Here is a 56,695-nt window from a genome sequence, read left to right as displayed (position 1 = left end):
TCGGCGCTGCGGGCTGAGGCAAGGTCAGGCGACCGCGTCGACCGCATGGGCGGCAAGCAGGGCGGGCAGGTCTTCCATGCGCTGGAAGATCACCTGTGCACCCGCTGCACGCAGGGCCTCCGGCGTACTGTGGTGCGGACCGCCTTCACTGAAGCCGAACACGGTTGCGCCAGCGGCCACACCGGCCGTTGCACCGGTAACAGTGTCCTCGATCACCGCGCAACGCTTCGGGTCCACGCCCAGCGCAGCGGCGGCGGCCAGATAGACATCCGGATGCGGCTTGGTGTGCGGCATGTCCTGGCCGCTGAACACGTGGGCCCCGAAGGCATCAAGGATGCCGACCTTGCCCAGCTGCAGCTTGACCTTGTGCAGATCGGCGCCGGACGCGCAGGCAATCCGGCCGCCGGTGAGCACCGCGATCGCACGCACCGCCTCGGGCGCACCCTGGATGGCGACCAGGTCACGTTCCAACGCGCGGTTGCGCTGCTGGCGGAACTCTTCCAGCCATTCCTCGGTGAACGGCTTGCCGGTGCGTTCTTCGATCAAGCCGGCCAGATGGGCCACGGACTGGCCCAGGAACACCTCACCGGCCTGCGCCGGGGTCAGCGGCCAGCCGCGCTCGGTCAGCATTTCCGAAAGCACGCGGGCGACCAGCGGCTCGGAATCAACGAGTACGCCATCGCAGTCGAACAGCACGGCATCGAAGGGGAAACGGGACATCTACAGCTCCAAGGGGCAATGCGGTGGTGCAATTGCCCGCCATTTTCCCATAGCCATCCTTGCGTGGCACCCGGAGCGGGTGCCACCCATTCCCGGCAGGCCGATCAGCCCAGATCACAGCCCGCTGGCTGCGGCCAGGTGGTGGCCGGCAGCATGTTCTTCAGCGAAGCGGGCGCGTTGATCGCCACATAGCTGGCGCCCAGCAGCTCCTCCAGGTCGGCGATGGTCACCAGGTAGCTGTCCAGGCTGCCCAGATTCGCTTCATTCGGGATGATCCAGCTGATCGCCTTGGCGGTGCCGGTGTTCGGATCACGGGTGATGATCGTCTTCCAGAAGAACTCCGGGGTCGGAATGCCGTGACTGGCAAGGAAGTAATCGTTGGACGCGTCGCCGTAGACCACGCCGCCGTAGACATCCACCGGCGCGATGTCGCGGTAGCACTCGGCCACGTTTTCGGCCTTCACCCAGACGCCCTGGTTGAAGCTGGAAACCTGCGGAACGATGTTGGTCATGTAGTTGGCGCGACGGATGTAGGTCGCGTTGTAGTCCATGTGGTTGGAGGTCACCAGATGGCCGCGGTCATAGCCGCTGCGGATGCTGGCATACGACGTGGTGCTGTTCTGGCCGAGGCAGCCGGCCGGCAGGTCCGGGTCTTTGTAGAAGCTGGACGGGCGCGCGGCGGAGCCGGTGTCGGCGGTGAGCGTGTACTCGTAGCGGGTGGCGCTGTGGATGCTGCAGTCGTAGGTGAGCACGAAGCCGCCCTTGTTGAGGGTGACGACCTGGGCCTGGGCGGCACCGGCGAAGGTACTGAGGACGAACGCGAAGAAGAAACCTGCAAGGCGCATTGCGATTCTCCAGCAGAGGATTCAGGACGCAGCCGCCCGCCACGACCGGGCCAGAGCGAGGTCATGTGAGGACACTGCGGAGTCGGGTAGTGCGGAATGCGTGGGACGTGACCGCGATGACAGGGCCGCGGAGGCCGTGCGGTGTCGTAAGCGTCACAAGCTGTCGTCTTTCGGTCAATGGCGAAACGACGAAGCTGTGACAGCGCGCAAGCACTGGAGATGTGTCAGATCATGCGGCGCGTGGATGAAACGCAGGCGTGCTAGGACATCGCGCTGCCTGTAGCGATGGTCAGGGGTTCGTCTTCAACACGTAGTCGCCCTTGCGTGTTCCCGGCACCAGCGACCATCCCGGCTTCAGGTTCAGCGACCACCCCGGCCCCTCCAGTGGCGGTTCAGCACTTGCCGGGGCCTGCACGAATACGACCTTCCAGTCGCTGTGCAGCAACGCACCGTCGGTGACATCCAGGCTGCCCCAGATGTCGGACAGCCGCATTGCTGGATACACCATGCCTTGGCCTGGCAACGGCTGCATGGTGTTGGGATCGAACTGGATGCGCATGTTGCGCAGATTCAGGCGCACGACCGGGCCTGTCACGAAGCGCGCACGGTTGTGTTCCAGCTGCGCAAGGCGCTGCTGTTCGCGCAGCGTTTCGGCTTCGTGCAGCTCCGGCCCGTCATAGCGCGCGGCAGCCGCTCCCAGCGCGGTCGCGTCCAGCTGCAATGGGGCCTGCGTCACTTCGGCCAGACGCGTGCCGAGATCGCGAGCCTGGTGGGCGAGGTCGCCGCGCCAGCCAGGTGCCGCCTGGTCCAGCAGCAGGCCATAGGCCGGGCCGGTGGCATAGGCGAAAGAGCGGACGAAGCTGCGATCACCCACGTGTGCGCGGACGTCATGCAGTGCCGCCTGGATACGTGTCGACGGCGTCGGATTGCCGACGAACACGCCGGTGTACTCGGCCAGGCCCTCGTTCAATTCCAGCGCCGCTTCTTCCTGCGCGGCCGCAGGGAACCGGCGGTAGCGCTCGGCGCGGAATGCGAGTGCGTCCGTCATCGCAGTGTGCTCCGCTACTGCATCGGTGGATTCGAGTGCGTCCGCAAGCGCGCGCCATTCCAGTTGCAGCCAGTAGCGTCCTTCAAGCGTATCGAGGTGTTCGTTTCCACCTGCCGCCGGTGCGATGATGGGCAGCGTCGGCTGCAGGCGATGGAACATTTCGTGAGCCAGCAGCGTGCTGCGTCGGGACGCGTCCTGCGGCAATGGCCAGAGCAGCTGCGTCCAGCGTGTGCCGGACCAGTCCACGGCGGTGTTGGCGACGATCGCGTCAGACGGAAGCTGGCCTGTGAACACATCGCCGCGCTCCTTCAGCGCACCATGTGCGTCTGCCTGCGAGGCGATGACCTGCCGGCTCTTTGGATCCACCAGCATCATCGGCCCGCACAGGGATTGACCCCACAATCGACCCCGGTCTCCGTTGCAGAGCTGTTCGGCGCGCCGGAAGACCTCGCGGGCCGCCGCGTCGGAGAACGCCTGCTCGTTGGCCATCACGGTTCGTTGCGCACATAGCGCCAGTACAGCGAAGAGCAGGAAGCGTGACCTCATGACGTCCATTCATCCTTGGGGCCCAGCTCTCATAGCATCGATCCCATAGGCCGGCAATGCAGCAAACGTCATGTTGCGTCGCAAGGTGCCACCCACCATTCGCACTGGTACGGTCCAACCCGTTGCACCACCACCGACGGGGACAGACGACGATGCGCAAGGTATTGCTGCTGTTGATCCTGCTGACCGGACTGGCGCCCACCGCCTGGGCCGCTACGGTCAAGACCACCCACCGGACCATTCCCAGCTGGGATGGAACGCCTCTCGGGGCCTTCGTCATCGAACCGCAGGACGCGGGCAGCGGGCGCTATCCACTGCTGGTGATGCCCAGCAGCTGGGCGGTACCCAGCGTGGAGTATGTGGGGGTGGCGCAGTCGCTGGCGCGGCGCGGCTATGTGGTGATCAGCTACAGCTCGCGGGGTTTCTGGGAGTCCGCCGGCAGCATCGACATCGCAGGGCCAGCCACGGTCGAAGATGTCAGCGCCCTGATTGATTGGGCGCTGGACAACACCCGCGCCGATCCCGCCCGGATCGGCGTTTCGGGCATCTCCTACGGCGCAGGCACCAGCCTGCTGGCGGCGGCGCGCGATCCACGCATCAAGGCCGTGGCGGCGCTGAGTGGCTGGGCCGATCTGCAGGCCTCGCTGTACAGCAACGACACCCCCAGCGCGCAGGGCATCGCCTTGCTGGTGGCAGCCGGCCTGGCCACCGGCCGCCCGGGACCGGAACTGACGACCATCAATCGCAATGTACTGGTCGGCAACTACCAGGGCGCGGTGGATTCGCTGTTGCCGGTGGCGGCGCAGCGCAGCCCTGGGGCCAGCATCGATGAGATCAACGCCAACCAGCCAGCGGTGTTCCTCGCCAACGCCTTCAACGACAGCCTGTTCCCGCCGGGCCAGCTGGTCGATTTCTTCACCCGGTTGAAAGGCCCCAAGCAGTTGCAGCTGCGCCATGGCGATCATGCGCTCAACGAAGCCTTTGGCGCTCTGGGTGTTCCCAACGAGGTCTACGAATCGGTGGGCGACTGGTTCGACCATTACCTCAAGGGTGAAGCCAATGGCATCGACCGCCAGCCTGCAGTACAGCTGAAATCGCAGAAGGGCAGCTGGAGTACCTATCCGAACTGGGAGGCGACCAATGCCGGCGCTGTCAGCTATGCGCTGAGCGCACCCAAAGGACTTCTGCTGCCCACGGGCGGCCTCGTCGCGAGCGGCAGCAGCACCGGCTGGAGTTACCGGATCGGCAGCGGGCTGCTGACCGCCGCCAATTCCGGCGTGGCGATGGCCTCCGGTGCATTGCAGATGATCAACCTGCCGCCCGGTGCCTATGTGCCCTTCGTGGGCCGCAACGCCGCAGGTGTCTGGCAGGGGCCGATCCAGTGGAGTGCGCAGCGCCTGGATGGAACGCCGGAGGTACGCTTGACCGTCACGCCCAGCCGCGCCAACACCACGCTGTACGCCTACCTGTACGCCGAGGATGTGCTGGGCAACGGCCAGCTGATCAGCCACAAGCCCTATACGCTGCGTGGTGCCACGCCGGGGCAGGCGAAGACCATCGACCTGCGGTTGGAAGCCAGCAGCTGGAACCTTCCGGCCGGCAGCCGCCTGACCCTGGTGGTGGACACCGTGGACCTGCGGTATGCGGGCATCAGCCAGCTGGGTGGCACGGTGACTTTCAGTTCGCCGGCCAATGCGCCATCAGTGTTGAAGGTGCCGTTGCATTGATGGAAGGCCGCGCCCGTTGCGGCGGGCGCGGTACGCCAGGCAGTAGAACTGCGAGACTGGCGTTTGTTCCGGGGAAGGGAGGAATCCATGGTCACTGCATGGCTGTTGCTCGGTGCAGTGCTTGCGGCACCTACCGCGCAAGGCGCGCCGATCGACTGGTCGGATACGCTGTTGAAGGATCTGGACGCTGCCGACGCCGCCATGCGCGGCAGCCATCCGTGCGCCGTGGACCTGCGCAATCCTGGTTTCGGCGCACAGCTGGACGATGCCCTGGCGCTTGCACGCTCGCGCGCGGAACGGGTCGCCAGCTACCCGGGCTACTGGTGGACGATGAAGGGCTATGCGGCCTCCTTCAACGATGGGCATGTCAGCCTCAACGCGCTTGCCGATGCTCCCGATCTTCCAACGCAGTGGCCGGGCTTCCTGACCGGCTTCGACGGCGATGCGCAGGTGGTCATGACCGTGGATGGTGGTCCGGGCCATCCGCCGCTGGGCGCGCAATTGCTGTCGTGTGACGGCATTGATGCGCAGACGCTGGCTGTACGCCGGGTGGGTGACTTCAGCGGTCGCTGGAACCTGCAGGCCAGCCGCATCCAGGGTGGTGGTGAAGTGCTGCTCGAACAGGGCAATCCATACGTGCCTGCATTGCGTACCTGCGTTTTCCAGGTGGGCGGACGCGAGACATCCTATGCACTGCGGTGGCAGCCGCTGCAGGCAGCACAGCGCAAGGAGCGCTTGGCTGATACCCGGCGCAGCTTCCGTCCCCCCAACGGCTGGCACGCGATGCCCGATGGCAGTTACTGGATCACCACCAGCAGCTTCAATGCCGACCCTGCGGAGCAGAACTTCAAGGAACTGACCGCGCTGCTTGAGCAGCTTGAACCGCAAGCCGAAGGGCTGCAGCAGGCACCGACGGTGGTGCTGGACGTGCGTGGCAACACTGGCGGTGCTTCGCAATGGAGCATCGAACTGGCGCGATTGATCTGGGGCCGGGCCGCTGTCGACGCGCTGCCCGACCGCAGCTGGGTAGAGTGGCGGACCTCGGAGGGCAACATCGCGCAGCTTCGCGGCTTCCTGCAGACGCTGGAACAGGTGCCCGACGCGTCGCCCGAGCTGCGTCGCATGCTGGAATCGGTGACGGCAGGCATGGCGCAGGCTCGCGGCCGGGGTGAGGCTTTGTGGCGCGAGCCATCCGAGGCCAGCGCAGATCCAGCATCCGCCGCAAGCCAGGCCGGACCTGTGCGCAAGGGCAGGGTCCTGGTTGTGGCCGATGCTTCCTGTGGCTCGGCCTGCCTGGATGCATTGGACCTCTGGAAGCGGCTGGGCGCGGTGCAGGTGGGCGTCGAGACCTCGGCCGACAGTCTGTACATGGACGTGCGGCCGGAGCGGTTGCCCAGCGGGCTGGCCAGGATCTCGGTGCCGATGAAGGTGTTCCGTGGGCGGGTACGTGGTTCGAATGAACCGCACGTGCCCGATCATCGCTATACGGGCGACATGCGCGACACCCGGGCGCTGGAAGCGTGGCTACTGACGCTGTAGATGCGCGCAGGACCTCGTGCAGGGCTGAATTCCGCAGGAGAGGATCGCATGAGCATCCCGCCACCCAGCGCTGCCAGGCCGCCATCGCGGGCAGGAGCCTTCCGTCGTTGGATGCTGACACCCGGTGCATTGCTCGGCGTGGCGCTGCTGATGTACATGGTCGGCGTACGTGTGCCGCTGGCCTGGCTGAGCGGCCTGTAGGGCGGAGCGAGATCAGCGCCGGACGTCGAACTGGTCACTCTCCAGCAGCGCCCAGACCTCGGCCTCGCGCACAGGACTGAAGTCTCCGGGAATGGAGTGCTTCAGCGCACCTGCCGCCAGACCGAAGCGCACGGTGCTCTCTGCATCGAACCCGGACGCCAGCCCGTGCAGGATGCCTGCCGCGAACGCATCGCCGCCGCCAATGCGATCAACGATACCGGGCAATGGCCGCGAGGGGGCCTGCGCACGGGTACCGTCGCGTCCCAACAGCAGCGCGCCCAGGATGTGATGGTCTGCACTCACCACGTCGCGCTGGGTGCAGGCCAGCCACTGCAGGTGCGGGAGCGCCGCGAACGCGGCCGCTGCAGCCGCCTCGGTCCGCGCGATGGGGCTGTCCTCGGCGAAGCGCAGTCCCAGCACCAGTTCGATATCGCGATGGTCGGCAAAGACGATATCCGCCTCTGCGAACAGTTCCCGCAGGATGGCGGCGGCGTTGCCGCCCCAACGCTGCCAGAGCGAAGGTCGGTAGTTGCCGTCGAAGGACACACGCACGCCTGACCTGCGTGCGGCCCGTGCAGCGCTCAAGACGGATTCGGCCACATTGGCGCCCAGCGCCGGACTGACGCCGGAAAGGTGCAGCCACTGCGCATCACGCAACAGCGTTGGCCAGTCATGGTCGGCAAGTGCAGTGTTGGCGAATGCCGAATCTGCCCGGTCATACACCACTTCACTGGCGCGCTGCAGCGCGCCGGTGGCCAGGAAATACAGGCCCATGCGGTCTCGGTCGACTTCACGCACACCTGCCACGCCCACACCATGCCGCCGCAGCTCGGCCACGGCATGCCGGCCCAGCGCGTTGCCGGGCACCGTACTGACCATCTGCACATCGTGGCCGAAACAGGCCAGTGAGACCGCCACATTGGCCTCGGCGCCCCCCACGTGGACCTGCAGCTGCGGTGTCTGCAGCAGCAGTTCACGACCGGGTGCGCCCAGGCGCAGCAGCAGTTCACCGAAACAAACGACGCGGCTCATCGGTTCTCTCTCATTCGGTGGGGGTGCAGCCCAGCATGCGCAGATCGATGGCATCGGCCATGCGCCGGTAGCCTTCGTCATTGGGGTGCAGGTGGTCGCGGGTGATGTCGTTGGGCAACGATTCCACGGCCTTCGGGTCACGCAGCGCGGCATCGAAATCGATGATGCCATCGAACCCGGTCTTCCCACCGCGTGCCCACTGGTTGATCGAGGCGCGGGTCGCTGCGGACACGGGCTCGTAGCGCTCGGAACCACCGAATGGGGTCAACGTACCCAGCCAGGCGCGGATGCCGTGCGCATGCAGTCGCGCTGCAACCTGCTGATAGCCCAGCAGCATGTCCGCCGCACTGCGTCCAGGCAGCGGCTGCGTGCCACCACCGTGGCGGATGTCATTGATGCCCTCGAACAGGATGACCTGATCGGCATCGGCTACCGCGATCACATCGCGATCCAATCGTGACAGGGCGCTGTGGCTGCGGCCATGGTCAAGCAGCTTGTTGCCGCTGATGCCCTGATTGAGTACCACGAACCGGTTCGGGCAGGCTTGCTGCAGGCGCTGCGCCAATCGCTCCGGCCACTGGTTGAAGGTTCCGCGACGGGCGGTGGCGCCTTCCGTGATGGAATCGCCGAGTGCCACGATCACCTGGGGACGATCAGCGCGCTGCACCATCACTGCCGAGAACACGTTCTGCTGGTAGCTCAGCCGCACGCTGTCGGCAACCGATGTCTGCCTGCCGTCCGCTACCCGCACTTCGGTGCGGCGCACGGCGGGATGGGTAGGCTGCGGGAAGTAGGCCGTCACGCTGATCTCCTGCAGCGGCGTCACCGGCATCGGTACCGGGTCGCTCAGCAGCGCGGCACCCACCGGCACCTCGATGACCGCGCGGCCATCCACCGTTACCGGCAGAGGAGCGGACTTGCCGTTTTTCACTCCTACGCGCAGGTCCTCGACCCGTAACGGCGCCGTGCCGAGTTCGTTGCTGATGCGCAGCCGCAACGCGTCGCCACGGCTGCCGATGCGCATGTCCTGGCGCACGGTCTGCGCGGCGAACTGTACGGGGGCCTCGGCGGTGCCATCCTTGCGGTCCGGTGCCGGCGAGGCGGTCCACGCAGTGACCCAGACCGGTGCGGCCAACGCGCCAGGGGCGGCCGCGGCGGAACAGATCGTCAATGAAAGCAGGAGCGTCCAGCGCTGCATGGTCAGGATTCCAGTCAGGAGAAGTAGGTGCCGCCGTTGACGTCCAGATTCGCACCGGTGATGAACGCCGCCGCATCCGAGGCCAGGAATACCGCAGCGTCGGCGGCTTCGTCCGGTGTCCCTTGGCGGCGCAGCGGGGTAGCGCCGGCAACGGCCGTGCGCACTTCCGGCTTGGTGAACTCATCATGGAAGCGAGTGGCGATCATGCCGCAGCACAGTGCATTCACGCGGATGCCCTTCGGCCCCAGCTCCTTGGCCATGGCACGGGTGAAGGTCATCACTGCCGCCTTGGCGGTGGCGTAGATCGATGCCCCCGGGCCGCCGCCATCACGACCTGCCTGCGAGGCGAAGTTGACGATGGCCGCGCCGTCACGCATGTGCGGCACTACCGCGTGCGTGGTCAGGTAGGTCGAGGTCAGATTCAGGTCCATCACGGCGTGGAAGAACGCCGGGTCGATGTCAGCCAGCGGCCGACGCTGCACCATGCCACCGGCCACGTTCACCAGCAGGTCGATACGCTCGCCGAACGCGGCCTGTACCGCAGCGACCAGGCCGGCCACGGCGGCGGCATCGGTGACGTCGGCGCGATGCACGATGGCCTGGCCACCGGCCGCCTGGATCTGTGCCAGCGTTTCCTGGGCACTGGCTTCATCATGGGCGTAGTTGATGCAGACGCGTGCACCGGCGGCAGCCAGTTTGATCGAAACGGCGCGGCCGATATCGCGGCCACCACCGGTGACAATGGCCACCTTGTCCTGGAACGACATGCGGAAAACTCCTTGGTTTGCGGGGGAATGGATGTACTTGGAAAAGAAGGAGACCCAGGCTCAGCCGCCGCGACGGTCGAGCTTCTGGATAGGTCCGGTCCACCACCACAGCGCAGCCAGCGACAGCGGCACCAGCGCGGCAACGAGGATGAAGATCGGGGCGTAGGAGTGGCGGGTCAGCACCGGCACCAGCCAGGTGGTGATCAAGGTGCCGGCGACCGCCGCCAGGCCACCCAGGCCTGCCAGCGTGCCCACCGAACGGCCGTCGAACAGGTCGCCGGGCAGGGTCTGGATGTTGCCGATGGCTACCTGGAAGCCGAACAGCACCGCAGCGATTGCCAGCACTGCCAGCAGCGGCTGGTTGGCCAGCACAGCACCCAGCAGGGCAGGCGCCATGATCACGCACCCCAGGGTGATGGCCAGCTTGCGGGCGCGGTCCACGCTGTGTCCGGCGCGGATCATGCGACCCGACAGCCAGCCGCCACTGAGGCTGCCCAGCATCGCGCCGACGAAGGGTACCCAGGCGAACAGGCCGATCTGCTTGATGTCGAAGCCGAAGGTTTCAGCGAGATAGATCGGCAGCCAGGACACGAACAGCCACCAGATAGGATCCAGCAGGAAGCGGCAGGCGAGCATGCCCCAGCTCTGGCGATGGGCCAGCAGCTCGCGCACGCTGGCTTTGGGCGCCGCCTCTGTCTGTTGCCCGGCTTGGTCTTGCTGGATCAGCCGGCGCTCGGCATCGCTCACCCACGGATGCTTGTCCGGCCCGGCGCGGTAGACAAACAGCCACGGCAGCAGCCACAGGAAGCCGATCGCACCGACCAGCACGAAGGTGCCGCGCCAGCCCAGCCACAGATAGAGGCCGGCGATGGCGGGTGCGGAGACGATCGCGCCGATCGACGCACCCGCGTTGAACACGCCCTGCGCCAACGCGCGTTCGCGCGCAGGGAACCACTCGGCATTGGCCTTGACCGCGCCGGGCCACGCACCCGCTTCGCTGATGCCGAGCATCGCCCTTACCAGGCTGAAGGAGAGCATCGAATGGGTGATCGAGTGCAGCGCGATCGAGATCGACCACACGCTGATCGACAGGGCGAACCCCAGGCGCGTGCCGATCATGTCGAACAGGCGGCCGAACAGGAACTGGCCGGCGGCGTAGAACAGCATGAACACCGTTACCAGCAGGGCATAGTCGTCCTTGGTCGCGCCTACTTCCCTGGCGATTTCCGGCCACATCACCGCCAGTGCATTGCGGTCGATGTAGTTGATGACCGTAGCGACGGCGATCAGGCCCACGATCAACCAGCGCACTGCTGAACGCACCGGCACCTTGCGCAGGTTGGCCACCACGGCAGGGTCGTTCATTTTCCGTCACCCTTGCTGCGGTCCATGCGTGCATGGCTGCCGCTCCAGCGGTAGACATGGCCGTCCACGGTCACGCTGTGTTCGCCCTTGGCGCTGCTGTCGTCGGCCACGCCGAGGGCGATGCGTGCACCGTTGGCCAGGCGCAGTTCGATCACCTCTGCATCGCTGCCCCGGCTGCGCACGATGTCCTTGATGCGGCTGTCCGCGCCGTGCACGTACTCGGCGGTGCCGTTGTACTCGCCATGCGGCTCCAGCACGCTGAAGAAGGTCACGTCCTTCTGGCCTTCCACGCGCTGCAGCAGGGCCGGTTCACGGCGCAGGTTGAACTCCGGATCGTTGGCACCACTTTCCACCAGCAGCGCCTGTGCCGGCGCACTGCTGCCGAAGCGGAAGGTGTAGAAGCGCCCATCCAGCAGCCACGCCAGGGAACGCGATTCGCTGCCGGGCGTGCTGCGCGCATCCAGCCACAGGTGCTGGTAGCCGTTGTCCTTGCCCAGCACCGGGCGCTGGGTGGGGAAGTGTTCTGCCTCGAAGCCGGTGGTGACGATGTGGCCGTTGAAGTGCAGCGGCAGGTCGTAGCGCGCGGCCTTGTCGCCGTGCACCTGCAGCAGGTCCAGCACCACCGGCAGGCCCAGGTCGGGGTGGCGCAGCAGCGCCTGGGTGCGGGTGAACACCACGCCGGGGTAGGCATCGCGCATGGTCGCCGAGGCAACCTGGGTATCGGCATCGGCCTGGAAGAAGCGCACCTGCGGGGCATGCTCCTCGCCGCGCTTCCAGTCGCCCTTGAAGTGGCTCTGTTCGTCCACCACCAGGGTGTTGTGGGCCACGGTCTGTTTGGCCCAGCTGCGGTTCTCGGCCAGGTAGATGCCACCCCGCTTGGCTTCCACGTTGAGGAAGCGGGCAGCGCCGTAGTCGGTCACCACCGGATTGCCGTTGTCGTAGAACAGCCAGTTGAGTTTGTCGAAGTGGCCATGGCCCATGCCCTGCATCGTGTCCTTCTGCACCAGCGCCTGGCCGCGTTCGCCGTTCATGCGCAGGATCGCCAGGCCACCGCGGTCGCCGTCCGGGCCATCGCGCAGCAGCATCGGACGGTAATCGAAGGGCCTGGCCTTGTTGGCGGCCAGTGCTTGCGCCACCTGCAGTCCCTCGGGGGACAACAGCAGGCGTTTCTGCTGCTGGGCCACCGACAACAGGCGGTCGTCAGCGGTGCGCGCATAGGCAATGCCGATACCGGCCACCAGTTCCTCGGTATCGATGCCCTTGTCCAGGATGGCATCGTTGATCGGGAAGAACAGGCCGTCATAGCTGGACTGCACCAGCACATCCACCGCCTTCAGCAGCACGCCGTCGCGGCGCGCGAAGATCCTGCGCTGCGGCTCGTTGCGTTCGATGGCGTTGGCGAACAGCAGGAACGGTGCCAGTGCGTAGCGCTGGTAGTACGGACCTTCCTCGTAATAGCCATCGGGCGAGAACAGCAGGTCGATCTGGCGAAGGAAGCCGAACTGATCGTTCTTCTGGCTGCCGCGCAACGATTTCTCCACCAGCTCAGCGTCGCGCAGCACGTAGCCGGTCATGCCAGTGGCGGCCACCGCCCAGGTGGCGTGGTTGTGGATCTGGTCGTAGTTCTTCGGCTCGCTGACGAGGAACTCAGCCATCGGCCGGAACACCTTCGATTCGATGGTGTCGCGGTCCTCGGCGGACAGCGCGTCGCGGATCGCGTCGTAGCCCTGGATGGCGTTGACCAGCCACACCGAATCGTTGAGCACCTGCCAGAACACGCGGCCTGGAATCTGTCCGCGGCCTTCGGGGTGCGGGCCCAGGGTGGGGTAGAGCCTGGCATACCGCAGCAGCATGTCGCGCGCGTAGTCGGCATAGACCTTGTCGCCGGTCAGCCGGTACAGGGTGCCGGCCGCCAGCAGGGCCTGGTAGTTGCGCTTGTGCTGTTCATGGGTGCGGCCGCCGCCCTTGTCCTTCGGTACCGGCACGTCGATGCCGGCCTTCATCATCTTCTTCAGTGATTCTTCCGTGCGCGCCTGTTCCTTGGCGAACCACGGGTAGCGGCCGCCTTCGCTGGCCATCCGCTGCCACTGCGCTGCGGTCACCAGCACCGGCGCGGTGTCGGCCTGCCTCGCTGCGGCAGCGGGGGCTGCGAACAGCGGCACGGCCGGCAGCAGGGCAAAAGGGGTGGCCAGGGCCAGGGAGACGAACAGCGGCTGCAACCTCATCGATCAACTCCATTGCGGGTGCGTGACAGGGCAACTTCGCCCACCTTGGGATACCAGTTGACGCCGGTCGCCTCGCGCGCGGTCATCGCCAGGGCAGGATCGGCGCCCACGGCGGGCAGGGCAGGCGCGGCCACCCACAATCCGCTGGCAGCCTGCTGCAGGCTGACGCCACGCCCCTCTACGCCGCCCGGGAATACGGTGCTGGCTGCCGGTGACTGCACGTTGCCACTGAAGTCGATGCCGGCCAGCGAACTGGCGGCATTCGGCGGGTTCCTGCTGGTGCGGTTGACGATCAGGTTGGCGCTGAAGCGGCTGTTGCTGGCGGCGACCACGATGCCCTTGGCCTCATCATGGCCGACGCCGAAACTGATCTTCGCCACGTCCACGAAGGTATTGCGGCTGATCGTGGCATTCACCACCGGCGCATAGCCGGACAGCGGCGGATCGGCCTGCGCGTCCATCACCGCCAGCGCGGAACGGTTGCTGGAGCCGGCCAGTCGTTCGAAGTAATTGTTGCTGACGGTCTGGTCGGCATTGATGATGCGCACGCCGCCGGTGCCGGTCTTGTCGTCGCCCAGGAACACGTTGTCGATCACCCGGTTGCCGTTGCCATGGCGTAGCGTGAGCGCGCCGGCCGAACGGTAGAACACGTTGCCGCGGTAGGTATTGCCGCCGGACTTGTTGCTGATGATCTCGGTCTCGCCGTCGCAGCCTTCGAACCAGTTGTTCTCCACCGTACTGTTGGAATCGCTCAACGAAGTGTCGCTGGTGCCGACGCGGAGGGTTTCGCCGCCGTTGACGCCCAGCGCCGGGCGCGGTCCGAACCAGTTGTGGTCGATGCGGTGCTGGTTGTCCAGGCCCTGGGTGGCATCGCGCACCACCACTACCGTGGGCCCGGCGTTGGTCTTGCCGCGCAGCTGGCTGTGATCCAACCGGTTGTTGCTGCCATACAGCGATACCCAGTAGTCCTGGTCGCTGGCATCGGGGTTGGTGTAGTCATCGATCACCAGGCCGGTCACCCGGCTGTGGCGGGCCACCGCCTTGCTGGATTCGCGGAACGCCACCACCGCATCACCCGGCGTATAGCCCTTGCGGAACACCAGGTTGGACACCTGCAGGTAGCTACCCGCCAGGCGCAGGTCCGAACGTCCGCTGAGGACGACCTTGCCGGCGGTCTGTGCGCGCAACACGATCGGCGCGGCTGCCGTGCCCTGGCCTTTCAGCAGCAACCGCGCGTCGGTCCAGGTGCCGTCAGCCAACACGATCTCATCGCCGGGCTGCAGCGCCGAGGCGGCGGTAGTGAACTCAGCGACATCGTGGACGAGCCAGCTGGCTGCACTTGCCGCTGAAGTGGTCAGGCACATGGCCAGACCAGTGGTCAGGCAAAACAGTGATGAATTGTTGAGCGGATGTCGAGCAAGCGGACGAATGCGCATGAAATCCTTCCAGAGACGGCCGGGCCGTCGTTTCAGGGTGGGTCTGCATACCACTTTCGAGTCCGTTGTAAGCCAGCTTTCGCGCAAAGTCATGCTGCATGAGCACATTAAATTGCGCTCAACTGGTATGGATGAAAGGCATTTGAAGATTCGCATACCAATTGGTTGACATTTTCATGTCACCGTGCCGAAGCTGCGTCCCACGCCTGGCATGCAGGCGATCCTTTGGGAGGAGGAAACCATGCGGCGACCCGCCGGAGCAGTGCACAGCATCTCGTTGTCCCCCACACCCCTGATCGTGGCGCTGCTTGCCGTGCTGGCGGGCATGCCCGCGGCCCAGGCGCAGTCCAGCAAGGACGCGTCAGGGCAGGATCCCACCACGCTGGACCAGGTGCAGGTCACCGGCATCCGCGAATCAATGCAGAGTTCGATCAACAAGAAGCGCGACGACACGGTCATCGCCGACGTGCTCTCGGCCGATGACATCGGCGACCTGCCGGCACCGTCGCTGGCCGATGCGATCGAGACCTTGACCGGCGCCGCCTCGACCCGCGACAAGACCGGCGCCTCGGAGATCTCCATCCGGGGCCTGGGCGCCTTCCTCAGCAGCACCAACTTCAATGGCCGCGAGATCACCAACGGCAGCGGCGACCGCTCGGTGAACTTCAACATGTTCCCGGCCGAGCTGATCAATACGGTGGCCATCTACAAGACCCAGCGCGCCGACATCATCGAAGGCGGCGTGGCCGGTACCATCGGCCTGGAAACAGTGCGCCCACTGGAGTACGGCAAGCGTGCAGCGCAGCTGGACCTGCGCGGCAGCTGGGCGGAGTACGACAGCAAGTACCGTGACAAGGACGGCATCGGCTATCGCGGCACCGCCAGCTACATCGAGCAGTTCGAGTTCGGCAACGGGCAGAAGCTGGGCATCTCGCTGGGCTTCCAGCGCCTGGACGGCACCGATCCGGAAGAGAGCATTACCAGCGGTTCCACCTGGTATGCCTGCGATGGCACGCAGAACGTGGGCAATGCCAACTGCAACGAAGTGTCCGCGCAGGCCATCGCCAACGGCGCGCCGTACTACCTGGTGCCGAGCAGCCGCATCTACCGGCTCAAGCAGGAGCGCAACGACCGGCAGAGCGAGTTCGCCGCGCTGCAGTGGCGGCCCAATGACGTGGTCGAGCTGAATGTCGACTTCGAGCACACCGAGCGCAACTGGTATGAGAACCGCAGCGATCTGAGCCTGTCCAACGCACGACGCGGCATCACCCAGCGCGAGGTTGACGAAGACGGTATCGTGCGCCACCTGCACGGCAGCACCTCGATTGATTCCACCTCCAACCGCTACTGGCGTGGCGAGGAATACACCGGGGGTGGCCTGAACCTGATCCTGCGCCCGACCCCGGCCTGGGAGCTGTCTACCGATCTTTCCTACTCGCACACCAATCGCCTCGACAGCGAGCGCATGACCCGCCTGCGCGCCAACCAGCGCGACGTCAACAATGCCGTCGTGCCCGGTATCAGCAGTGGTGCCACCGGCTACGTGGACTATGACTGGGACTGGCACGGCGAAGTGCCCAGTGTTGCCCTGGCGCCGGACTTCGACCCCAACAACTGGGACGCCTACACCGGCGCGGCGCGGGTGACCTCCAGCGCCACCGAGAATGACCACAGGATCAAGGCCGGCCGCTTCGATGCCAGCTTCATGCCGGAGTCCGGTTTCTTCACCCGCATCAAGGGCGGCGTGCGCGCCAGCCAGGCCGACTACCGCCTGCGCGACAACACCCTGGTAACCGACTACGACCAGCGCGTGGCGGCCGACAAAGCGAAGATCATCGCCGCCAACCAGGCCTGCCGTGCACCCTTCCCGCAGGATGACTTCATGGATGCCGCCAGCGGCAACACGATCTCCTCGTGGGCGTACTTCGATCCGAACTGCCTGTACCAGTCGTTCCGGGGCAGCCTCGACAGCGGGTTGGATCCGGGTTTCCAGGATCCGAACAATGTCGATATCACCGAGAAGACACGCGCGCTCTATCTGATGGGTGAGTTCAGCAGCACCCTGTTCGGCTTGCCGGTGACCGGCAACCTCGGACTGCGCTGGGTCAAGACCGATGTTCGTTCTGAAGGCGTGCGTACCGGGCTGCGCATCGAGGACAACGGTGACGGGACGATCCGCCTGCAACCCACCGGCGAGTACAGCACGCAGGTGTTCAAGGCGGGCAACGACAAGCTGCTGCCCAGCCTCAACGCGGCCTTCGAGCTGCGCCCGGACGTGTTGCTGCGGGTCGGTGCATATCGCGCGATGTCACGGCCGGACATTGCCGCGCTGGGTGCAGGGCGCACCATCAACGTGAGCAGTGATGCCACCTACGGCAACCTGGCCGACGCGCTGGATGACATCAGCGCCAGCGGCAACCCCGCCGCGCAGCCGCTGATGTCCTGGAACGGCGACCTTTCCCTGGAGTGGTACCCGAACCCGGACACGATGCTGGCCGGCGCGGTGTACTGGAAGCAGTTCAACGGCGGCACCGCCACTGCGCTGGTGCCGGAGACCTACACCATCGACGGCCAGAGCGTGACCGTGCCGGTGCGGCAGCAGGTAACCACCGACGAGAACAGCACGCTGACCGGCTTCGAGCTGACCGCTACCCATCGACTGTCGTACCTGCCCAAGCCGTTCGACGGGCTGGGTTTCAAGCTGAGCTACAACTACGCCGATGCCGACTATCAGACCCAGGACTCGCGACTGGGTGAGCAGCTGGCCAGCGATGGCACGATCATTCCGGCCATCGTGCCACCGGCTGGCCTGAGTGGTTTCTCGCGGCACGTGCTGTCCGGCTCGATCTACTGGGACGTCGGGCGCTTCAACATCCAGGCCATCGGCAAGTTCCGCTCGCACTACTACCAGGACTTCACCGGCAACACCGCGCAGCAGAACCGCTACTACGATGACAACACCAGCGTGGACCTGCGCCTGCGCTACCGGGTGAACAAGCAGTTGTCGCTGTCGCTGGAGCTGATGAACCTGACCAACGAGCCGCGCGTGGCCTACCAGCCGCTTTATGGGAACTTCCGCGAAGTGGTGACCTACGGGCGGCGTGCGTATTTCGGTGTACGATACAAGTTCTGAACAGGGCGGCGCGGCCAGTGGTCGCGCCGCCGCTCCAACCGGACCCTTGCCGGCCGCGGTGGCAGGGCAGGGACCCGGAAGGAATCGCCAAGGGTCAGCCGCATGTCCGCCAACCGCCTTTACCAGACCATCGCTGCCAAGCTTCGCAAGCTGATCGAGGACGGCGAATTTCCGCCGGGCTCGCGGCTGCCGGGCGAGCGTGAGCTGGCCGAACGGTTCGGTGTCAGCCGGGTCACCATCCGCGAAGCCGAGATCGCACTGGAAGCGCAGGGCTGGATCGCCATCCGCATCGGCTCGGGCGTGCATGTGAAACCGCGCCCGACGCAGGCGTCCGGCGGTCTGCCGGATGTCAGCGCCTTCGACCTCACCGCCGCCCGCGCGGTATTCGAGGCCGAGGCCGCCGCTCTGGCTGCCAGCAATCTGGATGATGCCGGCATTGCCGAGCTGCAGGCGTTGGCCGAAGCGCTGTGCCGTCGCGACCTGAGTGACGCAGAAGCCGGCGAGTACGACCGCCGTTTCCACCTGGCCATCGCACGGCTTTCCGGCAACCCGGTGGTGGAATTCTTCGTGCAGCAGATCTGGCGCATGCGCAGCGAACTGCCGCGGGTGACCGAGGTCTATGCCCGGGTCTGCCATGATGATGGCGCCAGCCGTGCGGACGAGCACATGGCGATCTTCGAAGCCCTGCGCGCGCGTGATCCGGTGGCCGCGCGCAATGCGATGCGCCTTCACTTCCAGCGCCTGTTCGAAGCCATGCTGCAGGCGACCGAAAGCCAGGCGCTGGAGGAGATCCGCCGCCGTACGCAGCAGGACCGCGAACGGTTCATGGCAACGACGCGGATCTGAGCGCCGCGTTCAACACAATCGGCGCTGCGACCTTCAGCAGGGCAGCTCGCGCTCGAAGCCTGATGGATATGAGAAATGGGCATGACTGCGCCGATGCCCAGCCTGTCCGCAATGCCTACACTGCCCGCGGGTCATAGACGGCCCGTTGAGAAAGCTGCATACACACAAGGAGCAGGGTATGAAGTTCTCGCTGTTGGGCGCGGCGCTGCCATTGGTGCTGGCACTGAGTGGAGTCCCCGGTGGAAGCGTCAATGCAGGACCTATCGCGGGCACCGCGACCGCCACTGTAGTTGCGAAGGCCACGTACGCGCCGGATTCGCTGGAAGCCGGCTACATCGTCGATTGGATCAAACGGAATTCGCCCGCCTACGCGCCGGCGTTGCAGACGGGCGAACTGGCCATCTCGCACAGCTATCAGTCTGCTGGCAGCCTGAAGCCGGCCGGTGCGGCGGGCCCGCCTGTTCCATTGCCTGCACGCGGTGTGGAGGGCGAGGTCATCTCGATCTCCAATACCTTGCCGAGCGGTGCTTCCGAGTCGTGGACATACCGATGGTCGAGTGGGTCGTGGAAGCTGATCAAGTACAGCTTTGATGCATGCCAGGGCCCGGCCAGCATCGGTGCGAAGGGATCCGGCACGGAGATCGCTGCGAAGGGACCCTGCATCGACTGAGGGTGACCGGTCCTGGCGGAACTGAACCAGGTCTGCTGCAGAGCACTGGTGCCCCGGGAGATCATCGTCCCGGGGCGCCGCTTCATACCTTGGCGCGCGAGCATTGACCTCGGCAATCGGGCGGAGATCACCCACGGCCCGAGCCAGTCGCTGGGTCATGCAACCCACGCAGCTTCTTCTTGTTGATCTTGCCCACGCTGGTCCGCTCGATCGATTCCACGAAACTGACCCGTTCCGGAATCGCATACCGCGAGATGTCCCCCGAGTGGCTTCGCGCAGCGACCAGTTCGATGATCTCCGCTTCGGTCACCTCACTGCCCGGCTGCCTGACAACCAGCGGCAATGGCCGCTCGCCCCATTTCGTGTCGGCGATGCCGATCACCGCGACTTCGCTGACCGCCGGATGCAGGGCGATGATGTCCTCCAGGGCGAGCGAGGAGATCCACTCACCGCCGGTCTTGATCACATCCTTGATACGGTCGGTCACCCTCAGGTAGCCGCACTCATCGATGTTGCCGATGTCCCCGGTATGCAGATAGCCTCCCGCCCACAGTGCTGCAGATGCATCCGGATCGTGCAGGTAGCCCTGGGTGAGCCAGGGTGCGCGCACGACGACCTCTCCGGTGGCGATGCCATCGTGGGCGACATCCTTCATGTCCGGGTCGACGATGCGCAGGTCCACCAGCGGTACCGGTATGCCGGCCTTGGTGCGCAGCGACAGCACCTCATCGGCATCGGTCACGCTGTCCACGTCGATCTGGGCGATGGTGAGCAGAGGGCAGGTCTCGGACATGCCATAGCCGCCGAAGATGTCGATGCCCCGCGCCAGTGCACGCTGCGCCAGCGCACGCGGCAGGGCGGCACCGCCGATGATCACCTTCCAGCCCTCCAGGTCGGTCTGCGTCGCGTCCGGATGCTCCAGCAGCATGTGCAGGATGGTTGGCACGCAGTGCGAGAAGGTCACCTTCTCACGCGCGATCAATGCCAGCAGCTTCGCAGGCAGGTAGCGCCCCGGATAGACCTGCCTGATGCCCATCGCCGTAGCCACGTAGGGCAGGCCCCACGCGTGAACATGGAACATCGGAGTCATGGGCATGTAGACATCGTCACGATGCAGGCGGCCTTGACGGGGTGCACCGCCAAGCGCGGCCATCGCCGCCAGCGAATGCAACACCAGCTGCCGGTGGCTGAAATACACGCCCTTGGGCAACCCGGTGGTTCCGGTGGTGTAGAACACCGTGGCACGGGCGTTCTCGTCGAAGTCCGGGAAGCGGACGATCGGCGTGGCATCGCGCAACCCCGCTTCGTACTCGGTGGCGAAGCCTGGCGGCAGCGGACCGCCTGCATCGTCCAGCAGGATGCGCGTGCGCAGGTCCGGCAGCTGCTCGTCGATGGCGTCCAGCAGCGGCAGGAACTCGCGGTTGGCCAGGATCACCCGCGCCCCGCTGTGGTTCAGCGTGTAGGCGATCTGCTCTGGGGCCAGGCGCACGTTCACCATCATCAGCACCGCACCGATCATCGGCACGGCGAAGTAGGCCTCCAGGTAGCGGTTGCTGTCCCAGTCCATCACCGCCACCGTGTCGCCGTGGCCGACTCCCAGCGAGGTCAACAGGCCGGCCAGCTGGCCGATGCGCGCCTGCAGGGTGCGGTAGTCGAATCGGACCTGGTCGCCGTAGACGATTTCCTGTTCAGGGCTCACCGCCAGCGGCATCAGCAGCAGCTGCTTGATCAGCAGTGGATAGGCATGGGCATCGGGAGTGGGGGCGCATGACATGGCATTTCCTCGTGGGCGGCGTTGCGGTCGCCGGCCTTCTACGCACCACACTAGCAAGCCCTTCCTGCTGCACCAGCGTACCTAGGTACCTGTTCCTGCGCGCACCCGATTTGATAATCTCGCCAGGACATGCCCACCCTGCTCATCGCCGACGATCACCCCTTGTTCCGCGCGGCACTGCATCGCGCGGCGGAAGAGGCGGTCGCCGATCTGCAGATCAGCGAAGCTGATTCGCTGGACAGCGTGCTGGAGGTGATCGAGAACCAGTCGATCGATCTGATGCTGCTGGACCTGCACATGCCGGGCAACCACGGACTGGCCGGGCTGGCCACGATCCGTGCGTTGCAGCCGGGCCTGGCGATCATCATCGTCTCCGCCAACGAGGAGCCGCAGGTCATCCGGCGTGCCATCGACCTTGGCGCCGCGGGCTATCTGCCCAAGAGCTCGGGTTTGAACGAGCTGCAGTCCGCGCTGCAGTCCGTGCTGGAGGGCGAGCGCTGGATCCCGGCGCTGCTGCGCGAACCGGTGGCCCGGGTGGCGACGTTCAGCAGGGATGCCGACCTGGCCGCGCGCCTGGCCAGCCTGTCGGCACATCAGTACAAGGTACTGGGGCTGGTGGCCGAGGGCCTGCTCAACAAGCAGATTGCCGACCGGCTGGGCGTACAGCTGCGCACGGTCAAGGCACACATGACACGCATCATGGAGCGGCTGGGCGTGCGCAACCGCGCGCAGGCCATCCGCGTGCTGCACGAAATGGGATTGGCCGATCCGTGCCGGCAGATCGAAGAACTGCCTGAGCCCTGACCGGTCAGGGCGTGGTGCTGGCCGCCAGCAGGTGGTTGATCGCCCAGCGCAGCGCCAACGGTTTGAACGGCTTGTTGAGCAGGGACAGCCCAACGCCGCGCACCGCCTCGCGCGTATCGCTGCCGGCATCCGCACTGAGGATCACCGTCGGCCGCAGCCCATGCATGCCTACCAGCCGCTTCCACAGCGCAACACCGGTATCGCCATCATCCAAGTGATAGTCGAACAGCCACAGCGCCGCCTCGTGCGCTGAGGGACCGATGTCATCGGCGTTGCCTGCCGCGATGACATCGCAACCCCAGGAAAGCAGCAGCTGCCGCATCGCCTCCAATGCGTCCGGGTCGTTGTCGACCACCAGCACGCGGACTCCCTTGAGCGCGCTGCTGCCGGCTGCCGGCGGCGAGCTGCGCGGGGTCGCAGGGGGTGCTGCGCGTTGCACGCTGATCGAGAAGGCCGAGCCATGCTCGGGCACGCTGCGCAGGTGCAGGGGTGCGTGCAGCAGGTCGGCGATGCGGTGCGCGATGGTCAAGCCCAGGCCCAGTCCCTGGCCGTTGCTGCGATCGACCCGGTGGAATTCCTCGAACACCACCGCCTGCTGCTCCGGAGCAATGCCGGGGCCGGTGTCATGCACACCGATCAGCAGTGCCTGTCCCTGGCGGCGCACACCGAGCAACACACCGCCATGGCGGGTGTAACGAATGGCATTGGCCAGGAAGTTCTGCAGCACCCGGCGCAGCAGCAGGGGGTCGCTATGGACCCAGGCCTGGCTCCGTACATGGCGGAACTGCAGGCCGCGCGCCGCCGCCAGTACCGCGAACTCCTGCGCGAGCGGATCGAGGACGGTCGACAGCGCGAAGGGGCGCGGATCGGCGACCAGTCCACCCGCCTCAAGCCGGGAGATATCCAGCAGCCCGGACAGCAGGTCGTCGGTGGAGTCCAGCGCACCACGGATCTGGCGCAGGAAACTGTCGAGGAACTCCGATTCGATGTGCTGCGACATCGCATCGGTCAGCAGCTGCGCCGCATGCAGTGGCTGGATCAGGTCGTGGCCGACCGCCGTCAGGAAGCGTGTCTTGGCAACGTTGGCGCGCTCGGCTTCGTGCACTGCCCGTTCCAGCCGTGCGGTGCGGTCCTGCACGCGGCGCTCGAGGGTTTCGTTGCTGCGCTTGAGCGCTTCCTCGGCACGCCGGAAGGCGGTGACGTCGGTGAAGGTGGCTACGTAGCCACCGCCGGGCATTGGATTGCCACGGATCTCGACGATGGTGTTGTCGGGGAAGATCCGTTCGGACAGATGCGGCGTGCCACGCCGCATGTGTGCGACGCGACGCTGCAAAGCCTTGTCGCGAGTGTCACCGGGGCCGTCACCGATCTTCAGCTCGGCCAGCGCCCACGCTGTCAGATTGACCACCGGCTGCCCGACCTGCAGCAACTCGGGCGGAAACTTGAACAACGCGGCGTAGCGGCTGTTCCAGGCCACCAGCTGCAGCTGCGCGTCGACCACGCTGATGCCCTGGCTCATGTTTTCCAGCGCCGCTTCCAGCAGGCGCTGGTTGAAGCGCAGCGCCTGGGTGGCTTCGCCCACAGCACGGGTCACCGCATCCAAGGGCGCGGCACCGCCATCGCGAGCGGCCTCCACCAGCAGGCGCGCCATGCCCGCGCCGACCACGGCGCTCAGTTCGCGTTCGATGGTGATGACCCGGTCGTCGTCCAGCAGCTGCCCGGCATGCCCATCCATCAGTTGCCGGGCCCGCTCCTGGCCGAGGAAGCGTCCGGCCGTCCTGCGCAGCGAGGCTGCCGCCACCGCATCCCGTCGTCGCGGCAACGAGGGACGCACCGCGCGCGACACCAGCGCAACCGTCAGCAGGTTGACCGCCAGACTGGCGCCCATGCTGATGGCGATATGGCCCGACTGCAGGCGCAGCGAGACCACGGACAGCCAGTGCAGGTCATCGGGCCCCGAGGCGGGGGGCGTGGCAGGGATCACCATCGGCAGCAGCACCAGCCACAGCCAGGCCAACGACCCCAGCACGATGCCGGCGATGATGGCCGGAGAGGGCGTGCGCGGGCGATACACCGCCAGCAGGACCGCCGGCGCCAGCTGCGAGAGGGCGGTGAAGGACATCAGGCCGAAATCGCTGAGTGCCTCGGTGTCGCTCATCGCCCGGCTGTACAGCCACGACATCAGGAACACGGCGAGGATGCCGGCACGGCGGAAGGCCAGCACGCGTGGACGCAGGTCGGCTGCTGCGGCACCGCCGGCTATGCCGTCCAGCAACCGTGAGCCGAAGCCATGGTTGCCGAGCATGATCGACAGGGTCAGCCCGGACAGGATCATCATGCCGGTGGCGGCGCTCAGGCTGCCCAGATAGGCCAGCAAGGCCAGCAGGTGGTGGCCACCGGCCTGCGGCAGCGCCAGCACGTACAGGTCAGGCGACACCGATGCGGGCAGCTGCGCGGCACCGGCCAGCGCCATCGGCACCGACGGCAGCCCGATCAGCAGCAGGTAGACCGGGAACAACCAGCGTGCCGTCCTCAGGTCCGAGGTCTGGCGCAGCTCGACCACGCCGACATGGAACTGGTGCGGCAGGGTGAACGCGGAGATCGCGCCCAGCGCGACCATGGTCAGATAGTCCGGCATGATGGCCGGTGGCGGCAGCTGCGCCATCTTTTCCAGCAGCGGCGTGCCCGCCTGGCGCACCGACAGCGCCGCATAGAGGCCAATGGCGAGCAGCGCCACCAGCTTCAATACCGACTCCAGCCCCAGGGCGACCACGATGCCACGATTGGGCTCGGTGGCCGATGCTTTGCGTGCACCGAACAGCAGGGTGAACGCCGCCATCGTCAGGGCGAACCAGAACGACATGTCCAGCTGCGCGGCAGCAGGCGCGAAACGATCGCCCAGCAGCGCGCCCAGGCCCTGACTGACAGCCTTCAACTGCAGGGCGATGTAGGGAATGATGCCGAACAGTGCCACCAGGGTGATGGTGAAGCCGAGGCCGCGATCGGCACGCAGTCGTGCGACGACCAGATCAGCGATGGTGGCACTGTTGTGCTGCTTGGCCAGCCGCCCCAGGCGGAGCAGGAAGGGCAGGCCGAACGCAAAGATCAACGCCATGCCGGCCAGGGTGGGTGGAATCGGGAAGCCCCATTGCAGTCCCTGCGAGGCCGCGCCGTAGTAGGTCCACGCGGTGCAGTGCACGGCCAGCGACAGCGCATAGATGAGCGGCCATGCCTTCGAAAGCCGGTGCCCCCTGCGCTCACCCCACAGCGCCACGCCAAACAGCAGTGCGGTCCATGCAATGCAGGCGAAGAGGACGATGGAGGGCGTCAACATCGCTCCAGTGTAGGGAGAGAACCGGGCAGGGTGGTGCTAGGGAGCGACCACGATCAGTGACAGCTGCTCAGCGACCAGTGCCAGCTCGCCATCGGCAACCCGCTCGACGGCCTTGCGCTGGGTCAGCAGCCACTGGCCGGGCTGGCGCGCGTCCAGCGACAGCAGCTGCGAGCGTACCCGCACCCCGGACCCGCTGGGTACCGGCGCCAGGAAGCGGACCTTGTTGAGGCCGTAGTTGAGCACATGGGCGATGCCGGGGAAGCCGGTGAGGGCGGCCACATCGTCCTGCACGGTGAGCGAGAGCAGCAGGAAGCCGTGCGCGATGGTCTGCCCGCCCGGCAGCTGCATCTGCGCGCGGCCTGGATCGACGTGGATCCAGTTGTGGTCGCCGGTGGCGTCGGCAAAGGCATCGATGCGCGCCTGGTCCACGTGGGTCACGCCACTCACCCGCTCGCTGGCCGCCCACTGCTGCAACGCCTGCAGCGCGGGAGGCAGGTTGCTGTCTGCACTCACGCCACACGCTCCAGCAAGGTCAGGATCGCGTCACGTGCCTCTGGCTCGGACAGCATCGGAGCGTGTCCCACATCCGGCACTTCCACCAGGCGGGCACTTTCCGAGGTGGCCGCCATCTGCCGCGCGACATCGACCGGCAGGATGTCGGACAGCGCACCGCGCACCACCAGTACCGGCACCCGTGCGGTCAGCCCACGAACCGCACGCCACAGCACCGGCCGCAGCAACCACAGCAGCCACGGACGTGTCGTTCGGATCACGGCCGGATCGTAATCCAGCTCCAGCAGTCCATCGCTGCGCGGGCGGAAGGTGCGCACCGCCATCTGCCGCCAGTCGTCGGTACTGAAGCGAGGGAACGCGGCCTTGCCGATGGATTCCACGTAAGTGGTGGCCTGCACCAGGTCCATCGGCGGCACCGGCTTGCCGGCGTACTTGCCGATCCGTGCCAGCGCCTCACGCGGCACCTTGGGGCCGGCATCGTTGAGCACCGCGCCCGCGATCCGCTCGGGCGCGCGCGAGGCGAGGGTGATGGTCACCAGCACGCCCAGCGAGGTACCGACGAATACCGCCTTGTCGATGTTCTGCGAGCGCAGCAGCGCGACCATGTCATCTGCATAGGCACGCGGGTTGTAGCTGGACGGGTCATATGCGCGTTCCGACCCTGCGCGACCGCGCAGGTCGACCGCGATCACGCGCCAGCCCTCGGCGGTGAGCACATCGGCAAGCGCATCGAAATCGGCGCCATTGCGGGTCAGCCCGGGAATGCAGACCACCGTGCCACGCGCTGCCTGCCCCGCATCGGGTGCATGGTCGCGCGCGTGCAGGCGCAACCCATCATTGCTGTTCCAGTACAGGTCGTCGTAAGACTGCGTCATGCAGAAGCTTCCTGGAGATCGTAACGGATGCGCTAGAAATCGTAACGGACGCTGAGGCTATATTGGCGTGGCGGACCATAGAAGCCAATCAGCGTGCCGACCGCCGGGATGTTGTAGCCGGTGGTGCGGTATTCCTTGTCGGCCAGGTTGGTGCCCTGCAGCGAGAAGGTCCACGCATCATCCAGACGCCAGATGACGCCGGCATTGACCAGGCCGTAGCCCTGCTGGCGGATCACCGGGCTGAGATCAGTGGTCGGCCACACTTCGCTCTGGTAGCTGTAGCTCACCCGTGCTGACAGGTTGCTGCCGTTGGCCAGGTCGGTGCGGTATTCCACGTTGAATGCACCTGAGAATTCCGGTGCATTGGTGAACTTCATCTGCCTGGCCACGTTGACGCCACGATCCATGTACTCGTCGTACTTGGTATCCAGCCACGCCAGGTTGCCGGAAATCAACCAGTGCTGGCTGGGCAGGTACTGGTACTCGACTTCCAGGCCTTTGACCGTACCTGCGCCGGCATTGGTGAAATCACCGAAGAAGGAGTCATCGACACCGTCGCCATTGGTATCCAGGCCGGTGAACACCGACAACTGGATGTCCTTGTACTTGTTGTAGAAGGCCGACAGATTGAGGAACAGGCGCTGGTCGAGGAAGGCCATCTTGCTGCCGACCTCGTAGCTGTCCACGGTCTCGTCATCGAACGGTTCGGCCGAGCGCGGCACGGCCACAGCGTTGGCGCGGATGTTGTAGCCACCGGACTTGAAGCCACGCGTGGCCAGGCCGTAGACCATGATGTCCGGAGTGATCTGGTAGTCCAGCGAGACCTTGGGCGAGACGTTCTTGAAGTTGGTCTTCTTGTCGAAGTCCGCGGTCACCGCCACCGGCCGGCTGAAACCCGGGTCGGCGTACAGGCGGTTCAGCACGATCGCGCGCTTGTCCTCGTCGGTGTAACGGGCGCCTACATCCAGCTTGAGTTTGCTGGTCAGGTCGAAGGTCCAGTCTGCGTAGAGCGCGATGCTGTCGGTCAACACCTTGCCCTGGTTGTCGGCGAACTGCGCACTGAAGTAGTTGTTCTGGATCTGGCCGCCCGCCTCGCCACTGAACTGGTACAGGCCGACCACACCGCGCACCCGGCCGCCGGCATCGTAGTTCAATTGCACTTCGTTGCTGACCTGGTCGTCGTGATAGGTGCCACCCACGTCGGCCAGCTTGACCGGCGCGGTATCGAAGTCGATGTTGGCCTCGCTGTCCGATTCACGCTTGGCGACCACGTACTTCAGTGCAATGTCGTCGTTCGGCCGCCAGTTCACCGTGGCCGAGGCACCCTTGCTCTCCACGTTGTTGAGATTGCGCATGCCCGAGCGGATGTCGTAGCGGCTGTCCATCGGTGGATAGGCGCGCAGGAACGGATTGGGCGCCAGCATCTTCGAGCCGCGCATGCCGGACTGATCGTCGATCCAGTCCAGTGCGAACTGCACGTCGAAGTCATCGCCCGCGTACGCGCCCAGGTTCAGGCGTGCCGCGTTGATCTGCTTGTCACTGACCGGCTGGCCGTTGAAGGTGTTCTCGCCAAACCCGTCGTGGTTCATGCTGGCCACCGCCACGCGGGCGCGCAGGCCACTGTCGGCACCACCAATCGGGCCGCCGATGGCCGCTTTTGCATCCAGCTGGCTGTAGTTGCCCACGGTGATCTGGGCGAAGCCCTCGGTCTGGGTGGGCAGGCCGCGCGAGATGTACTTGATCGCGCCGCCGATGGTGTTCTTGCCGTAGAGCGTGCCCTGCGGGCCGCGCAGCACCTCGATGCGCGAGACATCGAACACATCCAGCAGCGCACCCTGCGGGCGCGCGATGTAGACGTCATCCAGGTAGATGCCTACGCCCGGATCGGCGCCCCAGGTGGGATCGGACTGGCCGATGCCTCGGATGTAGGCGGTGACCGTGCTGCTGGCGCCACGCGCCGCGTAGATGGTGAGGTTCGGCACCTGCGCATCGAGGTCGCTGATGTCCTGGACATTCATCTTGTCCAGCGCCTCGGAGGTAAAGGCGGTGACTGCAACCGGCACCTCCTGCAGGGTTTCCTCACGCTTGCGCGCGGTGACCTTGATGCTGTCCAGGTTGGTCGGCGAAGCGGATCTGCCTGCCGTCGGTGATTCCTGTGCCAGTACCGGCCCCGTGGCCAGCAGCGCGCCGATCATGAGACTCAAACAATTCCGTTTCATTCGGTCCTCCCCCAGGCATGAGCGTGCGGATGGCCCATTGCCACCCCTGCAGCCAAGGCTAGCGGTGTCATGGGCAAGCAGCGAGTGGACCTAGGTCCAGTCGGCAGCGGCCCGTGGACGCGGATACTGGGCGCGCCCCCAACCGGAAGCGGTCCCCGGTACTCCTTCATCCACGACTCACGCACGAGGATCTGGCCATGAAATCCGGAATCGATTCGATCAAGGCGGTACTGCTGGTGTTGTGCAGCTGGCTGGCGATGGCGGGCAGCGCGGTTGCCGCTGGCCCGGCCGGTCATTGGGATATCGGCCTGTACGGCAATCTGTTCGGCGCCCGCGAGTACCAGGTCTGGGTGCCGGCCGGCTACGACGCGGCCCAGCCACTGCCCCTGCTGCTGGTGCTGCACGGCTGTGTGACCGGGCCGAACCTGATGGGCGAGGCCTCCGGCTTCAACGATGTGGCCGACACTGAGGGGTTCATCGTGGTCTACCCCCGGCAAAACGTCACCTCCAATCCGACCCGCTGCTGGAACTGGCAGCTGCCGATCAACCAGGCCCGCGACAGCGGCGAGGCCTCGATCCTGGCTGGCATCGTGGACAAGGTGAAGTCCGGTTACAGCGTCGATCCACATCGGGTCTACGTCACTGGCATTTCCGCGGGCGGTGCGATGACTTCGATCATGCTGGCCTGCTACTCGGATGTGTTCGCCGCCGGCGCCATCCATTCCGGCGGCATGTTCAAGGGTGCGACCACGATTTCCGGTAGCGCCTATGCGTTGCTGGCCGGCAGCATCTATTCGCCGGACAGCAATGGCCGGCTGGCCTGGCAGTGTTCGGGCTCGCCGTCACCGCGTCCGATCCCGGTGCTGGTGTTCCATGGCAGCGCCGATCTCACCGTCAATCCGGTGAACGGGCAGCAGGCCGTGCGCCAGTTCCTGCAGACCAATGACCTGGCCGACGATGGCCTGGACAACGATTCGGTGAAGTACCTGCCGACCAGCACCTACCAGGGGCAGGTGCCGGGTGGGCGCGCTTACACCGTGGACACCTATGCCTATGGTGGCAGGACGCTGGTGCAGCACTACGTGGTGCAGGGCATGGGGCATGCCTGGAGCGGCAGCCAGTCCGGCCTGCCGTTCACCGACCCGAAGGGACCGGATGCCACGCTGATCACGTGGTTGTTCCTGAAGGACTACCAGCGCTGAGGGGAAGGGCAATCCTTGCCGGTGCGGGAGCCACGCGCTCCCGCATCCATCAGCGTGGCTCCTGCGGCCGCTGATCGTCGGCGTCCGAAGCCCGCTGCCGAGTGCCTCGTTCCGCCAGGAAACGCTTGGGCGGCGCACCCACGGTCTTGCGGAACATGGTCACGAACGCTCCGGCACTGTCATAGCCCAGGTGGTCCGCAACGGCCTGTACTGTCCTGCCTTTGGCCAGCAGCGGCAGCGCGACCACAACATGCAGCTGCCTGCGCCAGCGCCTCACGCTTAAACCGGTTTCTCCAGAGAACAGGCGCGACATGTTGCGCTCGCTCATTCCAATCCGGCTCGCCCAGACTTCAAGCGTTGCCCGTTCGGCTGGCGTGTCCAACATTGCGTAGGCAAGCCGGCGCAACCTTGCATCGGATGGCATGGGCAGATGGAGCCACTCCGGTGGCGCGGCGATCAGCTCATCCAGGAACACGGCCATCAGGCGGTCCTGCGCGCTGCCGGGCTCGTAGTGCCCGGGAAGGGCGGACGCCCGCTCCAGCAGGGCCTGCATGAACGAGGTGATCGCCATTGCAGCGCAGTGCGTCGGCAGCCCCGGCACGACACCGGGTTCCACGAACACCACGAACCCGTGCGGCCACCCACTGCTGCTGGCCCGATGGGACAGGCCACCGGGAATCCAGATCGCACCCTGTGGGGGAACCACCCACAGGCCGGCTGCAGTCTCCAGCATGATCAAGCCGCGCGTGGCAACCAGCAGCTGTGCCTTCCGGTGCGCATGGAAGGGCATCTGCCAGGCATCTGGAATGGGGTCCAGCCCAAGCACCATCACCGGAAGATCGACACGGTCCGGGTAGTCGGGCCCAACCTCGCTCAGCCCCGCAATCGAAATCTCCACGCCGGACCTACGACTCAGAGCTACGCCGGGCAGTACGGCGGCGCTCACTCGTCATCGCGTGCCGACACCGCTTCGCGCCTGTGCCAGATACAGATCAGTCCCATCAGGACATGGACGATCGGCGCGTCCTTTCCTGTGGTTTCGGTGGTCCGTGGCTGTTCAATCACGCTGACATCCTCTCTTGTTGAGGATGGGAAGCGTATGCGGCAAGCCCGCAGGCGTCATTCGACAGTTCCGCCAGGTGATTCACCAATCCGGCCATCTCTGTCGACGTGGCCCCAGGGAAGGGAGGGTTCGGCCCAGGATTACAGCGCCGGAACCGTGATCCTCTGCAGGTCGAGCTTGGCCCTCAGAGCGTAGTGCTTGCGGGTGACCGGCACGACGCAGGTCAGGCGAGGATCGACATAGTCCTTGAACAGCGGCGGACGCGGGGAAGACAGGTAGAACCCGCGATCCTGCTTGACCGCCGCCGGCAGCAGAACCTCGCTGAGGTCGCTGTCGGAGGCATCGGTGACGAGGCAGGGCGCATGGCGGAACCCGAGCCGGCGCAGCAGGTACAGGCGATGGGAGCCATTGGTCAGCACCATGCGCCTGCCGAACCGGGTGGCGCTGATCAGGTTGTCACTGAAACCCAGATAGATGACGACGGCGTGGCTGGCTGCGCCGAACGGCTCGTAGTCGGCGATGGCAGCCGGATCGAGGGTCGCCACATCGAGGAAGCGCAGGTCGTTCGAGGTGGACGCGAAGGTGTAGCTGCCATCGGACTGGGTGAAGCGCACTTCCGGATGTGCATGGCTGCCGCTGCGCGCGACAAGCTGCATGACCTCCTGCGCGCTGGGCGAGGCGGTCAGGGATGCCGCCAACTGATCGATGTGACGCAGGTTGATGCACTCCTGGAAGATCACCAGTCGATCGATCTCGACCATCTGCCAACTGCGTGGCAGAACACTCGTCATCCGGTGCATCGAGGGTTGTCGCAGCGCCTGCTCAGCCAGCGGCAGCATCTCATCCGGTAACGCATGGACATTGATGGCGTCGGCCTCACCGGCTTCCTCCTGCTGCAGCCTCAGCACCTCGGCACGTGCCGTCCGCCATTCCTCCACCAGCGCAGCCTCGTCGAAGCGTCCCGGTGGGCAACGCTCCCGTACGAAACGGATGAACTTCGGCAAGGGAAACATCCCTTTCAGCAGAAGCGTGGGATCCAGGCCGTCGTCTCTGATCTCGCTGCTCATCCCTCTCGCCTCTCGTAGGTCATATCGACAACGGGCCACTGGCGTCATTCGTCACGCCAAAATAATATGTTATATCGTAACATTCGGGTGCCTTGGCGGCAATCGCCCTGCAATGTCGCGGCGATGGTGGCTTGGCTGCTCCGTATCCAATGCAACGCGATCCAACGCAATGCGCGGGTACATCCACTGACGATAGGAGATGTTCATGAACGAGCTGATTGAGCTGGGTGTAGTGGCAGGACAGCAGAACCCTGCGGATCAGGGCATGGGTGGCGAACTGATCGAGCTGGGCTCGGTGGTTTCGGAAACGAAGGCGCACAACCACGGCACGTTGTGGGATGGCGTGTTCCCGACCACGTCGCCCTGATCTACCGCGCAATGTCGCATCTGCGGTGCATGCCCTGCATGCACCGCTTCTCCGGTTCCGGCGCAGGAGCGCATGATGGAGCAGGCTGCCGCCCCGTATTTCCTGTCAAAGCACGCCCACGTCTGTGTCACCGGCGATGCGATGGTGATTCTGGACCAGGCCACGGGAAAGTATCTTTCCCTTGAAAAACGCGGCGCCGCAGGCCTTGGCAAGCTCGTTCTCGATTGGCCCCTGCAGTCCGATGACGCAAGCACGCCAAGGCTTCTGCAGGCCTTGATCGACCGCCGCTTGATCACCGCGGATCCGCAGCAGGGGAAATCCGCTGCCAGCCCTGCCATTGTGCTGCCTCGGTACTGGGCGCGCGAAGGCGCGCCGCGAGGCCGTCCGCCCATCATGGCGCGCGACCTGCGTCGATTCATCGCCTCGTGCGCCTATGCCGCCTGCAGCAGAACGTTCCTTCCTTTCAGTTCCACGGTGTCGGCCGCGCGCCGTCGGGCGGATCGCGGCCACAGCCGGCCGGTAAGCGCTGAAGAACTGGCCCTGCGGGTGCGGGTGTTCGACTGGCTTCGACCCCTGGCCTTCAGGAAAACCGATGAGTGCTTTCTCTACTGCCTGGCGATGCGCGGATTCCTGTCGAACTACGGCATCGTTCCGGCCTGGGTGTTCGCCGTCAGAACCCAGCCGTTCGCCGCGCATTGCTGGCTGCAGCACGGCGATCAGGTGTTGACCGACATTCCCTTCAACCTGCGCCGGATGGTTCCCATCCTGGTGCTGTAACGAAACCTGCCATGTACCGATACATCGCCGTGCTCTGGAACACCCACTCGGAATCCGCGACGGCGCAGGCGGAACGCATCGTGGAAAGGATCGGCGCCAGGCTGCCCGGCATCGCCTGCGTGTTGAACGACAACGGCGCGGCGATCCATGTGCAGAGCGACAACCACGGCTATTTCGAATGCAATCGCTCGAATGCGCTGGTGGTACTGGGCAAGCTGTTCCACAAGACGTTCGGCGAAGGCAAAGTGCCTTGCTGCGTGAACCTGGATCCCGCCACAGCGGACGCCGCCTGCAGCAGCCAGGGCCGCAGCATCGTAGAACACTACTGGGGCCGCTACGTGGCGTTCGGCTTCCAGCAGGAAACGTCGAGCTGGTTCGTCCTGCGCGATCCCACTGCGGAGATCCCGTGCTATATGACCACGGTGGGCCAGTTGACGCTGGTCTTCTCCAACATGGAAGACTGCCTGATGCTGGGTCTGCGCGAATTCAGCGTTGACTGGTCCTTCCTGTCGTACTCGCTGCTGTACCCGTTTCGTGATGGCCTGCAGACCGGCTTCGAGGAGGTCACGGCGGTCGAAGCGGGTGAAGCGGTTTCAATCCGCGATGGAGAGCCGGTGGGCCGGCACTGCCAGTGGGACGTGGTGCGGCTGGCCCGCGACGCGCCGATCGAAGATCTTCAGGAAGCCGTGTCGCTGGCGCGTTCCACGCTGCTGGGCTGCATCGGTGCACTGGCCAGCCCGCACCGGCGCATCCAGCTGCAGCTGTCAGGCGGGCTGGATTCCTCGATCATCCTGGCCGGCCTGTTGCAGGCGCCGTCGGCACCGGAGGTGACGTGTGTCCATCACTACGATGAGGGCATCGGCGCCGACGAACGGCTGTTCGCGCGGATGGCAGTGCAAGGGGCCAGTGATTCCTCGGGCAGGCGTTGCGAATACATCGAGTACCGAAGGCAACCTCACTGCGCGCTGGAAGAGATCATGACCTTCCCGCGTACAGCCCGGCCGGCGCATTGTTCCGGCTATCTTCTCCACCGCCGTGACGTGGCCTTCGACGGTGACACCGTGCAGTTCACCGGTGTTGGCGGTGATGCGGTGTTCCTGCGTTTCAAGGGCAATGCCGCTGCGATCGACTACGCCTGGCGGCGCGGCATCGACCGGGATTTCTTCCGCGTCGCCTTCGAAACCGCGCAGTCCGGCGATTCACTGTACGGGGTGCTGAAGGATGCGATGGTCCATGGTCTGCTCAAGCGGCCAGGCAGCATCAATGGCCGTTGGGGCAAACCCTGCCCATGGGTGCGGGTGGACCGCGCCGAACAGGATGGCATGCAGCCGGCCTGGTTGCGGCACGCGCAGGCGCAGGGGCATCGCGTATCACCCTACAAGCTGGCCCATATTGGCCGCATGGTGTTTCCGACCAGCGTCCTTGATCCGTTCGAAGGTGCAGGCCACTGGCATGGCGTATCGCCGATCAGTGCGCAGCCGCTTGTCGAACTGTTCGCGCGCATTCCGCTGCACCTGCTCATCGCGGACGCGGAAGACCGCACCATCGCGCGGCGTGCAATGAAAGGCCTGTTGCCAGAGGTGCTGCTGTCGCGGAAGGTGAAATCCTATCTGGATGATCACTCCGTGGCGGTCACCCAGGGGCACCAGCAGTTCATCAGGAATCTGCTGGTTGACGGTATGCTGGCCATGCGCGGCTATCTCGACAGCGCGCTGGCCGATGCGGGCATCCAGCAGGTCAGCCCGGACCACTCGTCGCAGGTGCTCGGCATCTTCGGCCCGCAGATCAACATCGAAGCGTGGCTGCGGCGGTGGTCAGGCGGGCATGGCCCGCAGGCGGCCGCCGTGGCCTAGGTGCTGCGGCTCATCTCTTCCAGGTACAGGCTCTCAAGATCGTTCGCGGTGATCGTGCTGGCATCCAGTGTCCTGCGCAGGCGACCGGCCCGCATCAGGCCGATCGTGGTCGCCACCTCACGGGCACGGAACAGATCGTGGGTGGCCATCAGGATCGCTGTGCCGCGATCGCGTTCCCGCACGATCAACTCATGGAATTCGGCTGACGCCGTAGGGTCCAGGCCCGAGGTGGGTTCATCCAGCAACAGGGCCCTGGCTTCCTTGACGATGGCCAGTGCGATGCCGACCTTCTGCCGCATGCCCTTGGAATAGAAGCCCACGCGTCGCCCGAATGCGTCGGTCGCCAGGCCGGCGGACCTGAGTGCGTCCTTCAACCGCGCTGGCGAGCGTTCCTCGACACCGGCCAAGCGCGCGAAGTAGTCCAGATTCTCGTAGCCGGTCAGCTCGTCGTACAGCGCCACGGTCTCGGGGATGTACAGCAGCCGCCGGCGTACCTCCTGCGGCTGCTGGTGCGCACTGAGACCGTCCACTTCGGCCGCACCGGAGGTGGGTTTCAGAAAGCCAAGGAACAGCTTGATGGTGGTCGACTTGCCGGCGCCGTTGGCGCCCAGCAGGCAGAAGATCTCGCCGGGCTTCACCTCGAAGCTGACGTCATCCAGCGCCCGATGTGCACCGTGTTCCATGACCAGGCTTTTTGCAGACAGCATGTGGACGTCTCCTCAGGGCGTTGCCAGCCGGCTGCGCAATGCACCGGCTGCAAGCAGGACAAGCAGGGTGGCAATGATCAGTGCGGCGAGATCGGCCAGGACACCACGTTGGGCGACGCCGGCTGTTTCGTGGAACTGGAAGCGGGGCAGGGTGTCGTACTCTTCGAAGGTCTGCGGCGCGTCACGATCCAGATAGGCCTTGTGCAACAGCCGCCTCGCCTGCCAGAAGGAGTGGACCTGTCCCTGGAAGTCGAGCGCGCGGTCGGCATCCGAGCCTGCGATGCGGTCGAGCGCGTCCTGTGTCGCGACGGCCGGCAGCAGCAGCCGCACCTTGTCCAGAACCTGGCGATGTGCGGCCTCGGCCTGCGCATGCGAGGCGATCAGGCGTTCCAGTTCCCGGTCAGCTGCAACCCGATCGGCGTAGGCCTGGCGCACAGTGTCGGAGATGACGGGGGACGGCAAATTCACTGGCGCCGACGTCGCATGCTCGCGCCGCTGGCGCGTGGCGATGTCGGACTGCATCGCCTTTACTTCGGTGGCGAACTGCATCTGTGACGGCGGCGGCGCGATCAGATTCACCGTGGCCAGCGCCAGCGACGGCGCCATGACCACGATCAGCAGCCACAGCGCGCCGGCGGCGATGGCCGCCTCGGTGGTGCGCCGGGCAAGGCAGCCGATCAGCAGTGCAAGGGCCAGCCAGAACGCGCCGTACAGGAGGACGGTCAGGGCCAGCATGGCCAGGCCCGAAGGACTGCGCGCGCCGGCCCCGATCGTCACCGCCAGGAGGATGGCCAGTGCGGGCAGCAGCACCATCAGGCCACGGGCCAGCACCTTGACCACCAGCAGGCGCGTTGCCGACACCGGCTGTGACAGCACCAGCGCCGCGATGCCGCGCTCGCGCTCACGGGACCACAGATCGTGGGTGGCCACGAGAATGACCAACGGCAGCAGGAAGACGATGACGAAGGCGAGGTCGAACCGTCCCGCAGCCCGTGCCGCTGGATTGCCGATGTCGGCCCAAACGTGCTTGAGCAGCTGGGTCGGATCGCCCAGCGCGACCACATCGGCGGTGTAGGGGTAGGCGTCTGCCTGGCCGATCGACAGCGTTGCCATGGCGGCGGGCGCCAGCACCGGCTGGGCGCGGGGCAGCACCGAAGGCGCCTTGCTGACGAATGCCCGGCTGCGTTCCTTCGTCTGTTGTTCTTCCTGCTTGATCAGGGCGATGGCCGCCTCCCGCTGGTCCACCCATGCGCGGCCGTTCCACGCGGCGTAGGCACCCAGCCCGAGCAGCAGGACAAGCAGCACCGGCAGCGCTCGATCGCGCAGCAATCGGCGGATCTCATAGCGGGCAATCGACACAACGTTCATGGCGATCTCCCCAGCTTCCGAGCGGAGATGAGCACCACCACGCAACCCAGCATCAGCCAGACCAGCAGAATGACGAGATTTCCGCGCTGCGCGGCAGCGGTACCGACCAGGGTCTGTTGCGGCGGCCGGTAGTGCACTGAACGGGTGATGCCGGCGATGTCGGCCATATGCTTCCCGCCTTGTGGTGCCTTGTGCAGTTTCACTTCCTGGTTGAGTGCCTGGATCAACCGATAACGGTAGTCCTCCACGCCGCGCAGGAACGCCAGATGCGCCGGGAAATCCGTGCCGGCGAAGGCGCGCGACCAGGACTGCAGCGCCAGCGTCGGCGAGGCAAGGCCAAACAGGCGCTGGGTGGCGTCCTGCTGCTGGTAGGTGGCATGCAGGCGTTCGAAATGGCGGTTGTAGACGCGCGTCGAGTTGGCCTCGGCAAACTCCAGCGCCACACCGCGGAAGTTCAGCGGCAGGTCGTCAACGCTGTCGACCCGGTAGCGCGCCATCAACGCCGTGCGCAGGGCATCGAGGCGTTTGTCGGCCGGGTCATGGCCATCCGCGCCGTTCTCCGCTTCTTCGGTCACGCCGGTCCTGAACGCCGGTGCCGAAGGGGTCGGGTACAGGGATTCGGCAACCGCAGGCGCCACCCTCGGCAGCAGCAGCGTGGACACCACCCAGAAGCCGAGCAGCACGACCAGTGACGTCCGTGCCGAGCCGGCAAGTGCCGACACCCCCACGGTAAGTGCACAGAACACCGCCAGATAGAGCAGGTAGGCGGCCGCCAGTGCGAGCAGGGCGGCAAGATCCGTGGCGTCGCCGTACTGGATGGACAGCCCCGGAAGACTGATCAGCAGCATGGCCAGCACCAGCAGCAGCGAGGCGGCCGCCAGGGCAATCAAGCGTCCACAGATCAGCACGCCGGCCGAGGCGCCGGTGCCGAGTTCCTGGCGCAGCGTCTCGCGGGCCACATCGCCGGACAGGGTGGCGAACCCGGCCAGGATGATCAGCAGCGGCGCCACCACCTGCAGCGCCCACGCCGCAGAGAAGCCCTCGAAGCGGCTGAGTGCGGTGCCACCATCCACGGCACGGTGCCGGGCCGGGTTCTGCGCGTGGCCTTCGATGAACACCGAGGTTCCCAGGTAATCCGTCAGCCCCGGGTCCAGTGCAGCCAGTGGCCGCACGGGGGCAGCAATGGCACGCCCCACATGTGCGGCGCTATGCGGGTCGATTGTGCCCTGGCTGTCCCAGAGCCGCGCCTCTTCCTCGCTCATTGCCTGGCGCTCCTGCGCCTGCAGGGTCAGGCGTGCAGCACCACTGAGCACCGATGCTCCCGCAATCAGCAACAGGGCAAGGGCAAGCCACAGCACGCGCCGCTCGCGCCACATCAGCGTGAGCTGGGTTGCCGCAACAGCAAACGCCTGCTGGATGGCCATGACGGACCGGGACAGGGCAGGGGCTTCGGCGCGCATGGCGGCTTACCAGCGGTGCGTCAGCGTCATGGACAGGAAGCGGCCCAGCGCTGTCGCATTGGTGGGGTCGTAGCCGGTGTTGATGCTGTTGACGATGAACGGCGGATCCCGGTCGAACAGGTTCTGCACGTTGAACGCAAGCGAGGTGCCACGCTGCGGGTCCGCTGACGCACCGAAGTGGTAGGCGAGGTTCAGATCGATGGTCGTCCAGGAGCTGACGTGGGGCCGGGCGACATTGGCGGGGTCGCGGTAACTGTCCACGTAATTCACGAAGATGCCCGCCGCGGCCTGTTGCCGGCTCAGCGCAATGCCACCGCGCATCTTGAGGTCCACCGGGTAGTACACCGAATTCACCGCATCCACCTCGGGCGACGTACTGGTCACACGACGTTTTGATTCGATGATGTACTGCCCGGCCAGGCTCATCGCGATGCGGGTCTGGCCGGCATCAACGTCATAGCCGGCGCTGAAATCGACACCGCGCTGCTGGGTGAAGGCGTTGTTGCGGAAGCGGTTGTCCAGGATCACCCGGCTGTTGGTTTCGTCCGTTCCCGGTGGCAGCGCATACGGCCCCACGCGCGAGACGAACAGGCCCAGCCCCGAGATGCCCAGCTGGCGCGCCTGCTGGATCTGCTGCTGGGTCGGATTGCTGGTCAGGATGTCCGCGTAGGGTGCCGTGGACTGCAGGAACAGCGACGGGAAGCTGCCGCCGAAGCCACTGCCGATCCGGTCGGCGTATTCGATGTGGTAGTAGTTCGCATCGATCTTGAGCCCCGGCAGCGACGGCGGCGCGAATGAGAAACCGCCGGTCCAGGTCTTGGCCCGTTCGGGGCCCAGATCGGGATTGCCATTGGAGAGCATCATCAGGATGGTGCTGCCATTGGCTGCGCTCGGGTTGGGCACATTCGCCACCACCACGGTGTTGTTCAACTGCATGTCCTGGTACACCGGTGCCCGGTAGGAGCGGCCGTAGCTGGTGCGGAACGAAAGCCCCTGGGTCGCCTCCCACAGCAGGCCGAGCTTGGGATTCAGCGTGGAACCGAAATCGCTGTAATCGTCATAGCGCGCTGCCGCAGTGAAAGACAGGCTGCGCACGCCCGGCATGTCCTTCAGCAGCGGGATGTTGAGCTCGCCGAAGGCGGACCTGATCGTTCGATGCAGGTCGAGTGGCTTTTCCAGGCCGCGATGATCGATCAGCTCATAGCCATCGCGGCGGTAGCCCGCGCCGAACGCCGCGCGTATCGGCCCGGCGGGCAGGCTGAACAACTCGCCGTCGGCGACCACATCCAGGTAGCGGGATTCGGAGTTCGTATCGGTCGGCGGCGCCGTACTGGCCGAACTGCCGGTGATGGTGGTGCGCTGATAGGAAACGTCACTCCTGCCGAACCCGGAATTCAGGCGCGCCTGCCACTGTCGCGGAAGATCCAGCGTGAGTCCGGCGAACAGGTCGAACTGCCGCGTGTGCGGGAACAACCGGGTTTCGTCGGCGGTGCCGGAAATGGTGGTGTCCATCTCGCGCTTGGCGAACGAGCCGGTCACGTTCAGGGTCAGCGCATCGCTGAGCTGCTGCACGCCGTCCACGTACAGGCTGTGGCGCTTGGACCCCGGGTAGAGGTCGTACGGTTTGACCCGCACGTTCTTCGAGAAGTCCTTGTCCACCGCCGCCAGGTTGCTCTGCTTCAGGAACTCGTAGCTGGCCAGCACATGGCCGCCATCCCACGACAAGCCTGCCGACTGCGATGCCTGGTACTCCTCCATGCCACCGGCGGTGACGGTGCCGTAGCGCACAGCGGTCTCATACCCGGTGAAGTCGCGGCGCAGGATGATGTTGACCACACCACCGACGGCGTCGGTGCCGTAGATGGCCGAGGCACCATCGGTGAGGATCTCAACGCGTTCCACCGCACTCAGCGGTATCAGCGAGACGTCCACGTACTGGTAGCGGTTCGACGAGGTCACGCGGTGGCCATTGATCAGGGTCAACGTGGTGCCGGTTCCCAGGCCGCGCAGGTTGATCGCGGTGCCTTGGCCGAAGTTGTTGCCGGTATCGCGGTCGACGCCAAGGTTGGCGACGTTGGCACCATTGGCGCCTCCGCCGAAGTTCTGTGGCAGTTTCTCGAACAGCTGCTGCACGGTAGCCACGCCGGTGCGGTCGATGGCCTCCTTGTCGATCACGATGATCGGGGATGCGCCGCCGCCAATGGCATCGCGGATGTTGCTGCCGACCACCAGCACCTTGTCCAGGGTGGCGGTCGGCGCCTCGGGTGCTGCGCCTGCGGCCCGCGAACGCCGGGCATCGCTGGGGTTCTGGGCGATCGCAGGCACGCTGGCCAACAGTGCAGCGGCAATGCTGAGGGCCATGAGCGCGCGTGGCATGGCAGCGGATACGTTCGTCATTCCCCGGTCCATCGATCCCATCCGAAAGTGGCCTGCGACGTGGCTACGTCGCTCCTGAATGGATATGTTATAGCATATCATTATGGGGTTGAGTCCACGCCGGAACGAGGCCGATGAAGAAGACTGCTGTTCCGCCGCCCGTCGCTGAAATCCTGGGCACGTACTGGAAGGCTGACCGCAGGCTGCTGCTGCTCATCGCCGGCAGTGTCGTGCTGTCCAGCCTGGCCAATGTTGCGGCGCCCTATCTTTTCTCACGCCTGATCGACCGTCTGCCCATCGACGGGGTCGGCGCTCTCGCGGGCGGCTTCCTGCTGTATGCGGTCATGCTTGGCGCTGGCAGCGCCCTGCAGAACACCGTGCAGTACCTGTCGTTCCTCAGCGGCGAGAATCTTGGCTTCATCACCAGTACCCGCTACTTCGCCCGTCTGCTGAAGAAGACCAACAGCTTCTTCCTGGAGTACAACGCCGCCGAGCTGCAGGTTGCAGGGGAGAAAGGCCGTGGCGCGCTGAAGATCGTGGTGCAGCTGGGGCTGGTGGCCTTCATTCCCAGTGCGCTGCAGATCCTGCTGACGCTGATAACGCTGGGTGCGTTGATCAACCTGCAGGTGGTGGCCATCGTGCTGGCCTACGGCACGGTAGCCGTCACGCTTTCCGCCATCGCTACCCGGCGCGCACGCATCCATCGCGAAGCTGCGGTCGAGGCCGGCCAGCAGAACGCGCGCTTCGTCGGCAATGCCATGAATGCCATGGAGACGCTGCGCCAGTTCGGCGGCAGCGCCTGGATGGTGCAGCGCTTCGAGCAGAAGGCCCAGGAGGTGCGCGACAGCTGGCGCGCCTACGTACTGCAGCGGATCGGCTTCATTGCGCTGCTGGGCATCGGCCTGGCGGTCGAGTTCATCGTTACCTTCCATCTGTTGCTGCCGCGCTACCAGAGCGGCGGTCTGAGCGTCGGCGACATCGTCCTGTTCAATCTGCTGCTGCTCCAGCTCAACATGCCGTTCGAGATGATCGCTCGTTCGATCGATGACGTCGCGCGCTCGTGGAGCATGCTGGCTCCGCTTTCCACCTTGTGGGCGGCGCCCGAGGAGCGACAGGCAGCCGATGCCCAGCGCTTTGCGGGTGAAAGCGGCCGGCTGGCGTTCGAGTGGGTCAGCCACCGCTATGGCAACGGTCGCGGGGTAAGCGATGTGTCCTTCGAGGCCGAACGTGGCGGCATCAATTTCCTGATCGGGCCGACCGGGGCAGGGAAGTCGACGCTGTTCAAGCTCGCCCTGAAATCGATCGATCCCCAGCGTGGTCGGATCCTGGTCGATGGCCTTGACCTGTCCCGGATCGACCGTGCGGCCTGGCATGCCGCTGTCGCGGTGGTTCCGCAGGATGTCATCCTGCTCAACGAAAGCCTGGCCGACAACATCCTGCTCGGGCGCGCGCGTGATGATGATCGGCTGCGGCATGCCGCACGCAAGGCTGCGATCCTGCCGTTGATCGAGGCGCTGCCCGAGGGCCTTGAAACCACCGTGGGCGAGCGGGGCCTGAAGTTGTCCGGTGGGGAACGCCAACGCATCGCGATTGCCCGAGCACTGTATGGCGAGCCGGCGATCCTGTTCCTGGACGAGGCCAGCTCCGCGCTGGATGAGGCCACTGAACGCGAGATCATGGACCATATCCGCGCACTGGCGAACGATGTAACCGTGGTGGCCATCACCCATCGGCGCGGTATCGTGAGCCCGACTGACCGGGTGATTGAGCTGGAGAGTGATCGCTGAGCAACTTGGTCATGGCGACCGAACCACGCCCAACTAGAGCAGCAACAGTGCCCCGATCAGCGCAGGCGGCATCACCAGCGCGCCGACGCGCAGGAAGTCGAGCGCGCTGACATGCTCGCCCTCGCGGCGCAGCGCCACCAGCCACAGCATCGTGGCCAACGAGCCGGTCACCGACAGGTTGGGGCCCAGGTCCACGCCGACCAGCAATGCGGCGCGGGTCTGTGCCGGCAGGTCGGCCATCTGGCCCAGCGAGCCTGCGGCCAGGCCGACCGGCAGATTGTTGGCCACGTTGCTCAGCAACGCCGCCGCGCCACCGGCCAGCCAGCTGGCCTGGTGTGGCGATGCCTGCGCCACGGCCTGCAGCGCGCTGGCTGCCGTCTGGATGACACCGGTCTGTGCCACCGCTTCCACCAGCACGAACAGGCCGGCCACCAGCGGCAGTACGCCCCATGACACGTGGCGCAGCAGCGGCAACGGACTGCGCCGCTGGCGCATCGCCACCAGTGCCACACTCAGCGTGCCTGCGCAGAACGTGACCAGGCCGAGCGGGCCGTTCAGTGCGGAGGTCACCAGCAGCACGGTGCCGGTGAACAACACGCCCAGAGCGCTGAGCCGGCCGCCTTCGGTCAGCGGACGATGCGCCGGTGCCGCCACCAGCGGCTGCGCGATCTCGCGCCGATGCACCCAGCGCAGCACCAGATAGGTGGCACCGATCGCGGCCAGCGACGGCAGCGCGAACTGTGCCAGCCACTGCGTCAGCGGCGGCATGTGCTGGCCGTACACCACCAGGTTGGCCGGGTTGGAAATGGGCAGCACGAAACTGGCCGCATTGGCGATGAAGGCGCAGACGAATAGATAGGGCAGGGGGTTGGCACGGGCCGCCTTGCAGGCGGCGTAGACCGCCGGGGTCAGCACCACCGCCGTGGCATCGTTGGAAAGGAACACGGTCACCAACGTGCCGACCAGGAACACGAGGTCGAACAGGCGTCGTCCCGAGCCACCTGCATGGCGGACCGCGTACAACGCCAGCCAGTCGAACAGGCCTTCGCGCCGGGCCAGCTCGGCCAGCACCATCATACCGACCAGGAACAGATAGACATCGCGGCCCTCGGCCACCGCGTGCAAGGTCGTGCCGACCGACATCGCTCCCAGCAGCGGAAGCAGAAGGGCAGCCCCCAGTGCCCACACGTACTCCGGAATGCGGAATGGCCGGAACAGCAGGCCTACGGTGGCAACGGCCACGGCCGCCCAGATGAGGAAAGAGGAGTAGGAAACGAGCATCGGGCGGGGTGTCTCAGCGGCGTCGACGCGTACCTCACGGGAACGCGCCCGCTGCAATCGCGGCAGTTCGGGGAAGGCGGCATCATACTCCGTGAGCTGCGCCCGAGCTGTGGAGCCCAGCCCATGCTTGTCTGCTTGCCGCGTGCCCCCGGCACCCACGCTCCGCGAACGTTTTCTTCGGGCGCTCTTCACCGTCGCTCCGCTTAGAGTGAAGGCCACTCAAAGTGTCACGCATGGAATCAAAGATGTCCGAATACCGGGACTGGATCTTCAATGCCAACGGCCGAACCCTGGTGGCCCGGGTGGAGCTGGATGGCGACGGCGGCGGCACCATCAACCGCTACCAGTTGACTCCGGGTCCCGCGCAATCCGGGCTGTGCATCAAGGTGGCCTCGCAGGCCGAAGCCGCAAAGAAGCTCGAAACCGAGGTGGAGAAGCTGCTCGGCCCAGAGTGGTGAAGAGGGCTTCGCTACGGCAGAAGCGTTGAGAGGTTGCCAGCGCAACTCCGCAATCTCAGCCCATGTGACGGCCGACCGTATTCTTCCGGCCATGCATTCCCCCTCCAGCCCTCCCGATTTCATGACCGCTACCCGGCCCTCCGGCTGGGTGCAGAGCGGTGACCGCTGGGACCTGTGGTGGAACGGCCGCTGCGTGGCCAGCGTCGTGCCGCATGCCGTGCTCGGCGTCCGCCTGTTCCTCGCCGCGCGGAAATCACCCCAGCCCAAGGTCGTGGCCGCCGTGAATGCGCGGCAGGCCAAGCGCTACGCCGAGCGCTGGTGCGCCGCCCGGCTCTGCCCCCAGTTGCGATTGCGCGATGCGGTGGCGCGGCTGATAGATAAAGGTACTCCATCACCTCCGGCACCCACGCGGGAACAACGGCAGCAGGCCCGCCGCCTGGCCGAGGCCGGGGCGGGAGAGATGGGGCGGATCAAGGCGGCGCTTGGGCCGCGGCCCCCGGCGATGCTGGCCAGGCCCGAGGTGCCGGGGCGGGGTGGAGCCTGGCCGATACCAGATCAGGCTCCGTCAACCGGACGGCCGGATGCGAGTGCGCTCCCGGCCAGGGCTACGCCGAAAGTTCCTCGCGCACGATCCTGGCCCCTTCGCTGAGCGCACGCAGCTTGCCCCGTGCCACGTCACGGGCCAGCGGCGCCATGCCGCAGTTGGTGCTCGGGTAGAGCTTGTCGGCGTCCACGAACTGCAGCGCCTTGCGCAGAGTGTTGGCCACTTCCTCGGCCGTCTCCACCGTGCTGGAGGCCACGTCGATGGCGCCCACCATCACCTTCTTGCCGCGCACCAGCTCGATCAGGTCGATCGGCACGTGCGAGTTGTGGCATTCCAGCGAGATGATGTCGAGGTTGGAGGTCTGCAGCTTCGGGAACGACTCTTCATACTGGCGCCACTCCGAGCCCAGCGTCTGCTTCCAGTCGGTGTTGGCCTTGATGCCGTAGCCGTAGCAGATGTGCACGGCGGTCTCGCACTTCAGTCCTTCGATCGCACGCTCCAGTGCGGCCACGCCCCAGTCGTTCACTTCGTCGAAGAACACGTTGAAGGCGGGCTCGTCGAACTGGATGATGTCGACGCCAGCGGCTTCCAGCTCCTTCGCTTCCTCGTTGAGGATCTTCGCGAATTCCCAGGCCAGCTTCTCGCGGCTCTTGTAGTGTGCGTCGTACAGGGTGTCGATCATGGTCATCGGCCCGGGCAGTGCCCATTTGATCGGCTGCGTGGTCTGCCGGCGCAGGAACTTCGCATCCTCCACGAACACCGGCTTCGGGCGGCTCACGGCACCGACCACGGTCGGCACGCTGGCGTCGTAGCGGTTGCGGATGCGCACGGTTTCGCGCTTCTCGAAATCGACGCCGTTGAGGTGCTCGATGAACGTGGTAACGAAGTGCTGCCGGGTCTGCTCACCGTCGCTGACGATATCGATGCCGGCGTGCTGCTGTTCCTGCAGGGACAGGCGCAGGGCATCCTGCTTGCCTTCGGTCAAGCTTTCATCCTGCAGTTTCCAGGGCGACCAGAGCTTTTCGGGCTCCGCCAGCCAGGAGGGCTTGGGCAGGCTGCCGGCGGTGGAGGTGGGGAGCAGTTTCTTCGTCGACATTGCGTTCTGTGTCCTGGGGCGAATGGGGAATCGGTGGATCAGCGGGCAGCCCACTGCTCAAGCACGGCGCGGTACGGCTTGATGAAGTGCTCTTCGGTGAACTTGCCCTGCTTGACCGCCAGCTGGCTGCGCTCTTCGCGGTCGTAGACGATGCGGGTGGACGAATAGTCCTGGTGCTTCAGGCTGGGCTGGTAGACCTTGCCGGCCACGGAATTGGCGTTGTAGATCTCCGGCCGGTAGATCTTCTGGAACGCTTCCATCGTGCTGATGGTGCCGATCAGCTCCAGGTTCGAGTAATCGCCCAGCAGGTCGCCCTGGAAGTAGAACGCCAGCGGCGCGACGCTGCCCGGCGGCATGAAGTAGCGCACCTGCAGGCCCATCTTGTCGAAGTACTGGTCGGTGGGGGAGAACTCGCCTTGGCGATACTCCACGCCCAGGATGGGATGGTGGTTCTCGGTACGATGGTAGGTCTTGCTGCTGGAGACGCTGATGCAGATCACCGGCGCCTTGCTGAAATTGGCGCGGTAGGCGTCCGATTCCAGGAAGTGCTGGAACAGCTTGCCGTGAAGATCACCGAAGCCTTCCGGAATGCCGAACGTGGCCTTGCCCTCGTTGCTGGCCGGCAGTACAACGCTGAAGTCGTAGTCGCGCACATAGGACGAGAAGTTGTTGCCGACGATGCCCTCGGTGCGCGCGCCGGTGTGCGTGTCGACGATGGTCGGGCGCAGCACTTCGATCAGCGGGAATGGATCGCTGCCGTCGGCTCCATCGATGTGCATCTCCACCGAAATGATGTCCAGCTCGACGGCGTAGCGGTCCGCACTCGGGTTGTCCCAGTGCGCCAGATCGTTGAAGCGGTTGTTGATCATGCTGATCGTGTTGCGCAGGTTCTCCTGGCGGGACTCGCCGCGAGCCAGGTTGGCGAAGTTGGTGGTGATGCGCGTGCCGTCAGCGGGCTGGTAGTCCTCGTTGAAAGGGATGCGCGTGATGCTGAAGGTGAAGTTCTCGGTCGTCATGGGCGGCGTTCCGGGTTGCGGGGGTGACATCCGAATGCGGGTCGCTGGCATTCGGCACTCAAAGGACTGCAGCGGTCTCGGCAGTGGCAGGCGCTGCGCGATGGGACAGGGCAAGCAGGGGCAGTGCCCGCTGCACTGCCAGCCGTGCGCGCTGGATCAGGGCCTCGTTGTGCACGCGGCCCTCGGCGAAATCGCGGTCGGTGGCGTAGACGCCGAGGGGCAGGGTGCGCGCCTGGAAGAAGCTGAAGAGCGGCCGCAGCTGATGATCGATCACCAGTGCGTGGCGCTCGCTGCCGCCGGAGGCGGCCAGCAGGATGGGGGTGTCGACCAGCGCGTCCTGATGGATGAAGTCGAAGAAGTGCTTGAACAGGCCGGTGTACGAACCGCGGTAGACCGGCGTGGCTACCACCAGTACGTCTGCCTGTTCAACGGCCACCAGCTGCCGCTCCACAGCCTCGGGCAGCTGCGAGCGCCACAGTGCACCGGCCAGCTGCGGCGCCAGCTCGCCCAGCTCGATCAGGTGCGGCTCGCAGGCAACGTCCTCGCCGATCAGGTCCAGCAGGTGCTCGGCCAGGGTTGCAGCCCTGGAGGGGCGCTGCAGTCCGCCGGAAACGGCGACGATACGGAGGGGGCGGGTCATCTGTTCGCTTTCAGCAGGGGAGGGGCTCCTTCGGGCAATCTGCGGGGGGCGCAGTCCTGCAGGCCGGCGAGGTGACCGGGCTGGCAGGCAACCGAAGGCATGACCCGATCCTAGTCATGCCCTTCCATGACGTAAAATGGTATTACTTCACCAATCCATGAGCAGGATTCATCGTCATGCTGGAACGGATCCACCTCAGCATCGTGCAGCAGGTCGAGCAACAGGGCTCGCTGACTGCTGCCGCCGGCGTGCTCAACCTGACCCAGTCAGCCCTGAGCCACAGCATGAAGAAGCTGGAGCAGCAGCTCGGCACCGATGTCTGGCTGCGCGAAGGCCGCAGCCTGCGCTTGACCCAGGCCGGGCAGTACCTGCTGGCGGTGGCCAACCGCGTGCTGCCGCAGCTGGACCTGGCCGAGGAGCGCCTGGGCCAGTTCGCACAGGGCGAGCGCGGCGCACTGCGCATCGGCATGGAATGCCATCCCTGCTACCAGTGGCTGCTGAAGATCGTCTCGCCGTACCTGGCCGCCTGGCCGGACGTGGATGTGGACGTAAAGCAGAAGTTCCAGTTCGGCGGTATTGGCGCGCTGTTCGGCTACGAGATCGACCTGCTGGTCACGCCCGATCCGCTGCTGAAGCCGGGCCTGAAGTTCGTGCCCGTGTTCGACTACGAGCAGGTGCTGGTGGTGGCCAGGAATCACGCCCTGGCCAAGGTGGATCACGTAAAGCCGCGCCAGCTCGGCCAGGAAGTGCTGATCAGCTACCCGGTGCCGTTCGAGCGCCTGGACATCTACAACCAGTTCCTGCTGCCGGCCGGCATCACGCCGCGGCGCCACAAGACCATCGAAACCACCGACATCATGATGCAGATGGTGGCCAGCGGCCGTGGCGTGGCCGCGATGCCGCGCTGGCTGGTGGAGGAATATGCCGCACGCATGGACGTGGTGCCGGTGCGCCTGGGGGCGAAGGGCATTCCCAAGCAGATCTACCTGGGTGCGCGTGAGGCCGATACGGGTATCGACTATCTGCAGGCCTTCGTCGAGCTGGCCCGGAACAGCACGCCGATCGCCGGCAATGCAGGCGGAGCCCGTTGATGCCCGCACCTGGATCGCAGCGGACGGAAACCTTCATCGACGCGTTTTCTCTGGAAGTGAGCGCGAAGGCCATGCCGGCACTGCGTGCGGAAGCGGATCGCATCGCTCCGGGAACGACGATCTCGATCCCTTACCTGGCGAGCGAGGACGACGACGCCCGGCTGGCGGCCGCGTGCACGGTGCGCGAACTCGGCTTCGAACCGATGCCCCATCTCTCTGCCCGCCGCATCGCGTCGCGTGCGGCGCTTGCGCGGTTCCTGGAACGCGCCGCCAGCGAAGCGGGGGTAGAGACGTGCCTGCTTATCGCGGGTGATCTTTCCACGCCCGCAGGTCCGTATGCCGACAGTACCTCGATCATCGAGACTGGCCTTCTTGAGCGTTACGGCATCAAGGTTGTGGCCATCGGCGGGCATCCGGAAGGGCATCCGGTGATGAACGCCGAGGACCGTTGGCGCGTGCTGGAACGCAAATGCCAGGCCATCGAGGCGCGGGGCATGGCACCGCTGATCATCACTCAGTTCGGCTTCGATGCGGACATCGTGCTGGCTTGGCTGGATGCGCTGCGGGCCCGTGGCATTACCGTTCCGGTGCTGGTCGGCGTGCCGGGGCCGGCCAGCATTGCGCGGTTGGCCCGCTACGCCGCGATGTGCGGCGTGGGTGCCAGTGCATCGATGCTGGCGCGGTACGGCATCTCGATCGGCCGGCTGCTGGGAACGGCAGGGCCGGAGGTGTTCATGGATCGCCTGCTGAGTGGGCTGACGGACGCCCATGGCCCGGTCAGCCCGCACTTCTTCCCGTTCGGTGGCATTGCGCCATCACTGGGCTGGATAGAGCGGTACCGGCGGCGCACGTCGGCCGCCAGCGTTTGATGCTCTATCGATGATCGCGTGGCTGGGCCCTTCAGCCCGGCAGTTCGCACTTCATCTTGCCGTCCACGTAGTACGGCTTGGGTACGTTCGGGTTCTCGCTGGTCTTCTCGAAGACCACCTCGAAGGAAGCCGCATCGGGCGAGCCCTTGCGGTCGGTGCACGCGTCCTGCAGCTTCTTCTTGACCGCCGCGATGCCCGCATCGCGATTGGCACCGTCGGCGCTGTTGGTCAGGTTCACGGTTTCGGCCGAGGCCAGTGGGCTCAGTGCAAGCAGGCAGCCGGTCAACATCAGGGTGTGCAGTCTGGTCATGCCGCGTACCTCATGGGTCTCCAATGAGGCTCCAGCATAGAGCGGGGCTGTTAACGGCCTGTGGCCGCCCCGGCTTCGGGGCCGGTTCTCCCGCATTCGTCGTCGAACACGGGAGTCTGGTCGGATGCCTCCCCTTGGCCCGGCGTGTTCGGCTAGGCTGCAGCGACTGACCGCAAGGATGAAGGCCCTCATGATCCGCTGGCTGTTCCTCGCGCTTGCCGCGCTGCCGCTCGCTGCCGGGGCCGTGGTCATCCGCCACGACGTGGACGATGCCCGTTACCGGATCGAGGGATCAGAATTTCCCGCCCTGGCCGACATGCCGGGTGAAGGGCAGGGTGTTCTGATCGCCCCGCAGTGGGTGCTGACCGCAGCGCATGCCGCACCGATGAAGGGTATGGGGCAGACCATCGCCATCAACGGCAAGGACTACGGCGTGGAACGTGTGGTCGTGCATCCGGGCTACAGGCGAATGCCGGAAGCCTTGGGCAAGGAAGCACTGGCCACGGGGAGCCCGGCGAAGATCCATGCGTTCCTGGCCGGATCGGATGACATTGCGCTGATCAGGCTCACGGCCCCCGTGAACGATGTGCAGCCCGTGTCGCTCTATCGCGGCAGTGCCGAGGTCACGCAGGTCGCCGCCTTGATCGGAAAGGGCGCCACTGGCAATGGGGCGATTGGACTGGTGCCGGGCGGGCCGCATCGCACATCGCTGCGGCGCGCATACAACGCCATTACCGGTGGCAATGATCGCTACCTCTGGTATCGGTTCGATGCCCCGCCACAGGGCCTCCCACTGGAAGGCGTATTGGGCAACGGCGACAGTGGCGGCCCGCTGGTCATCGGGGAACACGGCGCGTGGCAGCTGGTGGGGCTGGGCTCGTGGATCAGCGCCGTTCCCGAGCATGCTCTTGAAGCCGGCTTCTATGGCCAGGTGGTGCACAACGTGCGGGTATCGCGCTATGTGGGCTGGATCGAGAGCGTCCTGGGCGCGCCCGACTACCGCCGCTCCGTAACACTCGAAGACTGACAGCTGTCACTGGCCGCGGGCCGCGTGATTGCCAATAGTGAGCGCCATGGCGAGGACACCTCGCTACCACTCATCACAAGGGGACCGCTCGTGAACATGCTCCAGCAGATCGTCTCGCAGACACCCGCCTGGGTCTGGCTTCTCCTGGCGTTCCTGGTCACACGCGGCATTGCCGCGATGAAGCCGGGCGAAACGTCACTGCAGAAACTGGCCGTCGTGCCTGCGCTGTTCACCGTCTGGGGCGCCTGGTCGATCAGCCATCGCTATGGAGTGTCCTGGAGCGCCTGGGGCAAGTGGCTGGCCGGCATCGGCACCGGCGCGGCACTGGGATGGCTGCTGCTGGGCCACGTGAAGCTGACCCTGGATGGCGCTACCGGAAAGCTCTGGCGCAACGCGGACTTCAGCCTGCTGCCGCTGCTGCTGATCACCTTCCTGGTGAAGTACGGCTTCGAAGTCGCATTTGCGGTGTCGCCGCCATTGATCGCCAATGCCGGCGCCAGTGCGGCCTACCTGTTGCTGTCAGGGGGCTTCACCGGCCTCTTCATTGGCAAGTACTGCCGCTATCTGGCCTCGTTGCGACTGGACGCGGCGGCGAAAGGGTGGAAAGCGGCAACCTGAACCTCATTTGCGCGTGACGCGTCACGCTAATGCTGGTTTCAGTGGCACGGGCAGGAAGGTGCGCCGCCACTGGCGGGGCCCCCAGCTCAGCATGCTGGTAGCGGGCATCGTTCCGGATGCCCGCTGCCCAAGCCGCATCATTTCGGCATCAGTACAGTGTCGATCACGTGGATCACGCCATTGGACTGGCCTACATCAGCAATGCTGATGCCCGCTTTGCCTCCCTTGGCATCGATAACCCACAGCTTGCCTTCGTGGAGAGAGATCGTAAGTGGTTCGCCCTGCACGGTCTTCAGCGTCGCCTTCCCGCCATGCTTCCTGGCGTCTGCAACGAGCTGCACGGAAGTGTAGGTGCCTGGCACCACGTGGTAGGTAAGAATCTTGGTCAGTTGTGCCTTGTTTTCCGGTTTAACCAAGGTGTCGACAGTCCCGGCAGGCAGCTTGTCAAAGGCTGCATTGGTAGGGGCGAAGACGGTGAAGGGACCCGCCCCGTTGAGGGTGTCGACCAGGCCCGCCGCCTTGACTGCGGCGACCAGGGTCGTGTGGTCCTTGGAGTTGATGGCGTTCTCGACGATGGTCTTGGTCGGATACATCGCTGCGCCACCAACCATGACGGTGTTGGCGGCGAAGCTGGAAGAAGCTGCTGAAACAAGGACGGCGAGGCTGACTGCGGCGGAAATTCGCTGGAGAGCGTTCACGGTGAGATCCTCGGATTGGCGCCCGCAATGCGCGGGCATCCTCATTACGGCCCGGGGCGCGGATTGGATGCAGCGGATTCTGCTCCAATCGTTTCGCGCCACGCAGTTCGGCAGGAAGGCCGCCATTGGCTTTGCTTACAGGCTCCAATCAACCCGCATGCCGGCGATCAACGCATTCGGCAGGTCGCGCTGGCGGGCGGGTTCGTTGAACTGGTCCGGATGCACGATGTAGTGCAGGTTCGGTGCGATCCGGAGCTGCGGGGTGAGCTGGATGCCATAGCTCAGTTCCATCATGACCTGGCTCCCGTGCGGCGTGCCGCTACCGCCTGCCGCGGCGCGGGCAAGGCGCAGGTTCTCCAAGGCGATGCCGCTGTACTTCTGCTGGGTCACAACGAAAGCGATGCTGTCCTGCGGCCGGCCGGCGAACGTGCCTTTCTGCACCACGCCCGCCTGCAGGAAATGATCCTCGATCAATTGGCCGGAGGTGCCCTTGAGCGCCGCACCGAACAGGGTCAGGCCGCGCCCGGCACCATCACTGGTTAGCTGTTGCTCGAAGCGGGCGAACGCCCCGGAGCGACCACGGCGGTTCGCGTAGTCCTGGCCACTAAGCAGCGCCGGGGTGCCGTTGGCATCGCGCAGCGGATCCAGATAGGTCGAGTTGTCCTGCCAGCCACCGAGTTCGTAGCGGGCTTTCAGTCGTGCCGAAGCAGGGCTGCGCCAACCGAGCGTGTAGGGCACGATCCAGCCGGTGGCCTGACTGGTACTCCATTTCAGGCCGTGCTGGCCGTCCTCGGCCTGGCTGGGATCGACCTGGTAGGCGCCGACGCGCACATAGACATCGGGCGTCACCCAGGCCGTGGCATCGGCCATCCAGCTCGATACCGGCCACCAGGTGAAACTGCTGGTGCGGAACACGTAGGTCGGGTTGCCGCAGGCCGAATTGCCCTGGAAGTACTGGCACAGCTCCGAACCGAGGTGATGGATGTTGGCGACGCTGCGCCCGGCTTCCAGCACCAAACGGTCGTTCAGCAGTTTCTGTTCAAGCGTCAGGTTGGCCAGGCGCGTGCCCTGGCCGCCGTAGATTTCCTGCACCGAGGTGCTGTTGCCGGTACGGCTGTTGGCCAGGTTGGTGCCATGGCGGTTGATGCCGTAGGCCTTGATCGTCGCGCCCCGCCAGCCAAACGCAGCGTCCAGGTTCACGTCGGCACCGAACATCAGCTGGCCGGCATACGCCGTGCCGCCGCGCTTGCCGCCATCGAGCGTGGCGGCTGCCTCGCCGGTGTATGCCAGCCTGGGCGTGAAGACGTCACTCGCGTCGGCGGCTGCGGCCACGGACGGCAGGGCCAGCAGGATCGCTAACGGCAACAGGCGGCGGGAAGGGGAGGTCATGGGCGAGGTTCCGTTTACAGGGTGGGAGCCGTGACCGGCTTCTTGAGGACGCGCAGCGCGACGGCGGTGACGGCCACGCCGGCCACCAATGCCAGCAGGTAGACGCCAAGGTGCGTGACTGCGTTCGGGATCGGCAGCACGAACACGCCACCGTGCGGCACCTTCAGCTCGACGCCTGCGGCCATCGAGATCGCACCGGCCACGGCCGAGCCGAGGATCAGCGCCGGAATGGTGCGCAGCGGATCGCGTGCGGCGTAGGGGATCGCGCCCTCGGTCACGAAGCTGAGGCCGAGCACGCCCGCGGCACCGGCGGTGCCGCGCTCCTCGGCGGTGAAGCGGTTGCTGAACAGCCATGTGGCCAACGCGATGCCCAGCGGCGGCGTCATGCCGCCGATCATCGTCGCAGCCATCGGCGTGTAGACCTGGCTGGAAATCAGTGCGGTGGAGAACGCGTAGGAGGCCTTGTTGACCGGCCCGCCCATGTCCACCGCCATCATTCCGCCCAGCAGCAGGCCGAGCAGGATGGCGCTGCTGCCCTGCATGCCGCGCAGCCAGTCGGTCAGCCAGGCCAGCAGCCCGGCGACCGGCGTGCCGATCACGTACATCATCAACAGGCCAACCAGCAGCGTGCCCAGCACTGGCAGGATCAATACCGGCTTGAGGCCTTCCAGGCTGCGCGGCAGGCGCAGCGCACGGTTGATCCAATGCACGCCGTAGCCGGCGATGAAACCGGCCAGGATGCCGCCAATGAAGCCTGCATCCATGTTGACCGCGACCAGGCCGCCGATCATGCCCGGCGCGATGCCCGGGCGATCAGCGATGGAGTAGGCGATGTAACCGGCCAGTGCCGGCACCATCAACATGAAGCCGGACTTGGCACCGATCTGGAACAGCGACCAGGCCAGCGTGCCCTTGTGTGCATCGTCGAAGGCATAGATGCCGCCGAGCGCGAACGCCAGTGCGATCAGCAGGCCGCCGGCAGTAACGAACGGCAGCATGAACGACACGCCGGTCATCAGGTGCTTGTAGGGGCCGGTGGCCCTGGCCTTTTCGGTGGTGCGGCCTGAAGCCGGCGTACCCGCCTGCACGCCGGCCTCGGCCAGCGCCTTGCGGATCAGGTTCTGGCCGTCATTGATCGCCGGCTTGGTGCCGCTCTTGAACAGGCGTTTGCCAGCAAAGCGCGACAGATCGACTTCGCGGTCGGCGGCGATCAGCACCAGGTCGGCGGCAGCGATTTCTTCGTCGCTCAATGCGTCCTGCGCGCCAACCGAGCCCTGGGTTTCCACCCGGATCGCGTGGCCCAGTGCCTTGGCGGCCTGCTGCAACCCTTCGGCTGCCATGAAGGTGTGGGCGATGCCGGTCGGGCAGGAGGTGACGGCGACGATGCGCTTGCCGGCGTCCGCGGTGGAAGCGGTTGCTGATGTCGCTGCGAGCAGCGCCAGCGCGGCAAGCGGGTCGTCCAGCACTTCACCGAGGCTGGCGCGCACGACCTGGGCATTGCCGAAGCGCGCGGCATCCGCCTCACCCTCCCCCACCAGCAGCAGCTGCGTTGCGGCGGCGGCCTGCGTGGCGGGCAGTGCCCCGGTCACGCCCTGGTCGCTGCGGATTTCGATCGCCAGTTCGGCCCCTTGCTGGCGGGCGGCGCGGCGCAGCGCTTCGGCGGCAAGAACCGCCTCGATGCTGCGTTCGCCTGCGGCGATGACTACGGTGGAAGCTTGCATGGGCACTCCTGGAATTCTTCGGGTTCGTCCTTGCAGGAGGGGCCGGGCCAGCCGCAGCTCCCTCTGCAGGGGTTTCAATCCAACTGCTCGATCAGTACGTCGCCGGTCCACGCGCGCACCTGTGCCGGATCCAGCCGTCGCGCGTCGCCACTTTCCAGCCGGCTCATCGAGAACGCCGTCGCCAGTCGTGCGCAGGCAGCCAGATCGAGGGAGGGCTCCAGCAAGGCGGCGGCGATGCCGGCGACCATGGCATCGCCGGCGCCGACCGTGCTGCCGCGCGCCAGTCGCGGCGGTCGCGCGATCAGGGCGCCGCTGCGATCAATGAACAACGCGCCGTCGGCGCCCATCGAGATCGCCACAAGCGCAACTCCGCGTTCCACCAAGGCCTGGCCCGCAGCCCGCAGGGCGCTGCGATCCGGCAGCGGCGTACCGGTCCAAGCCTCCAGTTCGTGGCGGTTGGGCTTGATCGCGTAGGGCAGTGCGCCCTGTGCGCCGCTCAACGCGGCGGCAAGTGCGTCGCCACTGGTGTCCAGCAGTACGCGCGCACCGGCGGCGCTCGCCTGCGCCTGCAGTCTCGCCCATGCATCGGCTGGCAGCCCCGACGGCAGGCTGCCGGACAGCACCACTGGCTGGTCCGGCTGGAGCAGGGCGTCGAGTCGGCGCGATACCGCGTCCAGATCGGCGTCACACAGTGACAGGCCGGGCAGGTTGATGTCGGTGGTCTCGCCGCTGGCCTCTTCGACCAGCTTGATGTTGGTGCGGGTGCGGCCCGCAACGCGCAGGCAAGCGTCTGCGATGCCACGCTCGGCGAACAGTGCGCTGAACACGCCGTCGTTACCATCGCCGAGTACGCCCAGTGCGGTGGTCGGTACGCCCCAGTCGGCCAGGCAGGCGGCCACGTTGATGCCCTTGCCGCCGGCGTCGTCGCGGGAGCTGCGGGCACGATGCACATTGCCCGGTCGCAGGTGCGCCAGCCGCACGGTCTGGTCGATCGCTGGATTCAGGGTAATGGTGACGGCACGGGCGCTCATGCGCGCGCTCCATCGAGAGCGCGCACCTGCTCGGCGGTTTCGCAGTCCAGCGCGGTGTTGGC

At 65.8% G+C, this 56,695-nt stretch carries 49 protein-coding genes (2 of these 49 running past the window's edge); 19 read left to right on the top strand and 30 right to left on the bottom strand.

Annotated features, from left to right (window positions below; translation table 11 throughout):
* On the top strand, positions 1-17 hold the 3' end of the coding sequence (locus R1L06_RS01070) for a hypothetical protein (RefSeq protein ID WP_121503346.1). The gene continues 214 nt to the left of window position 1, outside the view; only the last 17 of its 231 coding nucleotides appear in the window; its start codon lies off the left edge, out of view; its stop codon occupies positions 15-17.
* A gap of 7 nt (positions 18-24) precedes the next feature.
* On the opposite strand, the gene R1L06_RS01065 is transcribed toward R1L06_RS01070, so the two are convergent.
* The 3 genes from R1L06_RS01065 to R1L06_RS01055 all read right to left on the bottom strand — a co-directional run bounded on the left by R1L06_RS01065 (position 25) and on the right by R1L06_RS01055 (position 3,159).
* Positions 25-720, bottom strand: a complete 696-nt coding sequence (locus tag R1L06_RS01065; protein ID WP_049401501.1) for an HAD family hydrolase — start codon at positions 718-720, stop codon at positions 25-27.
* Between the two features lie 104 nt (positions 721-824).
* Positions 825-1,565 carry a DNA/RNA non-specific endonuclease gene (locus R1L06_RS01060; protein ID WP_317216666.1) on the bottom strand — a complete coding sequence of 247 codons (741 nt, stop codon included), beginning with the start codon at positions 1,563-1,565 and terminating at the stop codon, positions 825-827.
* Between the two features lie 289 nt (positions 1,566-1,854).
* Positions 1,855-3,159 (bottom strand): hypothetical protein, encoded by a 1,305-nt coding sequence (locus tag R1L06_RS01055; RefSeq protein ID WP_373695412.1) that lies wholly within the window; start codon positions 3,157-3,159, stop codon positions 1,855-1,857.
* 152 nt (positions 3,160-3,311) lie between these two features.
* On the opposite strand from R1L06_RS01055, the gene R1L06_RS01050 reads away from it, so the two are divergent.
* The 3 genes from R1L06_RS01050 (at position 3,312) to R1L06_RS01040 (ending at position 6,626) form a co-directional block, all read left to right on the top strand.
* The gene (locus R1L06_RS01050) at positions 3,312-4,886 is read left to right on the top strand and encodes a S15 peptidase family protein (protein ID WP_317216664.1); all 1,575 of its coding nucleotides are present in this window, start codon (positions 3,312-3,314) and stop codon (positions 4,884-4,886) included.
* Positions 4,887-4,973: 87 nt separating this feature from the next.
* Positions 4,974-6,425 carry a hypothetical protein gene (locus tag R1L06_RS01045; protein ID WP_317216663.1) on the top strand — a complete coding sequence of 484 codons (1,452 nt, stop codon included), beginning with the start codon at positions 4,974-4,976 and terminating at the stop codon, positions 6,423-6,425.
* A gap of 48 nt (positions 6,426-6,473) precedes the next feature.
* Complete coding sequence (locus tag R1L06_RS01040) at positions 6,474-6,626, top strand: hypothetical protein (RefSeq protein ID WP_317216662.1); 153 nt, start codon at positions 6,474-6,476, stop codon at positions 6,624-6,626.
* 12 nt (positions 6,627-6,638) lie between these two features.
* Here R1L06_RS01040 and R1L06_RS01035 read toward each other — a convergent pair whose 3' ends face one another.
* From R1L06_RS01035 to R1L06_RS01010, 6 genes are read right to left on the bottom strand one after another with little or no spacing between them, the layout of a single operon-like run.
* Positions 6,639-7,658, bottom strand: coding sequence for a sugar kinase (locus tag R1L06_RS01035; RefSeq protein ID WP_317216661.1), 1,020 nt, complete (start codon positions 7,656-7,658; stop codon positions 6,639-6,641).
* Between the two features lie 10 nt (positions 7,659-7,668).
* Positions 7,669-8,856: a GDSL-type esterase/lipase family protein gene (locus R1L06_RS01030; RefSeq protein ID WP_317216660.1), complete on the bottom strand. Its 1,188-nt coding sequence runs from the start codon at positions 8,854-8,856 to the stop codon at positions 7,669-7,671.
* A gap of 14 nt (positions 8,857-8,870) precedes the next feature.
* Positions 8,871-9,623 (bottom strand): SDR family NAD(P)-dependent oxidoreductase, encoded by a 753-nt coding sequence (locus tag R1L06_RS01025; protein WP_032127243.1) that lies wholly within the window; start codon positions 9,621-9,623, stop codon positions 8,871-8,873.
* Positions 9,624-9,683: 60 nt separating this feature from the next.
* Positions 9,684-10,988 carry an MFS transporter gene (locus R1L06_RS01020; RefSeq protein ID WP_317216659.1) on the bottom strand — a complete coding sequence of 435 codons (1,305 nt, stop codon included), beginning with the start codon at positions 10,986-10,988 and terminating at the stop codon, positions 9,684-9,686.
* Positions 10,985-13,213, bottom strand: a complete 2,229-nt coding sequence (locus R1L06_RS01015) for an oligoalginate lyase (protein ID WP_317216658.1) — start codon at positions 13,211-13,213, stop codon at positions 10,985-10,987. Before R1L06_RS01015 ends, R1L06_RS01020 begins: the two co-directional genes overlap by 4 nt.
* Positions 13,210-14,649 carry a polysaccharide lyase 6 family protein gene (locus R1L06_RS01010; RefSeq protein ID WP_317216657.1) on the bottom strand — a complete coding sequence of 480 codons (1,440 nt, stop codon included), beginning with the start codon at positions 14,647-14,649 and terminating at the stop codon, positions 13,210-13,212. Before R1L06_RS01010 ends, R1L06_RS01015 begins: the two co-directional genes overlap by 4 nt.
* 241 nt (positions 14,650-14,890) lie before the next feature.
* On the opposite strand from R1L06_RS01010, the gene R1L06_RS01005 reads away from it, so the two are divergent.
* The 3 genes from R1L06_RS01005 (at position 14,891) to R1L06_RS00995 (ending at position 19,298) form a co-directional block, all read left to right on the top strand.
* Positions 14,891-17,782, top strand: coding sequence for a TonB-dependent receptor (locus tag R1L06_RS01005; protein ID WP_317216656.1), 2,892 nt, complete (start codon positions 14,891-14,893; stop codon positions 17,780-17,782).
* A 102-nt stretch (positions 17,783-17,884) separates the two neighbouring features.
* Positions 17,885-18,628: a FadR/GntR family transcriptional regulator gene (locus tag R1L06_RS01000; protein WP_049401514.1), complete on the top strand. Its 744-nt coding sequence runs from the start codon at positions 17,885-17,887 to the stop codon at positions 18,626-18,628.
* Between the two features lie 178 nt (positions 18,629-18,806).
* Positions 18,807-19,298, top strand: a complete 492-nt coding sequence (locus R1L06_RS00995; protein ID WP_317216655.1) for a hypothetical protein — start codon at positions 18,807-18,809, stop codon at positions 19,296-19,298.
* A 127-nt stretch (positions 19,299-19,425) separates the two neighbouring features.
* Here the strand turns inward: R1L06_RS00995 and R1L06_RS00990 are convergent, their stop codons facing one another.
* Positions 19,426-21,072, bottom strand: a complete 1,647-nt coding sequence (locus R1L06_RS00990) for a fatty acid--CoA ligase (RefSeq protein ID WP_317216654.1) — start codon at positions 21,070-21,072, stop codon at positions 19,426-19,428.
* 129 nt (positions 21,073-21,201) lie between these two features.
* On the opposite strand from R1L06_RS00990, the gene R1L06_RS00985 reads away from it, so the two are divergent.
* Positions 21,202-21,876: a response regulator transcription factor gene (locus R1L06_RS00985; protein WP_317216653.1), complete on the top strand. Its 675-nt coding sequence runs from the start codon at positions 21,202-21,204 to the stop codon at positions 21,874-21,876.
* Between the two features lie 4 nt (positions 21,877-21,880).
* On the opposite strand, the gene R1L06_RS00980 is transcribed toward R1L06_RS00985, so the two are convergent.
* Genes R1L06_RS00980 through R1L06_RS00965 form a run of 4 tightly spaced genes read right to left on the bottom strand, consistent with a single transcriptional unit; the run spans position 21,881 to position 28,793 of the window.
* Positions 21,881-25,210 carry a hybrid sensor histidine kinase/response regulator gene (locus R1L06_RS00980; RefSeq protein ID WP_317216652.1) on the bottom strand — a complete coding sequence of 1,110 codons (3,330 nt, stop codon included), beginning with the start codon at positions 25,208-25,210 and terminating at the stop codon, positions 21,881-21,883.
* 36 nt (positions 25,211-25,246) lie between these two features.
* The gene (locus R1L06_RS00975; protein ID WP_317216651.1) at positions 25,247-25,723 is read right to left on the bottom strand and encodes a MaoC family dehydratase; all 477 of its coding nucleotides are present in this window, start codon (positions 25,721-25,723) and stop codon (positions 25,247-25,249) included.
* A complete protein-coding gene (locus tag R1L06_RS00970) occupies positions 25,720-26,598 on the bottom strand; it encodes an alpha/beta fold hydrolase (RefSeq protein WP_317216650.1) in 879 nt (292 codons plus the stop codon). The genes R1L06_RS00975 and R1L06_RS00970 overlap by 4 nt, the downstream gene beginning before the upstream one ends.
* 32 nt (positions 26,599-26,630) lie before the next feature.
* Complete coding sequence (locus R1L06_RS00965) at positions 26,631-28,793, bottom strand: TonB-dependent receptor (protein WP_317216757.1); 2,163 nt, start codon at positions 28,791-28,793, stop codon at positions 26,631-26,633.
* 221 nt (positions 28,794-29,014) lie between these two features.
* Between R1L06_RS00965 and R1L06_RS00960 the strand changes: the two genes are divergently transcribed.
* Positions 29,015-30,019: an extracellular catalytic domain type 1 short-chain-length polyhydroxyalkanoate depolymerase gene (locus R1L06_RS00960; protein WP_317216649.1), complete on the top strand. Its 1,005-nt coding sequence runs from the start codon at positions 29,015-29,017 to the stop codon at positions 30,017-30,019.
* A gap of 49 nt (positions 30,020-30,068) precedes the next feature.
* Here R1L06_RS00960 and R1L06_RS00955 read toward each other — a convergent pair whose 3' ends face one another.
* Both R1L06_RS00955 and R1L06_RS00950 read right to left on the bottom strand, forming a co-directional pair.
* Positions 30,069-30,965 carry an AraC family transcriptional regulator gene (locus R1L06_RS00955; RefSeq protein ID WP_317216648.1) on the bottom strand — a complete coding sequence of 299 codons (897 nt, stop codon included), beginning with the start codon at positions 30,963-30,965 and terminating at the stop codon, positions 30,069-30,071.
* Positions 30,966-31,222: 257 nt separating this feature from the next.
* On the bottom strand, positions 31,223-32,149 hold the full coding sequence (locus tag R1L06_RS00950; protein WP_317216647.1) for a hypothetical protein: 927 nt from the start codon (positions 32,147-32,149) through the stop codon (positions 31,223-31,225).
* A gap of 205 nt (positions 32,150-32,354) precedes the next feature.
* Here R1L06_RS00950 and R1L06_RS00945 point away from each other — a divergent pair, with 205 nt between their 5' ends.
* From R1L06_RS00945 to R1L06_RS00935, 3 genes are all read left to right on the top strand, one after another.
* Positions 32,355-32,516, top strand: a complete 162-nt coding sequence (locus tag R1L06_RS00945) for a hypothetical protein (RefSeq protein WP_317216646.1) — start codon at positions 32,355-32,357, stop codon at positions 32,514-32,516.
* Between the two features lie 75 nt (positions 32,517-32,591).
* A complete protein-coding gene (locus R1L06_RS00940; RefSeq protein ID WP_317216645.1) occupies positions 32,592-33,293 on the top strand; it encodes a lasso peptide biosynthesis B2 protein in 702 nt (233 codons plus the stop codon).
* An 11-nt stretch (positions 33,294-33,304) separates the two neighbouring features.
* On the top strand, positions 33,305-35,146 hold the full coding sequence (locus R1L06_RS00935) for an asparagine synthase-related protein (RefSeq protein ID WP_317216644.1): 1,842 nt from the start codon (positions 33,305-33,307) through the stop codon (positions 35,144-35,146).
* On the opposite strand, the gene R1L06_RS00930 is transcribed toward R1L06_RS00935, so the two are convergent.
* Genes R1L06_RS00930 through R1L06_RS00915 form a run of 4 tightly spaced genes read right to left on the bottom strand, consistent with a single transcriptional unit; the run spans position 35,143 to position 41,078 of the window.
* Entirely contained in the window at positions 35,143-35,853 is a 711-nt protein-coding gene (locus tag R1L06_RS00930) for an ABC transporter ATP-binding protein (RefSeq protein WP_317216643.1), read from the bottom strand. The genes R1L06_RS00935 and R1L06_RS00930 overlap by 4 nt on opposite strands.
* A 12-nt stretch (positions 35,854-35,865) precedes the next feature.
* A complete protein-coding gene (locus R1L06_RS00925; RefSeq protein ID WP_317216642.1) occupies positions 35,866-37,221 on the bottom strand; it encodes an ABC transporter permease subunit in 1,356 nt (451 codons plus the stop codon).
* The gene (locus tag R1L06_RS00920; protein ID WP_317216641.1) at positions 37,218-38,681 is read right to left on the bottom strand and encodes a DUF3526 domain-containing protein; all 1,464 of its coding nucleotides are present in this window, start codon (positions 38,679-38,681) and stop codon (positions 37,218-37,220) included. Before R1L06_RS00920 ends, R1L06_RS00925 begins: the two co-directional genes overlap by 4 nt.
* Positions 38,682-38,687: 6 nt before the next feature.
* Positions 38,688-41,078, bottom strand: a complete 2,391-nt coding sequence (locus R1L06_RS00915) for a TonB-dependent receptor plug domain-containing protein (protein ID WP_317216640.1) — start codon at positions 41,076-41,078, stop codon at positions 38,688-38,690.
* Between the two features lie 113 nt (positions 41,079-41,191).
* Here R1L06_RS00915 and R1L06_RS00910 point away from each other — a divergent pair, with 113 nt between their 5' ends.
* A complete protein-coding gene (locus R1L06_RS00910; RefSeq protein ID WP_317216639.1) occupies positions 41,192-42,844 on the top strand; it encodes an ABC transporter ATP-binding protein in 1,653 nt (550 codons plus the stop codon).
* Between the two features lie 33 nt (positions 42,845-42,877).
* Here R1L06_RS00910 and R1L06_RS00905 read toward each other — a convergent pair whose 3' ends face one another.
* A complete protein-coding gene (locus tag R1L06_RS00905) occupies positions 42,878-44,125 on the bottom strand; it encodes an arsenic transporter (RefSeq protein WP_317216638.1) in 1,248 nt (415 codons plus the stop codon).
* Positions 44,126-44,370: 245 nt separating this feature from the next.
* Here R1L06_RS00905 and R1L06_RS00900 point away from each other — a divergent pair, with 245 nt between their 5' ends.
* Both R1L06_RS00900 and R1L06_RS00895 read left to right on the top strand, forming a co-directional pair.
* Positions 44,371-44,583, top strand: coding sequence for a hypothetical protein (locus tag R1L06_RS00900; RefSeq protein ID WP_012511105.1), 213 nt, complete (start codon positions 44,371-44,373; stop codon positions 44,581-44,583).
* A 25-nt stretch (positions 44,584-44,608) separates the two neighbouring features.
* Positions 44,609-45,232, top strand: a complete 624-nt coding sequence (locus tag R1L06_RS00895; RefSeq protein ID WP_317216637.1) for a hypothetical protein — start codon at positions 44,609-44,611, stop codon at positions 45,230-45,232.
* Here the strand turns inward: R1L06_RS00895 and R1L06_RS00890 are convergent.
* Genes R1L06_RS00890 through msuE form a run of 3 tightly spaced genes read right to left on the bottom strand, consistent with a single transcriptional unit; the run spans position 45,189 to position 47,879 of the window.
* A complete protein-coding gene (locus R1L06_RS00890; protein ID WP_132810146.1) occupies positions 45,189-46,223 on the bottom strand; it encodes a methionine synthase in 1,035 nt (344 codons plus the stop codon). The genes R1L06_RS00895 and R1L06_RS00890 overlap by 44 nt on opposite strands.
* Positions 46,224-46,261: 38 nt before the next feature.
* On the bottom strand, positions 46,262-47,239 hold the full coding sequence (locus R1L06_RS00885) for a DUF1852 domain-containing protein (RefSeq protein WP_049422264.1): 978 nt from the start codon (positions 47,237-47,239) through the stop codon (positions 46,262-46,264).
* A 58-nt stretch (positions 47,240-47,297) separates the two neighbouring features.
* Positions 47,298-47,879, bottom strand: coding sequence for an FMN reductase (gene msuE, locus R1L06_RS00880; protein WP_317216636.1), 582 nt, complete (start codon positions 47,877-47,879; stop codon positions 47,298-47,300).
* Between the two features lie 176 nt (positions 47,880-48,055).
* Between msuE and R1L06_RS00875 the strand changes: the two genes are divergently transcribed.
* Together R1L06_RS00875 and R1L06_RS00870 are read left to right on the top strand one after the other, a co-directional pair.
* Positions 48,056-48,970, top strand: coding sequence for a LysR family transcriptional regulator (locus R1L06_RS00875; RefSeq protein WP_197581239.1), 915 nt, complete (start codon positions 48,056-48,058; stop codon positions 48,968-48,970).
* Positions 48,970-49,839, top strand: coding sequence for a methylenetetrahydrofolate reductase (locus tag R1L06_RS00870; protein WP_317216635.1), 870 nt, complete (start codon positions 48,970-48,972; stop codon positions 49,837-49,839). The genes R1L06_RS00875 and R1L06_RS00870 overlap by 1 nt, the downstream gene beginning before the upstream one ends.
* Before the next feature lie 31 nt (positions 49,840-49,870).
* Here the strand turns inward: R1L06_RS00870 and R1L06_RS00865 are convergent, their stop codons facing one another.
* Complete coding sequence (locus tag R1L06_RS00865; protein ID WP_032127271.1) at positions 49,871-50,149, bottom strand: hypothetical protein; 279 nt, start codon at positions 50,147-50,149, stop codon at positions 49,871-49,873.
* A gap of 190 nt (positions 50,150-50,339) precedes the next feature.
* Between R1L06_RS00865 and R1L06_RS00860 the strand changes: the two genes are divergently transcribed.
* Both R1L06_RS00860 and R1L06_RS00855 read left to right on the top strand, forming a co-directional pair.
* Positions 50,340-51,176 (top strand): S1 family peptidase, encoded by an 837-nt coding sequence (locus R1L06_RS00860; RefSeq protein ID WP_197615180.1) that lies wholly within the window; start codon positions 50,340-50,342, stop codon positions 51,174-51,176.
* A gap of 96 nt (positions 51,177-51,272) precedes the next feature.
* Positions 51,273-51,794, top strand: a complete 522-nt coding sequence (locus R1L06_RS00855) for a DUF6622 family protein (protein ID WP_197615225.1) — start codon at positions 51,273-51,275, stop codon at positions 51,792-51,794.
* A 137-nt stretch (positions 51,795-51,931) separates the two neighbouring features.
* On the opposite strand, the gene R1L06_RS00850 is transcribed toward R1L06_RS00855, so the two are convergent.
* From R1L06_RS00850 to ptsP, 5 genes are all read right to left on the bottom strand, one after another.
* Complete coding sequence (locus R1L06_RS00850; protein WP_317216756.1) at positions 51,932-52,531, bottom strand: fasciclin domain-containing protein; 600 nt, start codon at positions 52,529-52,531, stop codon at positions 51,932-51,934.
* 96 nt (positions 52,532-52,627) lie between these two features.
* A complete protein-coding gene (locus tag R1L06_RS00845; RefSeq protein ID WP_317216634.1) occupies positions 52,628-53,881 on the bottom strand; it encodes a carbohydrate porin in 1,254 nt (417 codons plus the stop codon).
* A 14-nt stretch (positions 53,882-53,895) separates the two neighbouring features.
* A complete protein-coding gene (locus tag R1L06_RS00840) occupies positions 53,896-55,602 on the bottom strand; it encodes a PTS fructose transporter subunit IIC (protein WP_180837126.1) in 1,707 nt (568 codons plus the stop codon).
* 74 nt (positions 55,603-55,676) lie between these two features.
* Positions 55,677-56,633 carry a 1-phosphofructokinase gene (pfkB, locus tag R1L06_RS00835; RefSeq protein ID WP_317216633.1) on the bottom strand — a complete coding sequence of 319 codons (957 nt, stop codon included), beginning with the start codon at positions 56,631-56,633 and terminating at the stop codon, positions 55,677-55,679.
* Positions 56,630-56,695, bottom strand: partial view of a phosphoenolpyruvate--protein phosphotransferase gene (gene ptsP / locus R1L06_RS00830; protein ID WP_317216632.1) — the end only. Its footprint extends 2,445 nt past the window's final position; only the last 66 of its 2,511 coding nucleotides appear in the window; its start codon lies beyond the right edge, outside the window; its stop codon occupies positions 56,630-56,632. Before ptsP ends, pfkB begins: the two co-directional genes overlap by 4 nt.

The sequence above is a fragment of the Stenotrophomonas mexicanensis genome, from assembly GCF_032911605.1.
GTDB classification, from domain to species: Bacteria; Pseudomonadota; Gammaproteobacteria; order Xanthomonadales; family Xanthomonadaceae; genus Stenotrophomonas; species Stenotrophomonas maltophilia_A.
This window is presented reverse-complemented; position numbering and strand designations above follow the sequence as displayed.

Excerpts from the sequence above, each read along its gene's own strand:
- R1L06_RS01060 (WP_317216666.1), bottom strand. The coding sequence starts at position 1,565 with ATGCGCCTTGCAGGTTTCTTCTTCGCGTTCGTCCTCAGTACCTTCGCC.
- R1L06_RS00910 (WP_317216639.1), top strand. The coding sequence starts at position 41,192 with ATGAAGAAGACTGCTGTTCCGCCGCCCGTCGCTGAAATCCTGGGCACG.
- R1L06_RS01055 (WP_373695412.1), bottom strand. The coding sequence starts at position 3,159 with ATGAGGTCACGCTTCCTGCTCTTCGCTGTACTGGCGCTATGTGCGCAA.
- R1L06_RS01040 (WP_317216662.1), top strand. The coding sequence starts at position 6,474 with ATGAGCATCCCGCCACCCAGCGCTGCCAGGCCGCCATCGCGGGCAGGA.
- R1L06_RS00980 (WP_317216652.1), bottom strand. The coding sequence starts at position 25,210 with ATGTTGACGCCCTCCATCGTCCTCTTCGCCTGCATTGCATGGACCGCA.
- R1L06_RS00990 (WP_317216654.1), bottom strand. The coding sequence starts at position 21,072 with ATGTCATGCGCCCCCACTCCCGATGCCCATGCCTATCCACTGCTGATC.
- R1L06_RS01050 (WP_317216664.1), top strand. The coding sequence starts at position 3,312 with ATGCGCAAGGTATTGCTGCTGTTGATCCTGCTGACCGGACTGGCGCCC.
- R1L06_RS00925 (WP_317216642.1), bottom strand. The coding sequence starts at position 37,221 with ATGAACGTTGTGTCGATTGCCCGCTATGAGATCCGCCGATTGCTGCGC.
- R1L06_RS00860 (WP_197615180.1), top strand. The coding sequence starts at position 50,340 with ATGATCCGCTGGCTGTTCCTCGCGCTTGCCGCGCTGCCGCTCGCTGCC.
- R1L06_RS00850 (WP_317216756.1), bottom strand. The coding sequence starts at position 52,531 with ATGCCCGCGCATTGCGGGCGCCAATCCGAGGATCTCACCGTGAACGCT.
- R1L06_RS01025 (WP_032127243.1), bottom strand. The coding sequence starts at position 9,623 with ATGTCGTTCCAGGACAAGGTGGCCATTGTCACCGGTGGTGGCCGCGAT.
- R1L06_RS00865 (WP_032127271.1), bottom strand. The coding sequence starts at position 50,149 with ATGACCAGACTGCACACCCTGATGTTGACCGGCTGCCTGCTTGCACTG.
- R1L06_RS00915 (WP_317216640.1), bottom strand. The coding sequence starts at position 41,078 with ATGACGAACGTATCCGCTGCCATGCCACGCGCGCTCATGGCCCTCAGC.
- R1L06_RS00935 (WP_317216644.1), top strand. The coding sequence starts at position 33,305 with ATGTACCGATACATCGCCGTGCTCTGGAACACCCACTCGGAATCCGCG.
- R1L06_RS00875 (WP_197581239.1), top strand. The coding sequence starts at position 48,056 with ATGCTGGAACGGATCCACCTCAGCATCGTGCAGCAGGTCGAGCAACAG.
- R1L06_RS00995 (WP_317216655.1), top strand. The coding sequence starts at position 18,807 with ATGAAGTTCTCGCTGTTGGGCGCGGCGCTGCCATTGGTGCTGGCACTG.
- R1L06_RS00970 (WP_317216650.1), bottom strand. The coding sequence starts at position 26,598 with ATGACGCAGTCTTACGACGACCTGTACTGGAACAGCAATGATGGGTTG.
- R1L06_RS00960 (WP_317216649.1), top strand. The coding sequence starts at position 29,015 with ATGAAATCCGGAATCGATTCGATCAAGGCGGTACTGCTGGTGTTGTGC.
- R1L06_RS01005 (WP_317216656.1), top strand. The coding sequence starts at position 14,891 with ATGCGGCGACCCGCCGGAGCAGTGCACAGCATCTCGTTGTCCCCCACA.
- R1L06_RS00950 (WP_317216647.1), bottom strand. The coding sequence starts at position 32,149 with ATGAGCAGCGAGATCAGAGACGACGGCCTGGATCCCACGCTTCTGCTG.
- R1L06_RS00930 (WP_317216643.1), bottom strand. The coding sequence starts at position 35,853 with ATGCTGTCTGCAAAAAGCCTGGTCATGGAACACGGTGCACATCGGGCG.
- R1L06_RS00870 (WP_317216635.1), top strand. The coding sequence starts at position 48,970 with ATGCCCGCACCTGGATCGCAGCGGACGGAAACCTTCATCGACGCGTTT.
- R1L06_RS00905 (WP_317216638.1), bottom strand. The coding sequence starts at position 44,125 with ATGCTCGTTTCCTACTCCTCTTTCCTCATCTGGGCGGCCGTGGCCGTT.
- R1L06_RS00945 (WP_317216646.1), top strand. The coding sequence starts at position 32,355 with ATGAACGAGCTGATTGAGCTGGGTGTAGTGGCAGGACAGCAGAACCCT.
- R1L06_RS00840 (WP_180837126.1), bottom strand. The coding sequence starts at position 55,602 with ATGCAAGCTTCCACCGTAGTCATCGCCGCAGGCGAACGCAGCATCGAG.
- msuE (WP_317216636.1), bottom strand. The coding sequence starts at position 47,879 with ATGACCCGCCCCCTCCGTATCGTCGCCGTTTCCGGCGGACTGCAGCGC.
- R1L06_RS00940 (WP_317216645.1), top strand. The coding sequence starts at position 32,592 with ATGGAGCAGGCTGCCGCCCCGTATTTCCTGTCAAAGCACGCCCACGTC.
- R1L06_RS00965 (WP_317216757.1), bottom strand. The coding sequence starts at position 28,793 with ATGATCGGCGCGCTGCTGGCCACGGGGCCGGTACTGGCACAGGAATCA.
- R1L06_RS01045 (WP_317216663.1), top strand. The coding sequence starts at position 4,974 with ATGGTCACTGCATGGCTGTTGCTCGGTGCAGTGCTTGCGGCACCTACC.
- R1L06_RS01020 (WP_317216659.1), bottom strand. The coding sequence starts at position 10,988 with ATGAACGACCCTGCCGTGGTGGCCAACCTGCGCAAGGTGCCGGTGCGT.
- R1L06_RS00890 (WP_132810146.1), bottom strand. The coding sequence starts at position 46,223 with ATGTCGACGAAGAAACTGCTCCCCACCTCCACCGCCGGCAGCCTGCCC.
- R1L06_RS00855 (WP_197615225.1), top strand. The coding sequence starts at position 51,273 with ATGCTCCAGCAGATCGTCTCGCAGACACCCGCCTGGGTCTGGCTTCTC.
- R1L06_RS00885 (WP_049422264.1), bottom strand. The coding sequence starts at position 47,239 with ATGACGACCGAGAACTTCACCTTCAGCATCACGCGCATCCCTTTCAAC.
- pfkB (WP_317216633.1), bottom strand. The coding sequence starts at position 56,633 with ATGAGCGCCCGTGCCGTCACCATTACCCTGAATCCAGCGATCGACCAG.
- R1L06_RS00845 (WP_317216634.1), bottom strand. The coding sequence starts at position 53,881 with ATGACCTCCCCTTCCCGCCGCCTGTTGCCGTTAGCGATCCTGCTGGCC.
- R1L06_RS01065 (WP_049401501.1), bottom strand. The coding sequence starts at position 720 with ATGTCCCGTTTCCCCTTCGATGCCGTGCTGTTCGACTGCGATGGCGTA.
- R1L06_RS01015 (WP_317216658.1), bottom strand. The coding sequence starts at position 13,213 with ATGAGGTTGCAGCCGCTGTTCGTCTCCCTGGCCCTGGCCACCCCTTTT.
- R1L06_RS01000 (WP_049401514.1), top strand. The coding sequence starts at position 17,885 with ATGTCCGCCAACCGCCTTTACCAGACCATCGCTGCCAAGCTTCGCAAG.
- R1L06_RS00985 (WP_317216653.1), top strand. The coding sequence starts at position 21,202 with ATGCCCACCCTGCTCATCGCCGACGATCACCCCTTGTTCCGCGCGGCA.
- R1L06_RS01030 (WP_317216660.1), bottom strand. The coding sequence starts at position 8,856 with ATGCAGCGCTGGACGCTCCTGCTTTCATTGACGATCTGTTCCGCCGCG.
- R1L06_RS01035 (WP_317216661.1), bottom strand. The coding sequence starts at position 7,658 with ATGAGCCGCGTCGTTTGTTTCGGTGAACTGCTGCTGCGCCTGGGCGCA.
- R1L06_RS00920 (WP_317216641.1), bottom strand. The coding sequence starts at position 38,681 with ATGCGCGCCGAAGCCCCTGCCCTGTCCCGGTCCGTCATGGCCATCCAG.
- R1L06_RS00900 (WP_012511105.1), top strand. The coding sequence starts at position 44,371 with ATGTCCGAATACCGGGACTGGATCTTCAATGCCAACGGCCGAACCCTG.
- R1L06_RS01010 (WP_317216657.1), bottom strand. The coding sequence starts at position 14,649 with ATGCGCATTCGTCCGCTTGCTCGACATCCGCTCAACAATTCATCACTG.